Source organism: Magnetospirillum sp. 15-1, assembly GCF_900184795.1.
In the GTDB taxonomy this organism is placed as follows: Bacteria; Pseudomonadota; Alphaproteobacteria; order Rhodospirillales; family Magnetospirillaceae; genus Phaeospirillum.
In genome coordinates this window covers 1-50,939 of record NZ_FXXN01000011.1, presented here as the reverse complement: position 1 = coordinate 50,939, position 50,939 = coordinate 1, and the positions used below count along the sequence as shown (strand labels likewise).

General features: G+C 66.3%; 55 protein-coding genes and 3 pseudogenes. 31 read left to right on the top strand and 27 right to left on the bottom strand.

Annotation, left to right across the window (positions count from 1 at the left end; all coding sequences use genetic code 11):
* Window positions 1-355, bottom strand: a 355-nt coding sequence (locus CP958_RS01105; RefSeq protein ID WP_197706326.1) for a site-specific integrase, incomplete at its 3' end; no start/stop codon positions are given.
* Window positions 356-362: 7 nt separating this feature from the next.
* On the opposite strand from CP958_RS01105, the pseudogene CP958_RS01100 reads away from it, so the two are divergent.
* A pseudogene (locus CP958_RS01100) lies at window positions 363-824 on the top strand (IS630 family transposase); the annotation flags it as partial.
* Window positions 825-836: 12 nt separating this feature from the next.
* Here CP958_RS01100 and CP958_RS01095 read toward each other — a convergent pair.
* From CP958_RS01095 to CP958_RS01075, 5 genes are all read right to left on the bottom strand, one after another.
* A complete protein-coding gene (locus CP958_RS01095; protein WP_096700174.1) occupies window positions 837-1,163 on the bottom strand; it encodes a DUF6867 family protein in 327 nt (108 codons plus the stop codon).
* The gene (locus CP958_RS01090; protein ID WP_096700173.1) at window positions 1,160-1,873 is read right to left on the bottom strand and encodes an ABC transporter ATP-binding protein; all 714 of its coding nucleotides are present in this window, start codon (window positions 1,871-1,873) and stop codon (window positions 1,160-1,162) included. Before CP958_RS01090 ends, CP958_RS01095 begins: the two co-directional genes overlap by 4 nt.
* Window positions 1,873-2,646, bottom strand: coding sequence for an ATP-binding cassette domain-containing protein (locus CP958_RS01085; protein ID WP_096700172.1), 774 nt, complete (start codon window positions 2,644-2,646; stop codon window positions 1,873-1,875). The genes CP958_RS01090 and CP958_RS01085 overlap by 1 nt, the downstream gene beginning before the upstream one ends.
* Before the next feature lie 119 nt (window positions 2,647-2,765).
* On the bottom strand, window positions 2,766-4,013 hold the full coding sequence (gene livM / locus CP958_RS01080; protein WP_096700171.1) for a high-affinity branched-chain amino acid ABC transporter permease LivM: 1,248 nt from the start codon (window positions 4,011-4,013) through the stop codon (window positions 2,766-2,768).
* A gap of 1 nt (window position 4,014) precedes the next feature.
* Window positions 4,015-4,929, bottom strand: coding sequence for a branched-chain amino acid ABC transporter permease LivH (locus CP958_RS01075; protein ID WP_096700170.1), 915 nt, complete (start codon window positions 4,927-4,929; stop codon window positions 4,015-4,017).
* A 243-nt stretch (window positions 4,930-5,172) separates the two neighbouring features.
* Here CP958_RS01075 and CP958_RS01070 point away from each other — a divergent pair, with 243 nt between their 5' ends.
* The 5 genes from CP958_RS01070 (at window position 5,173) to CP958_RS01050 (ending at window position 10,960) form a co-directional block, all read left to right on the top strand.
* Window positions 5,173-6,852 carry a methyl-accepting chemotaxis protein gene (locus CP958_RS01070; RefSeq protein ID WP_096700169.1) on the top strand — a complete coding sequence of 560 codons (1,680 nt, stop codon included), beginning with the start codon at window positions 5,173-5,175 and terminating at the stop codon, window positions 6,850-6,852.
* An 80-nt stretch (window positions 6,853-6,932) separates the two neighbouring features.
* On the top strand, window positions 6,933-9,107 hold the full coding sequence (locus CP958_RS01065; RefSeq protein ID WP_096700168.1) for a heavy metal translocating P-type ATPase: 2,175 nt from the start codon (window positions 6,933-6,935) through the stop codon (window positions 9,105-9,107).
* On the top strand, window positions 9,104-9,502 hold the full coding sequence (cueR, locus tag CP958_RS01060; protein ID WP_096700167.1) for a Cu(I)-responsive transcriptional regulator: 399 nt from the start codon (window positions 9,104-9,106) through the stop codon (window positions 9,500-9,502). Before CP958_RS01065 ends, cueR begins: the two co-directional genes overlap by 4 nt.
* 62 nt (window positions 9,503-9,564) lie before the next feature.
* Window positions 9,565-10,689: a divergent polysaccharide deacetylase family protein gene (locus tag CP958_RS01055; RefSeq protein ID WP_242442674.1), complete on the top strand. Its 1,125-nt coding sequence runs from the start codon at window positions 9,565-9,567 to the stop codon at window positions 10,687-10,689.
* 70 nt (window positions 10,690-10,759) lie between these two features.
* Window positions 10,760-10,960 (top strand): heavy-metal-associated domain-containing protein, encoded by a 201-nt coding sequence (locus CP958_RS01050; protein ID WP_096700183.1) that lies wholly within the window; start codon window positions 10,760-10,762, stop codon window positions 10,958-10,960.
* Here the strand turns inward: CP958_RS01050 and CP958_RS01045 are convergent.
* The gene (locus tag CP958_RS01045) at window positions 10,957-11,526 is read right to left on the bottom strand and encodes a hypothetical protein (RefSeq protein WP_096700184.1); all 570 of its coding nucleotides are present in this window, start codon (window positions 11,524-11,526) and stop codon (window positions 10,957-10,959) included. The two genes, CP958_RS01050 and CP958_RS01045, sit on opposite strands and share 4 nt — an antisense overlap.
* A 128-nt stretch (window positions 11,527-11,654) precedes the next feature.
* On the opposite strand from CP958_RS01045, the gene CP958_RS01040 reads away from it, so the two are divergent.
* A complete protein-coding gene (locus CP958_RS01040; protein ID WP_096700165.1) occupies window positions 11,655-12,452 on the top strand; it encodes a slipin family protein in 798 nt (265 codons plus the stop codon).
* A gap of 112 nt (window positions 12,453-12,564) precedes the next feature.
* Here CP958_RS01040 and CP958_RS01035 read toward each other — a convergent pair whose 3' ends face one another.
* The 8 genes from CP958_RS01035 to CP958_RS01000 all read right to left on the bottom strand — a co-directional run bounded on the left by CP958_RS01035 (window position 12,565) and on the right by CP958_RS01000 (window position 21,258).
* The gene (locus CP958_RS01035) at window positions 12,565-12,840 is read right to left on the bottom strand and encodes an HU family DNA-binding protein (RefSeq protein WP_096700164.1); all 276 of its coding nucleotides are present in this window, start codon (window positions 12,838-12,840) and stop codon (window positions 12,565-12,567) included.
* 221 nt (window positions 12,841-13,061) lie between these two features.
* Window positions 13,062-14,759 carry an acyl-CoA dehydrogenase family protein gene (locus CP958_RS01030; protein ID WP_242442673.1) on the bottom strand — a complete coding sequence of 566 codons (1,698 nt, stop codon included), beginning with the start codon at window positions 14,757-14,759 and terminating at the stop codon, window positions 13,062-13,064.
* Window positions 14,756-16,594, bottom strand: a complete 1,839-nt coding sequence (locus CP958_RS01025) for a feruloyl-CoA synthase (RefSeq protein ID WP_096700163.1) — start codon at window positions 16,592-16,594, stop codon at window positions 14,756-14,758. Before CP958_RS01025 ends, CP958_RS01030 begins: the two co-directional genes overlap by 4 nt.
* Before the next feature lie 64 nt (window positions 16,595-16,658).
* A complete protein-coding gene (locus CP958_RS01020; protein WP_096700181.1) occupies window positions 16,659-17,363 on the bottom strand; it encodes an ABC transporter ATP-binding protein in 705 nt (234 codons plus the stop codon).
* Window positions 17,363-18,115 carry an ABC transporter ATP-binding protein gene (locus CP958_RS01015; protein WP_096700162.1) on the bottom strand — a complete coding sequence of 251 codons (753 nt, stop codon included), beginning with the start codon at window positions 18,113-18,115 and terminating at the stop codon, window positions 17,363-17,365. The genes CP958_RS01020 and CP958_RS01015 overlap by 1 nt, the downstream gene beginning before the upstream one ends.
* Window positions 18,112-19,101: a branched-chain amino acid ABC transporter permease gene (locus CP958_RS01010; RefSeq protein ID WP_096700161.1), complete on the bottom strand. Its 990-nt coding sequence runs from the start codon at window positions 19,099-19,101 to the stop codon at window positions 18,112-18,114. The genes CP958_RS01015 and CP958_RS01010 overlap by 4 nt, the downstream gene beginning before the upstream one ends.
* On the bottom strand, window positions 19,098-19,967 hold the full coding sequence (locus tag CP958_RS01005) for a branched-chain amino acid ABC transporter permease (protein ID WP_096700160.1): 870 nt from the start codon (window positions 19,965-19,967) through the stop codon (window positions 19,098-19,100). The genes CP958_RS01010 and CP958_RS01005 overlap by 4 nt, the downstream gene beginning before the upstream one ends.
* Window positions 19,968-20,004: 37 nt before the next feature.
* On the bottom strand, window positions 20,005-21,258 hold the full coding sequence (locus tag CP958_RS01000; RefSeq protein WP_096700159.1) for an ABC transporter substrate-binding protein: 1,254 nt from the start codon (window positions 21,256-21,258) through the stop codon (window positions 20,005-20,007).
* A 227-nt stretch (window positions 21,259-21,485) separates the two neighbouring features.
* Between CP958_RS01000 and CP958_RS00995 the strand changes: the two genes are divergently transcribed.
* Window positions 21,486-22,463 (top strand): phosphoribosylaminoimidazolesuccinocarboxamide synthase, encoded by a 978-nt coding sequence (locus tag CP958_RS00995; protein WP_096700158.1) that lies wholly within the window; start codon window positions 21,486-21,488, stop codon window positions 22,461-22,463.
* 70 nt (window positions 22,464-22,533) lie between these two features.
* On the opposite strand, the gene CP958_RS00990 is transcribed toward CP958_RS00995, so the two are convergent.
* Entirely contained in the window at window positions 22,534-22,965 is a 432-nt protein-coding gene (locus tag CP958_RS00990) for a CBS domain-containing protein (RefSeq protein ID WP_096700157.1), read from the bottom strand.
* A 94-nt stretch (window positions 22,966-23,059) separates the two neighbouring features.
* Window positions 23,060-23,914, bottom strand: a complete 855-nt coding sequence (locus tag CP958_RS00985; protein WP_096700156.1) for a hypothetical protein — start codon at window positions 23,912-23,914, stop codon at window positions 23,060-23,062.
* 332 nt (window positions 23,915-24,246) lie between these two features.
* On the opposite strand from CP958_RS00985, the gene CP958_RS00980 reads away from it, so the two are divergent.
* Window positions 24,247-25,470 carry an OmpA family protein gene (locus tag CP958_RS00980; protein ID WP_096700155.1) on the top strand — a complete coding sequence of 408 codons (1,224 nt, stop codon included), beginning with the start codon at window positions 24,247-24,249 and terminating at the stop codon, window positions 25,468-25,470.
* A 76-nt stretch (window positions 25,471-25,546) separates the two neighbouring features.
* Window positions 25,547-26,368: a hypothetical protein gene (locus CP958_RS00975; RefSeq protein ID WP_170958784.1), complete on the top strand. Its 822-nt coding sequence runs from the start codon at window positions 25,547-25,549 to the stop codon at window positions 26,366-26,368.
* A 106-nt stretch (window positions 26,369-26,474) separates the two neighbouring features.
* Here CP958_RS00975 and cysK read toward each other — a convergent pair whose 3' ends face one another.
* From cysK to CP958_RS00935, 7 genes and pseudogenes are all read right to left on the bottom strand, one after another.
* Complete coding sequence (cysK, locus tag CP958_RS00970) at window positions 26,475-27,440, bottom strand: cysteine synthase A (RefSeq protein WP_096700154.1); 966 nt, start codon at window positions 27,438-27,440, stop codon at window positions 26,475-26,477.
* A complete protein-coding gene (gene cooS, locus CP958_RS00965) occupies window positions 27,437-29,389 on the bottom strand; it encodes an anaerobic carbon-monoxide dehydrogenase catalytic subunit (RefSeq protein ID WP_096700153.1) in 1,953 nt (650 codons plus the stop codon). The genes cysK and cooS overlap by 4 nt, the downstream gene beginning before the upstream one ends.
* A complete protein-coding gene (locus CP958_RS00960; RefSeq protein ID WP_170958783.1) occupies window positions 29,386-30,165 on the bottom strand; it encodes an AAA family ATPase in 780 nt (259 codons plus the stop codon). Before CP958_RS00960 ends, cooS begins: the two co-directional genes overlap by 4 nt.
* Window positions 30,162-30,926, bottom strand: coding sequence for an ABC transporter permease (locus CP958_RS00955; protein ID WP_197706324.1), 765 nt, complete (start codon window positions 30,924-30,926; stop codon window positions 30,162-30,164). Before CP958_RS00955 ends, CP958_RS00960 begins: the two co-directional genes overlap by 4 nt.
* Window positions 30,923-32,137, bottom strand: a complete 1,215-nt coding sequence (locus CP958_RS00950) for an ABC transporter substrate-binding protein (protein WP_141400372.1) — start codon at window positions 32,135-32,137, stop codon at window positions 30,923-30,925. The genes CP958_RS00955 and CP958_RS00950 overlap by 4 nt, the downstream gene beginning before the upstream one ends.
* A gap of 12 nt (window positions 32,138-32,149) precedes the next feature.
* A complete protein-coding gene (locus tag CP958_RS00945; RefSeq protein ID WP_096700149.1) occupies window positions 32,150-32,971 on the bottom strand; it encodes an ABC transporter ATP-binding protein in 822 nt (273 codons plus the stop codon).
* A gap of 390 nt (window positions 32,972-33,361) precedes the next feature.
* A pseudogene (locus CP958_RS00935) lies at window positions 33,362-33,826 on the bottom strand (IS630 family transposase); the annotation flags it as partial.
* A gap of 4 nt (window positions 33,827-33,830) precedes the next feature.
* Here CP958_RS00935 and CP958_RS00930 point away from each other — a divergent pair.
* The 10 genes from CP958_RS00930 (at window position 33,831) to CP958_RS00885 (ending at window position 41,036) form a co-directional block, all read left to right on the top strand.
* On the top strand, window positions 33,831-34,331 hold the full coding sequence (locus CP958_RS00930) for a site-specific integrase (RefSeq protein WP_197706322.1): 501 nt from the start codon (window positions 33,831-33,833) through the stop codon (window positions 34,329-34,331).
* A gap of 74 nt (window positions 34,332-34,405) precedes the next feature.
* Entirely contained in the window at window positions 34,406-34,624 is a 219-nt protein-coding gene (locus tag CP958_RS00925) for an AbrB/MazE/SpoVT family DNA-binding domain-containing protein (protein WP_096700147.1), read from the top strand.
* An 8-nt stretch (window positions 34,625-34,632) separates the two neighbouring features.
* The gene (locus CP958_RS00920) at window positions 34,633-35,016 is read left to right on the top strand and encodes a type II toxin-antitoxin system VapC family toxin (protein WP_096700179.1); all 384 of its coding nucleotides are present in this window, start codon (window positions 34,633-34,635) and stop codon (window positions 35,014-35,016) included.
* Window positions 35,017-35,089: 73 nt separating this feature from the next.
* Window positions 35,090-35,833: a hypothetical protein gene (locus CP958_RS00915; RefSeq protein ID WP_141400371.1), complete on the top strand. Its 744-nt coding sequence runs from the start codon at window positions 35,090-35,092 to the stop codon at window positions 35,831-35,833.
* A gap of 129 nt (window positions 35,834-35,962) precedes the next feature.
* Complete coding sequence (locus CP958_RS00910; RefSeq protein WP_096700178.1) at window positions 35,963-36,217, top strand: hypothetical protein; 255 nt, start codon at window positions 35,963-35,965, stop codon at window positions 36,215-36,217.
* Entirely contained in the window at window positions 36,217-36,549 is a 333-nt protein-coding gene (locus tag CP958_RS00905; RefSeq protein WP_096700145.1) for a hypothetical protein, read from the top strand. The genes CP958_RS00910 and CP958_RS00905 overlap by 1 nt, the downstream gene beginning before the upstream one ends.
* A gap of 2 nt (window positions 36,550-36,551) precedes the next feature.
* Window positions 36,552-39,164 (top strand): PriCT-2 domain-containing protein, encoded by a 2,613-nt coding sequence (locus tag CP958_RS00900; RefSeq protein ID WP_096700144.1) that lies wholly within the window; start codon window positions 36,552-36,554, stop codon window positions 39,162-39,164.
* Window positions 39,165-39,237: 73 nt separating this feature from the next.
* The gene (locus CP958_RS00895; protein ID WP_096700177.1) at window positions 39,238-39,531 is read left to right on the top strand and encodes a nucleotidyltransferase domain-containing protein; all 294 of its coding nucleotides are present in this window, start codon (window positions 39,238-39,240) and stop codon (window positions 39,529-39,531) included.
* A 1-nt stretch (window position 39,532) separates the two neighbouring features.
* The gene (locus CP958_RS00890) at window positions 39,533-39,889 is read left to right on the top strand and encodes a HepT-like ribonuclease domain-containing protein (RefSeq protein WP_096700143.1); all 357 of its coding nucleotides are present in this window, start codon (window positions 39,533-39,535) and stop codon (window positions 39,887-39,889) included.
* A 16-nt stretch (window positions 39,890-39,905) separates the two neighbouring features.
* Complete coding sequence (locus tag CP958_RS00885; protein ID WP_197706321.1) at window positions 39,906-41,036, top strand: hypothetical protein; 1,131 nt, start codon at window positions 39,906-39,908, stop codon at window positions 41,034-41,036.
* Here CP958_RS00885 and CP958_RS00880 read toward each other — a convergent pair.
* The 3 genes and pseudogenes from CP958_RS00880 to CP958_RS25680 form a co-directional block, all read right to left on the bottom strand.
* Complete coding sequence (locus CP958_RS00880; RefSeq protein ID WP_096700142.1) at window positions 40,958-42,472, bottom strand: DEAD/DEAH box helicase; 1,515 nt, start codon at window positions 42,470-42,472, stop codon at window positions 40,958-40,960. The genes CP958_RS00885 and CP958_RS00880 overlap by 79 nt on opposite strands.
* 277 nt (window positions 42,473-42,749) lie before the next feature.
* Window positions 42,750-43,961, bottom strand: a pseudogene (locus CP958_RS00875) (IS3 family transposase).
* A gap of 61 nt (window positions 43,962-44,022) precedes the next feature.
* Window positions 44,023-44,247, bottom strand: coding sequence for a hypothetical protein (locus CP958_RS25680; RefSeq protein ID WP_141400370.1), 225 nt, complete (start codon window positions 44,245-44,247; stop codon window positions 44,023-44,025).
* 118 nt (window positions 44,248-44,365) lie between these two features.
* Between CP958_RS25680 and CP958_RS00870 the strand changes: the two genes are divergently transcribed.
* The 11 genes from CP958_RS00870 to CP958_RS26760 all read left to right on the top strand — a co-directional run.
* Window positions 44,366-44,602, top strand: a complete 237-nt coding sequence (locus CP958_RS00870; RefSeq protein ID WP_096700141.1) for a helix-turn-helix domain-containing protein — start codon at window positions 44,366-44,368, stop codon at window positions 44,600-44,602.
* Window positions 44,599-44,877, top strand: a complete 279-nt coding sequence (locus CP958_RS00865; protein WP_096700140.1) for a hypothetical protein — start codon at window positions 44,599-44,601, stop codon at window positions 44,875-44,877. Before CP958_RS00870 ends, CP958_RS00865 begins: the two co-directional genes overlap by 4 nt.
* Window positions 44,878-44,879: 2 nt before the next feature.
* Window positions 44,880-45,359 (top strand): hypothetical protein, encoded by a 480-nt coding sequence (locus CP958_RS00860; RefSeq protein ID WP_096700139.1) that lies wholly within the window; start codon window positions 44,880-44,882, stop codon window positions 45,357-45,359.
* 97 nt (window positions 45,360-45,456) lie between these two features.
* Window positions 45,457-46,293, top strand: a complete 837-nt coding sequence (locus tag CP958_RS00855) for an ATP-binding protein (protein WP_096700176.1) — start codon at window positions 45,457-45,459, stop codon at window positions 46,291-46,293.
* A 19-nt stretch (window positions 46,294-46,312) separates the two neighbouring features.
* The gene (locus CP958_RS00850; RefSeq protein ID WP_096700138.1) at window positions 46,313-47,050 is read left to right on the top strand and encodes a hypothetical protein; all 738 of its coding nucleotides are present in this window, start codon (window positions 46,313-46,315) and stop codon (window positions 47,048-47,050) included.
* Between the two features lie 37 nt (window positions 47,051-47,087).
* Window positions 47,088-47,315, top strand: coding sequence for a hypothetical protein (locus CP958_RS00845; RefSeq protein WP_096700137.1), 228 nt, complete (start codon window positions 47,088-47,090; stop codon window positions 47,313-47,315).
* 140 nt (window positions 47,316-47,455) lie between these two features.
* Window positions 47,456-47,683, top strand: coding sequence for a DUF6511 domain-containing protein (locus CP958_RS26770; protein WP_242442672.1), 228 nt, complete (start codon window positions 47,456-47,458; stop codon window positions 47,681-47,683).
* Window positions 47,684-47,693: 10 nt separating this feature from the next.
* Window positions 47,694-48,491, top strand: coding sequence for a hypothetical protein (locus CP958_RS00835; protein WP_096700136.1), 798 nt, complete (start codon window positions 47,694-47,696; stop codon window positions 48,489-48,491).
* Entirely contained in the window at window positions 48,440-49,792 is a 1,353-nt protein-coding gene (locus CP958_RS00830; RefSeq protein ID WP_242442671.1) for an ATP-dependent RecD-like DNA helicase, read from the top strand. Before CP958_RS00835 ends, CP958_RS00830 begins: the two co-directional genes overlap by 52 nt.
* On the top strand, window positions 49,789-50,361 hold the full coding sequence (locus CP958_RS26765) for a hypothetical protein (protein ID WP_242442670.1): 573 nt from the start codon (window positions 49,789-49,791) through the stop codon (window positions 50,359-50,361). The genes CP958_RS00830 and CP958_RS26765 overlap by 4 nt, the downstream gene beginning before the upstream one ends.
* Before the next feature lie 30 nt (window positions 50,362-50,391).
* Window positions 50,392-50,939: toprim domain-containing protein (locus tag CP958_RS26760; protein ID WP_242442669.1), on the top strand; the 548-nt coding region annotated here is incomplete at its 3' end.

Genomic DNA, 50,939 nt, shown 5'->3' with positions numbered 1-50,939 from the left:
TGGCGCCGATGATCGGTAGCGACGCACCGCCGCTGACCAGCAGCGAGGCGAAGGAATGGCGCAGGTCGTGGATGCGGGCGCCCGTGATGTCGGCCGCCTTGCACACCGCCGCCCAGGACCGCTTGACGTCGGTGAGCGGCTGGTCGCCGCCCTTGCCGGGGAAGATATATGGCCCTTCGGCGGTTTCCCTGATTCGCCGCAGCAGCGTCAGGGCATTGGCCGAGACCGGTACCCGGTGTTCCTTCCGTTGCTTGGTATGGGCGCTGGGCTTGGTCCATACCCCGGACTCCAGGTCGAACATTTCCCAGGTGGCCCCCAGCACCTCGCTCTTGCGGGCGCCGGTCAGCATCAGCATGCGGATGCACGGGTGGTGTCCTCGAGGAGAAACCCTGCTCGCCAAGGTTCCTCACGGCCACTGGAAAACCCTGACCTTCCTGGCGGGCCTGCGCCATGACCGGATCATCGCTCCCCTGGTCCTCGACGGCCCCATCAATGGGGCGACCTTCACCGCCTGGGTGGAGCAATCCTTGGCACCGGCCCTGGAACCCGGTGACGTCGTCATCCTCGATAATCTGGGAAGCCACAAAGGAAAGTCGGCACGCCAAGCCATCCGCAAGGCCGGTGCCCATCTGCTTTTCCTGCCGCCCTACAGTCCCGACCTCAACCCGATCGAGATGATGTTCGCCAAACTCAAAACACTCGTCCGCAAAGCCGAAGAGCGGACCATCGAAACAACATGGAGGAGAGTCGGCAAGCTCCTGGAGGCATTCGCTCCGCAGGAGTGCGCCGCCTATCTTCGCCATGCAGGGTATGCTTCAATCTAAGTCAGACAGACTCTAGAGCTTGCGCAGGGTGAACGGCCCGGTGCGGACATACAGCCAGGGATATTGGTCGGCCATGCGGCGGACCTGGGTCCGGCGGTAGGTCAGCATTCCGATGGCGATCAGCACGGCGCTGTCCAGCAGCCAGCCGGCCGGGGACAGCAACGGGCCGCCGAACAGGGCGAAGCCCAGGAAGCGGTCGGCGGCGCCCAGCAACAGGGCGTAGGGGATCACCTGCCACAGGGGGCGCCAGGTGGCGGCCAGGGCTTGGCCGGTCATGAAGGCGCAGCCGCCGAACAGCACGATGGTCAGCCCGATGAAGACGGGAACGGAGGTGATCATCCGTGGCTTCCCCCCAGGTAGTGGGCGCGGATTTCCTCGTTGGCCAGCAATTGGGCGCCGGTGCCGCTCATGGTGACCTTGCCGTTGACCATGACGTAGCCGCGATGGGCCAGCTTCAGGGCATGGAAGGCGTTCTGCTCCACCAGGAAGACGGTGACTCCCTGCTGGCGGTTGATCTCGGCGACGATCTCGAAGATCTGGCGGACCACGAGCGGCGCCAGGCCCAGAGACGGCTCGTCCAGCAGCAGGATCTTGGGCCGGCTCATCAGGGCGCGGCCGATGGCCAGCATCTGCTGCTCGCCGCCCGACAGCGTCCCGCCGCGCTGGGCCAAGCGCTCCTCCAGGCGGGGAAACAGGCCCAGCACCCGCTCCAGGTCCTGGGCGAAATGCGCGGGATCGCCCAGCGCGGCGCCCATCTGCAGGTTCTCCAGCACGCTCATGCGCGGGAAGATGCGGCGGCCTTCGGGCGAGTGGGCCAGACCGCGCCGCATGATGTGGTGGGTGGGAAGGGCGGTGATGTCCTCTCCGGCCAGCCGGACCTTGCCGGCTGTGGCGCGGGGATTGCCGCAGATGGTCATCAGCAGGGTGGTCTTGCCGGCCCCGTTGGCGCCTACCAGGGCGACGATCTCGCCCTCGGCCACCGAGATGTCGATGCCGTGCAGCGCCTGGATGCGGCCATAGCCGGAATGGAGCCCCTCGATGCGCAGCATCACATGGCCTCCTCTTCGTCGGGCTCGCCCAGATAGGCCCGGATCACCGCCGGGTCGGCCTTGATGGCGGCGGGCGCGCCCTCGGCGATCTTCTTGCCGTAATCCAGCACCGCGATGTGGTCGGAAATCTCCATCACCACGCTCATGTCGTGCTCGATCAGCAGCAGGCCGATGCCGTTCTCGTCGCGGATGTCGAGCAGCAGGCGGTTCAGTTCCGCCGATTCACGCGGATTCAGCCCGGCGGCGGGCTCGTCCAGGCACAGCAGCAGCGGTTCGGTGCACATGGCCCGCGCGATTTCCAGGCGGCGCTGATGGCCATAGGGCAGGCTGCCGGCCTCCTCGTCGGCCAGGGAGGTGAGCCCCACCTTGTCCAGCCAGTGCCGTGCCCGCTCCACCGCCAGCCGCTCGGCCCTGGCGTAGCGCGAAAGCCCCAGCAGCCCGGCCAGCGAGAAGGCCGAGGCCCCCATCAGCGCCGTATGCTGGGCGACGATCAGGTTTTCAAGCACGCTCATGCGGGCGAACAGGCGGATGTTCTGGAAGGTGCGCGCCACCCCGGCCTTGGCGGAAATGACGTGATCGTCGAGGCGCTCCAGCAGCATGGGGCCCGACGGATGATTGAGGGTGATGCGGCCGACCTGCGGCTTGTAAAAGCCGGTGATGCAGTTGAACAGGGTGGTCTTGCCCGCCCCGTTGGGGCCGATCACCGCGGTGATCTCCTTGCGGCCCGCCGAGAACGACAGATCGTTGACGGCGAACAGGCCGCCGAAGCGCATGGTGACGTGTTCGACGTTTAACAAAGGCCCCTCAAGCGCCGGGCGCCCACCTCCGTGGGCTTGGCTCCTCCGCTTCGCTCCGGGCGCCTCAATGGCGCCGCGCTTCGGCTGCGCCTCGCTCATGATGCGTCCCTCAGCCGGATGGTCGGCTGGCGCGTCGACAGCAGGCCGCTGGGCTTCCACAGCATGATCAGCACCATGGCGCCGCCGAAGGCCAGCATGCGGAACTGCTGCAACTCGCGGAACCATTCCGGCAGCCCGACCAGCAGCAGGGCGGCCAGCACGATGCCGATCTGGCTGCCCATGCCGCCCAGCACCACGATGGCCAGGATCACCGCCGATTCGATGAAGGTGAAGCTTTCCGGGCTGATGAAGCCCTGCCGCGTGGCGAAGAACGATCCGGCGAACCCGGCGAACATGGCGCCCGTCGCGAAGGCCGACAGCTTCACCGTGGTGGGATTGATGCCGAGGCTTCGGCAGGCGATCTCGTCTTCGCGCAGCGCCTCCCAGGCGCGGCCCACCGGCAGCCGGCGGATGCGCAGGGTGAAAAGGTTGGTCAGCAGGGCCAGGGCCAGGATCAGGAAATAAAGAAAGATCACCCGATGGTCGGCCGAGAATTCCAGGCCGAAGAACTCGGCGAAGGTCTGGCTTCCCTCGGGCGCCGTCATCTTGAACGACAGGCCGAAGAACGAGGGCCGCTCGATGCCGGAAATGCCGTTGGGGCCGCCGGTGACGTCCTGCCAGTTCTGCAGCACCACGCGGACGATCTCGCCCAGGCCCATGGTGACGATGGCGATGTAGTCGCCCCTGAGGCGCAGCACCGGAAAGCCCAGCACCATGCCGAAGGTGGCGGCCAGCATTCCGGCCAAAGGCAGGCAGACCCAGAACGACAGCCCGAAGGTCTGCGAGAGCAGGGCGTAGGAATAGGCCCCCACCGCGTAGAAGGCGACAAAGCCCAGGTCCAGCAATCCGGCCAGTCCCACCACGATGTTCAGGCCCCAGCCCAGCATGACGTAGATGAGCACCAGGGTGGCCTTGTCCACCAGATTGCGGCCCGAGAACGGCAGGAAGGGCATGATCAGGGCGAAGGCGACCATGGCCCAGCCCACATGGACCATCAGCTTGCGCGGCGGGGCCGGCGGGCTGGGAATGCGGCCGGCCAGCAGCAGGCGGAGGATGCCGATGATCAGGCGACCGCCGGCCACCAGCCCCGCCGCCCAGGCCACCCAATCCAGCCGCCCGCTCAGGAAAAGACCGTTGGCCGAGTCCTCCAGCCGCACGCCCAGCATGGGCAGCGCCATGGCGGCGGCCACCAGCCCGCCCAGCAGGGCGTCCACCAGCAAGGTGCGCGCCGCCCGCGCCTCCATGTCAGATCTTCTCCACGTCCGGGCGGCCCAGCAGGCCGGTGGGGCGGAACACCAGCACCGCCACCAGAATGGAGAAGGTGGCGACATCCTTGTATTCGATGGAGAAATAGGCCGACCAGAAGGCCTCGATCAAACCGATCAGCAAGCCGCCCAGCATGGCGCCGGGCAGCGAGCCGATGCCACCCAGCACCGCCGCCGTGAACGCCTTGATACCGGCCAGGAACCCGATATAGAAGTCGATCACCCCGTAATAGAGGGTGACCATCATGCCGGCCACGCCGGCCAGTCCGGCGCCGATGACGAAGGTGGTGGAGATCACCCGGTCCACGTCGATGCCCAGCAGCGAGGCCATCTTCATGTCCTGCTCGCAGGCGCGCTGGGCGCGGCCCAAGGCGGTGCGGGTGATCACCCAGGTGAACACCGCCATCAGCAACAGGGTCATGACCATGATGATGATCTGCATCCAACTGAGGCTGACCACGAAATCGCCGCTGTCCATCAAGGTGATGCCGCCCCGGATGACGGGGGGCAGCGGCTTGGCCCGCGCCCCCTGGGCCTGGGCGACGAAGTTCTGCAGCATGATGGACACGCCGATGGCCGAGATCAGCGGCGCCAGGCGCGGCGCGGTGCGTAAGGGGCGATAGGCGACGCGCTCCGCCGTCCAGCCCCACAGGGCGGTCAGCCCCATGGCGGCGAACAGGGTCAGCACCAGGGCGACGGGAACCGAGCTTCCGAGAATGGTGGTGGCGACCAGGAAGGTGATCAGCGAAATGAACGCACCCACCATGTAGATCGTGCCGTGGGCGAAATTGATCATGCCGAGCACGCCGTAAACCATGGTATAGCCAAGGGCGACCAGGCCATAGATGGCGCCCAGGGTCAGGCCGTTGATCAACTGTTGGAGAAAATACTCCACCTGTCCACCCTGGTTAATGGCTTCAACTTGGTCAGATAGCGAGAAACCTACTCGGACGGGCGGTTCTGTCAACTATGAATGCCGCGTGGACGTATGGTCCGCCCGCTTTTTCGCTGTTGGTTGACGGAAGGGGCTTGTAAACCCATAAGGCATACCCACATCCTCGGGTGCGTATTCCTTTAGTTTTGGTTGGGCCAGTTGGGGCAACTGGGTCCTCCTACCGCATTCGGAAGGATCATCTTCATGCTCGACCGCTTCAACGTCGCCCAGAAACTGGTGATCGCCTTCGGAGCGATCCTGGCCGTGGTGATCGGCCTGTCGGTGTTCGCCGTCAACCGCATCGCCGCCGTCAATCAGACCACCACGGATATCGAGGAAAACTGGCTGCCCAGCGTCGGCGTGGCGCGGGAACTGGACGGTCTGCTCGCCAAGCAGCGGGCCACCGTGTATCGCCATATCCTGACCACCGATGAGAAACAGATGCCCGAGGTGGAGAAGATTCTGGCGTCCCAGCATGCCGAATTCGCCAAGGCTCAGCAGCACTACGCCCGGCTGATTTCATCACCCGAGGAAAAGGCCAACTACGATGCCTGGGTCAAGGTGATGGCGGATTACGACGCCATGACCGCCCAGGTGCTCGAGTTCTCCCGCAAGAACGAGAATGGCCGGGCCCGCGACGTGGTCCTGGCCAACCAGAAGCTCTATACCGACGCGCAGATGTATGCCGCCAAGGCGGTGGAGATCAACGTGCGGGGGGCCAAGGCCGCTTCCGATGCCGGCGATACTCTTTATGCCTGGTCGCGCATGGTTCTGCTGGTCGCGGTGGGAGTGGTCATGGCCCTGGTGGTGGCCTTCGGGCTGATGCTGAGGAAGAGCATCGCCGATCCCATCATCGCCATGACGGCGGCCATGAACCGGCTGGCCGACAAGGATTTCGCCGCCTCCATCCCGGCCGTGGGGCGGGTCGACGAGGTGGGGCGCATGGCGGCGGCCATGCAGACCTTCAAGGACAACATGATCCGGTCCGAGCAGATGGAGGCCGAGCAGCGGGCCGCCCAGGAGCGGAATCTGGCGCGCGGCCACACCATCGAGAGCCTGACCCGCAATTTCGACGAAGCGGTTTCTTCCATGCTGAACGCGGTGTCGAGGGCGTCCACCGACATGGAGCACGCCGCCCAGGGCATGAGCGCCACCGCCGAACAGACCAGCCGTCAGGCGGTGATGGTGGCGGCGGCTACCGAGGAGGCGTCGTCCAGCGTGCAGACGGTGGCCTCGGCCGCCGAGGAACTGGCCGCGTCCATTCACGAGATCGGCCGGCAGGTCACCCAATCCTCGACGGTGGCGCGCATGGCCGCCGACGAGGCGTCGAAGACCAATCAGACGGTGACGGGACTGGCCGAAAGTTCGGCCCGCATCGGCGACGTGGTCAGCCTGATCAACGATATCGCGTCGCAGACCAACCTGCTGGCCTTGAACGCCACCATCGAGGCGGCCAGGGCCGGCGATGCCGGCAAGGGCTTCGCCGTGGTGGCGGGCGAGGTCAAGAACCTCGCCAACCAGACCGGACGGGCCACCGAGGAAATCAGCCAGCAGATCGCCGCCGTGCAGGAGGCCACCCGTCAGGCGGTCGACGCCATCGGCGGTATCGTCAAGCGCATCGAGGAGATCAACCAGATTTCGGCGGCCATCGCCTCGGCGGTGGAGGAACAGAGCGCCGCCACGGCGGAAATCGCCCGCAACGTCCAGCAGGCGGCCTCGGGCACCCAGGAGGTGTCGGCGACCATCGGCGGGGTGACCAAGGCGGCGGAGGAGACCGGCGCGGCGGCCACCGAGGTGCTGAGCTCGGTGAAATCGGTCAATCAGCAGGCCGATGCCCTCAAGGGCGTGGTGGCTAATTTTCTCACCGGCGTCAAGGCGGCCTGACTTTCGCAAAACGGCGCTTGACCTTCCAGTGACTGGAAGGTCAAGACTGGGGTCATGGATCGGAAACCGAGGATGCCGTCATGACCCAGCAAAGCCTGTCGCTTCCCGTCAAGGGAATGACCTGCGCCGCGTGCTCCACCCGCCTGGAACGGGTGCTGGGCAAGGTGGCCGGCGTCGAGCAGGCGCTGGTCAGCCTGGCGGCCGAGCGCGCCGACATCCGTTTCGATGGCGACAAGGCCCGGCCCGAGGATCTGGTCTCGGCCATCGTCAAGGCCGGCTTCCAGGCCGACCTCGCCCAGCAGGGCGATGAGGACCTGGACCGCGAGGAGGCCGAGCACGCCGCCGAATCCGCCCGTCATCTGCGCCTGCTGGCTCTTTCGGCCCTGCTGACCCTGCCGCTGATCGGGCAGATGGTGCTCGACATGGCCGGGCTGCACGTGATGATCCCGCCGCTGATCCAATTGCTGCTGGCCGCGCCGGTGCAGTTCTGGATCGGGGCGCGCTTCTATACCGGCGCCTGGGCCTCGCTGAAGGGCGGGGCGGGCAACATGGACGTGCTGGTGGTGCTGGGCACCACCGCCGCCTTCGGCCTGTCGGCCTGGCACGTGACTGTCGGCGACGCCCATCACGGTAACCTCTATTTCGAGGGCGCCTCGGTGGTCATCACCCTGGTGCTGCTGGGCAAGTGGCTGGAAGGCCGCGCCAAGCGCTCGGCCGCCGGGGCGATCCGCGCCCTGATGCGGCTCAAGCCCGATACCGCTCGGGTCGAGCGCGACGGAACGGTCATCGAGGTTCCCGCCGCCCTGGTGGCGGTGGGGGAAGTGGTGCTGGTCCGCCCCGGCGAGCGCGCTCCCGTCGATGGCCGGGTGGTGGACGGCAGTTCCCAGGTGGATGAATCCCTGATCACCGGTGAAAGCCTGCCGGTCCCGCGCGGTCCCGGCGACGAGGTGGTGGCCGGCTCGGTCAATGGCGAGGGGCTGCTGCGGGTCGAGGCGACGCGGGTCGGCGCCCAATCCACCATCAGCCGTATCATCCGCATGGTTCAGGGCGCCCAGGCCGCCAAGGCGCCGGTGCAGAAGCTGGTGGATCGTATCTCCGCCGTGTTCGTGCCGGTGGTGACGGCGATCGCCGCGGCTTCCTTCCTCGGCTGGTGGCTGATCGGCGGCGATCTGCAGACCGCCTTCGTGGCGGCGGTGTCGGTGCTGGTCATCGCCTGCCCCTGCGCGCTGGGCCTCGCCACGCCCACCGGCATCATGGTCGGCACCGGGCTGGCGGCGCGGCACGGCATCCTGATCAAGGACGCCGAGGCGCTGGAACTGGCCCACAAGATTCAGGTGATGGTGTTCGACAAGACCGGGACCCTGACCGAGGGTCGCCCGGCGGTGGCTTTGGTCCAGGCGGCCGATGGGAACGAGGCCGGCCTGTTGCGCCTTGCCGCCTCCGCCCAGCAGGGCAGCGAGCATCCCCTGGCCCGTGCCCTGCTGGCCGCCGCAGAGGGGGCTCTGGCGCCGCTGGCCGGCTTTCGCAGCCTGCCCGGCCGTGGCCTGGAGGCCGAGGTGGAGGGCCGCACCCTGCTGATCGGCAGCCGCCGCCTGATGAACGAGCGGAGCATCGATCCCGGTTCGCTGGCCGAGGCCGCCGAGGCGGAGGAGGCCCAGGGCCGCACCCTGATGTGGGTGGCCGAGGACGCGCGCATGCTGGGCTTCGTGGCGGTGGCCGATCCCATCAAGGCCAGCGCGGCGAATGCCGTGGCGCGGCTCAAGGCGCTGGGTATCGAAACGGTGATGCTGACCGGTGACAACGCCCGCGCGGCGCAGGCCGTGGCCCGTGCCGCCGGGGTGGACCGGGTGCTGGCCGAGGTGCTGCCCGAGGACAAGGAGGCGGAAATCCGCCGCTTGAAGGGCGAGGGCAGGGTGGTTGCCATGGTGGGCGACGGCATCAACGACGCCCCGGCCCTGGCCGCCGCCCATATCGGCATCGCCATGGGGACCGGCACCGACGTGGCCATGCAGGCGGCGGGCATCACCCTGGTCAAGGGCGATCCGGCCCGCCTGCCCGAGGCCATCGCCATCTCGCGCGCCACCACGTCGAAGATCCGCCAGAACCTGTTCTGGGCCTTCGCCTACAACGTGGTGGCCATTCCCGCCGCCGCCCTGGGGCTGCTCACCCCGGTGATCGCCGGGGCGGCCATGGCCATGTCCTCGGTGTCGGTGGTGAGCAATTCCCTGTTGCTGCGCCGCTGGAGGATGAAATGAACATCGGCGAGGCGGCCAGGCGCTCGGGTGTTTCGGCCAAGACCATCCGCTACTACGAATCCGTCGGGCTGATTCCGGCGGCGGGGCGCACCGCCGCCGGCTACCGCGCCTATACCGCCAACGAGGTGGAGACGCTGCGCTTCATTCACCGGGCGCGCTCGCTGGGTTTCTCGGTGGGCGACGTGGGCGGATTGCTGGAACTGTGGCGCGACCGCTCGCGGGCCAGCGCCGACGTCAAGGCCATCGCCTTGAAGCATGTGGCCGATATCGAGCGCAAGATCGCCGAATTGGACACCATCCGCCGCACCCTGCTGGACCTCACCACGCGGTGTTGCGGCGACGACCACCCCGAATGCCCGATTCTGGAGGAGCTGGCGACCGCGCCGTCGCCATGAGCCTTTGCGCCTCCGGCCGTTTGGCCTTACAAGGGGGGCGACTTCAATCTGGGTGGTGAGACGTGGGACGGCGCGACGTCAGACGCATGCTGATGGGCAACAAGACGCCCCTGTGGGAGCGTCCCGCCGTTCTGGTCGGCCTGATGGTCGCGGTCCTGGTGGCCGGCCTCGGCATCGGCCTGGTACTGGGCGTATGGTCGGGCAAATCGGGCCGGCCCGCTCCCGGCGCCGAGCAGGCTCCCGCCCCGGTGATCACCGAATCTCCCGCGCCGCCGCCGCCGCCCAGCCCGGTGACGGCCGATGAACCCGAGGACGGCCGGCCGCTGTTGGCCCCACCGCCGCCGCGCCCCGACCCCGGTTCGTCCGAGGCCCTGGAATTCGGCCATGCCTCCGACGTGGTTTCCCTGGCTCCGATGGCGCCGCCCGCCGCGCCCATGCCCGAGGCCAAGCTGCTGCCCGCCGGGGCGGCGGTCTGGCTGCGCAACGCCCTGCCGGCACCCAAGACCGGCGGCCGGCCGGTCATCGCCATCATCATCGACGACCTGGGCGTCGACCGTCGCCGCAGCGAGCGCATGTCGCAGCTGAAGGGGCCGCTGACGCTGTCCTACATGACCTATGCCGACGACGTGGCGCGTCAGGCCCGCGATGCCAAGGCGCACGGTCACGAGCTGATGGTGCACGTGCCCATGCAGCCGCAAAGCGCTTCCTACGATCCCGGCACCGAGGTTCTGGAGGTGGGGCTGTCTCCCGACGAAATCCGCCGCCGCCTCGATTGGGGGCTGTCGCGCTTCGACGGCTATGTGGGCATCAACAACCATATGGGCTCGCGCTTCACCTCGGACCCGGCCGGCATGCGCGTGGTGATGGCCGAGTTGCGCCGCCGCGGGCTGGCCTTCATCGATTCGGTGACATCCGAGCGCACGGTGGGCGCCGAGACGGCCCGTCACTTCGGCGTGCCCTTCGCGGCCCGTCACGTCTTCCTCGACAACGACCAGGGCGTCGCCCATGTGCGCGCCCAATTGGCCAAGACCGAGGCCTATGCCCGCAAGCACGGCGCCGCCATCGCCATCGGCCATCCTCACGACGGCACCATCGAGGCCCTGGCCGGCTGGCTGCCCGGTTTGGAGGGTCGTGGCTTCGTGCTGGTCCCGGTCAGCACCATCATCCGCATGGGGCCGGGGCAATAATCCCCTCTTGACCTTCCATCGGCTGGAAGGTTCATGCTTTCCCCATCGCAATCCTCATGGGGAAATCACCATGTCCACCACCTATCGCGTCACCGGCATGAGCTGCGGCGGCTGCTCCAAGTCCGTGACCTCGGCCATTCAGGAAATCGCCCCCGGCGCCAAGGTCGAAGTGGACCTGGGCAACAAGGCGGTAACCGTCGACGGGGCCGACGAGGCCCAGGTCAAGCAGGCCGTCGACGCCGCCGGCTTCGGCTTCGAGGGCAGGGTTTAACCTTCGGTCAGGGCGGCTCCTTCTGCCCGCGCCAGCCGGCGCAGCACCTCGGCCATCTCCTCCAGCGCATCCACCTGATGGTCCAGCCATACCCGGCCCAGAGGGCCGTTGAGCGACCAGGCGGCGCAGGAGGCGGTGCGCGACGCGATCTCGCAATCGCAAGATCGCAGGATGGCGTCGATCTGGCGGCGGCGGACCACCGGCGGCGCCAGATCGAGGAAGGCCAGCTTCAGCCGGATGCCTACCTGCCCGAAGCTGGACAGCGGCGCCGCCAGCGGCTGGGCGACCAGATCGTGCAGGCGGCGGCGGCCGTCGCCGGTGATGGCAAGACGCAGGGAGCGCTCGACCGGATCGAGCAGCCCGTCCTCCAGCATCTCGTCGATGGCGTCGAACACCAGTTGCGACACCGGGTTCCAGGCCGGCCCCGCCAGGGCGCCGACCGCCTGGACGCTGTCGTCCATGGTCAAGGGCGCGCGTTCGGCGGCGCCCAGCACCGCCAGCCAGATATAATCCCTGGCGGTCATGGCCTGCCGGTTCAGGATGGTCCTGCCCTCGATAAATCCCATCACGCCCTCCAGATGCAAATGCGAATGAATCGCAATATGTATGAGGCGGGGGGAATTTGCAAGCGCCGTCGCCATGGTCTTTCGGGCGAAGAGGGCCTATGCTTGTTCTAACCCAAGGAGATCGTCCCATGCCCCCGACCGTGATCTTCTGGCTGATCCTCGCCATTCTCGTTGTCATCATCCTGGTCAAGTCCATCTGCATCGTGCCGCAGACCGAAAAAGGCGTGGTGCTGACCCTGGGACGCTATACCGGCACGCGGGAGCCGGGGCTTCGGCTGGTCATTCCCTTCGTCCAGGTCCTGATTCCGGTGGATATCCGCCTGGCGGTGATGGAAGTCCCCACTCAGGACGTGATCAGCCGCGACAACGTCTCGGTCAAGGTGACGGCGGTGGTCTACTACCGGGTGAGCAACGCCATGAAGGCGGTGCTGGAAGTGGCCAATTACCGCGAGGCGGTCAGCCAGTTGGCCCAGATCACCACCCGCTCGACCCTGGGTTCCCACAGTCTGGACCAGTTGCTGGGGCAGCAGGAGGATTTGAAGCAGGCGATCCGCCGGGTGCTCGACGAGCGCACCGAATCCTGGGGCGTCGAAGTCCAGAACGTGGAAATCCGCAGCGTCGATCTCGATCCCAACATGATCCGGGCCATGGGGCAGGAGGCCGAGGCCGAACGCGGCCGCCGCGCCCGCATCATCACCGCCCAGGGCGAGTTCGAGGCCGCCACCAAGCTGGCCGAGGCGGCCCAGTTGATGGAGGGCAAGCCGGGCGCCATGCTGCTGCGCTATCTGGCGACGTTGAAGGACATCGCCATCGAGCACAACTCCACCATCATCTTCCCCATTCCGTCGGACATCATGGCCCCGGCGGCCCAGGGGCTGAACGCCGTGGTTCACAAGCTGGTGGCGGATTCCGTGAGCAAGGGCTGAGGTGCCGGGCCGCCGCCCGAACCCGCCCGGAGAAAGCTTTTTGCCATCGATAAAACCAAAAGGCCCCCGGAGATTTCCGGGGGCCTTGGCATTTCACCCGTAGGCGAAGGACCTAGCCGTTGACGGCGTCCTTCAGACCCTTGCCGGCGGTGAACTTCGGGGCCTTGGAGGCCGCGATCTTGATGGTGGCGCCGGTGCGGGGATTGCGACCTTCCTTGGCGGCGCGCTGAGTCACCGAGAAGGAACCGAAACCGACCAGGCGGACATCGTCGCCGGCCTTGAGCGCCGAAGTGATGGCGGAGAAGGTGGCATCGATCACGTTGTCGGCGGCAGCCTTGGACAGACCGCTGAGCTCGGCAACCTTGTTCACCAGATCCTGCTTGTTCATGAGACCCCCAATGGAATTGTCGTGACCGGTTGAAAATGACATGACCGTTGCGGACGTCAACAACTCTGTTGCTAGGGACGCCAGCCGGCCCGAACCCGAACCCCAGGCTGAAAACCCTGTCACAGGTGGGCTTCCGGCCAGCGGGGAGTTAAGCAATGTGTCGCGTTTTCCGCAACAATACAACGGTCCTGTCTCGAATCGCTGGGGTTTTTCCCCAGGAATCATCCGGTGATGAATGCCTCATCAGGTAAACACCCTAGTTCTGACGAATTCCTGCATAGATCCGCCAAATGCCGGGTCTCGGGCAGCATCCAGTCGCGCACGAATTCGGCCACGGCACGGATGCGCGTCGGATTGGCGGCATGCTCGGCGCTCGCTTCCAGCCGTGCCCAGGCGGCGCCGAAGGCCAGCAGGCCGGTCAGCCGCAGGTAGGCGGTGGCGGTAAGGCCGATATCCTTGCGGCCGAGCATGAGGTTGCTGGCCTCGTCCCAGGCGGCCAGCGCCCGGCCCAAGGCCGCGGCGAAGGCGGGGGGGGCGAGCCCCATGGCGGCTTCCACCTCGGCCTTGAACTCGGCGAGCGCCTGCCCGTTGTTCAGCCGGATGACCCGCCCGGCCACGGTGGCGGCCTGGATGCCGTTGGTGCCCTCGTAGATGCGGGTGATGCGGCCGTCGCGCAGAATCTGCTCGACCCGGTACTCGCGCAGGAAGCCGTAGCCGCCGTGCACCTGGATGGCGTGGTCGGCGGCCTCCATGGCGGCCTCGGTGGCGAAGGCCTTGCACACCGGCGTCATCAGCTCCATCAGGGCCGGCCGGTCGCCCAGTTCCAGGTCGACCAGGGTGCGCATCACCATGGCGCGGCAGCCCATGGCGAGAGCCATCTGGGCCAGCAGCATGCGCCGCACGTCGCCGTGTTTCGCGATGACGTCCGGCCCGTCGCCCCCCTTGCCGGCCTTGCCCTGCTTGCGTTCGTTGGCGTAGGCCAGCGAGCGTTGCAGCGCCACCTCGGCCAGTCCGACGCCCTGCACCGCCACATCCAGGCGTTCGGCGTTCATCATGGTGAACATGCGGGCCAGCCCCTCGCCGGGGGCGCCGATGATCTCGGCCCTGGCCCCGTCGAAGGCCACCTGACAGGTGGGCGAGGCGTGCATGCCCATCTTCTCCTCGAGGCGCACCACCGAGATGGCGTTGCGCGAGCCGTCGGGCAGCAGCGACGAGGCGAGGAACAGGGACAATCCCTTGACGCCGGGCGGGGCGTCGGGGGTACGGGCCAGCACCAGATGCATGATGCGGCCTTGGGTGAGGTTCTGGTCGCCGCCCGAGATGAAGATCTTGCCGCCCGAGATGCTCCACGAGCCGTCGGCTTGGGGCGTCGCCATGGTGCGCACCAGCCCCAGATCGGAACCGGCCTGGGCCTCGGTCAGACACATGGTGGCGAGGTATTCACCGGCGGCGAGGCGGGGAATCCAGGTGGTGCGCTGTTCCGCCGAGCCGCTGGCCGCCAGGGTGCGCATGGCGCCGTGGGCCAGGGACAACACCATCTGATAGGTGATGCAGGCTCCCGACAGCATCTCGGACAGGGCCGAGGCGAGAATATGGGGCAGGCCCTGGCCGCCGTCCTCCTCCGGCACGGCCAGGCCCTGCCAGCCGTCCCCGGCGAACTGCCGGTAGGCATCCACGAAGGGCTGGGGCATCACCACGCGGCCGTCGACCAGCCGGGTGCCCTCGATGTCGCCCACCGGATCAAGGGGGGCAATGATCCCGTCCACCATGGACGCGGCATGGGTCAGCACGGTCTCGGCGGTCTCGTCGTCCCAATGGGGCAGGCGGGCGGCCTCGGCCCCGTGGCGCAGCGCGAACAGCAGGTCCGCGAGCGGGGTGCGGTAATCGATCATGGTCTTGTCCTTGAACTGGCGGCTCAACCCATCCGGATCACGTCGGGATCATCGCCGGCGGCGTACAGCTTTTCCACCAGATGGACGCGGTTGGTCAGCACGGCCCGCTGGTTGATATAGCCCTTGTCGGTGATCTCGTTGGCGTCGATGGAGGGCGGGGCGTCCATCAGCAGGGCGCGGGAAATGCGGTGCGAGGTGCCCTTGCCCTCGGCGGCCAGGGCGTTCATGGCGGCTCGCATCTTCTCGCGCACTTCGGGGCGCCTGATCAGGTCCTTCAGCGGCGTGTCGGGGGCCGCGTCGGGGCACAGCCGCAGGCAGCCGGGCAGGCTGGCGAAGCCCAGCAGCCCAACCTCCTGGCGGTCGTGGCCGGTGACCACCGCGTCCTGCAGGATCGGCGCGGCGGCGTCGATCACCGACATGCGCAGCGCTCCCACATGCACCCAGGTGCCCGAGGTCAGCTTGAAGTCCTCGGCCACCCGGCCGTCGAACACGATACCCTTGGACGGATCATCGGGATCGGCCAGCTTGCCGGCGTCGCCGATGATGTACCAGCCGTCCTCGTCGAAGGCCTTGGCGGTCAGGTCGGCGCGCTTGAAATAGCCCGGCGTGACGTTGGGTCCCCGGATGCGCATTTCCAGCTTGCCGCCGTTGGGGATCATCTTGACCTCGCAGCCCGGCGCCGGCAGACCGATGATGCCGGCCCTGGGAATGTCGAAATGCACGGTGGTGATCATGGGCGAGGTCTCGGTGGAGCCCCAGGACGACACCATGCGCACCTTGTGGCCCAGGGTGCGGATGGACAACTGTTCCATCTTGTCCCACAGGTTCTGGGGCAGGGCGGCGCCCGCGTAGAAGATGATCTTCAGATCGCGGAAGAAGTTCTCGCGCAGGGCGTCGTCCTTCTCCAGCAGCGGAATCAGCATGTCGAAGCCGCGCGGCACGTTGAAGTAGAGGGTGGGCGACACCTCCTTGAGGTTGGCCGCCGTCTTCTCCACCAGGCCGGGCATGGGCTTGCCTTCGTCGATATACAAGGTGCCGCCGTGGCGCAGGATCATGTTGAAGTTGTGGTTGCCGCCGAAGGTGTGGTTCCAGGGCAGCCAGTCCACCAGCACCGGATGGCTTTCCAGCAGGAAGGGCCAGGCCTGACGGACGGCCTGCTGGTTGGAGCACAGCATCTTCTGGGTGTTGATCACGCCCTTGGGCATGTCGGTGGAGCCCGAGGTGAACAGGATCTTGGCCACGGTGCTGGGCCGCACGGCGGCGAAGGCGTCTTCGACCTCGGGACCGGGAGTGGTGGCCAGCAGGGCGTCGAAGGTCACGCCGCAGGCGATGGGATTGGTGCTGGTGACCACCTCGACGCGGGCCAGTTCTGGAATCACCAGGGCGTCGGCGAAGCGGGCGCCGTCGGCGGCATAGACCAGACCGGGCTTCAGGAGGTCGGCGATGTACTTCAGCTTGGAATGGTCCTGGGACACCAGCGAATAGGCCGGCGAGATGGGCGCCACCGGGATGCCGACGTACATGGCGGCCAGGGCCAGAAGGGCGTGGTCGATGCTGTTGTCCGACAGGATCATCACCGGCCGGTTCTTGTTCAGCCCGCGGTCCAGCAGGGACTGGGCGATGGATTCGACCTTGTCCAGGGTCTCGGCCCAGGTCACCCGGCGCCAGCCGTCGCCGTCGCGCTGGGCCAGGAAGGTCCGGTTGGGGATGCGTTCGGCCCAATGCACCAGCAGGTCGCCGAGGCAGCGTGAATAGGGTTTCAGGCTGTCGGGCGAGCGGATAATGAAGGCGCCGTCGTCCAGCTTTTCCACTTCCACCCGCGCGGGTGCGAAATTGATGGGTGCCCAAGCAACCGAATTCATAGTGTTCTCCTCGCCGCCTTCTTGGACCGCTTCCTTATTGTCGTCCCCGCGGGGTCTCTGGTTCTTACAGACCCAGATAGGCCTGTCGGACCCCGTCGTCGTTCAAGAGGCCGCTGCCGGTGCCCGAAAGCACCACGCGGCCGTTTTCCAGCACATAGCCCCGGTCGGCCAGCTTCAGCGAGGCCGACACGTTCTGCTCCACCAGGATGACCGTCATGCCCTCTTCATGCAGGGCCTTGATGATCTTGAACATCTCGCCGACCACGGCGGGCGCCAGGCCGAGCGACGGCTCGTCGAACATCATCAGGCGCGGCTGGCCCATCAGGCAGCGGCCGATGGCCAGCATCTGCTGCTCGCCGCCCGACAGCGTTCCCGCCGCCTGATCCGAGCGGACCTTGAGCTTGGGGAACATGGTGTAGCAGCGTTCCAGCGTTTCCTTGCGCTTGCTCCGTGCCCGGGGCAGCACGGCGCCCATCTCCAGGTTTTCCCTTACGCTCATGCTCGGAAAGATCTGGCGGCCTTCCGCCACCTGGGCCACCCCCAGGTCGCAGATCACCGAGCTTAGGCGCCCGGTGATGTCGTGGCCGTCGAAACGGATGGTGCCCCGGCCCGGCTTCTTCATGCCGGCGATGGCGCGGATCAGCGAGGTCTTGCCGGCCCCGTTGGCGCCGATGATGGCCACCACCTCGCCCTCGGCCACGTCGAGGGATACGCCGTCCAGAGCCTGGGCGTCGCCGTAATAGAGGTCGAGATCGCGAACTTCCAGCATCATTCGTGATCCTCTCCCAGATAGCATTCCAGCACCTTGGGATGGCTGGTAACCTCGGCGGGGGTGCCCTCGGCGATCTTCTCGCCGTGGTGCAGCACCACCACGTGGTGGGACAGCGCCATCACGGCGCGCATGACGTGCTCGATCAGCAGGATGGTCAGCCCGGTTTCCCGGTTCAGCCCGGTGAGGATCGCCACCATGCGGTCGCATTCCACCGGGCGCAGGCCGGCCATCACCTCGTCGAGCAGCAGCAGCTTGGGCCGCGTCGCCAGGGCCTTGGCCACCTCCAGACGCTTGCGGTCGGGCAGGGTCAGGGTCTGGGCCGGGTCCTTGGCGCGGTCGCCGAGCTCCAGCAGGTCGAGGATGGCGCGGGACGCGGCTCTCGCCTTCTCCACGTCGCCATCGTCATGGCGGAGCGCTCCGACCATGACGTTCTCCTCGACGGTCAGCCCGGCGAAGGGCTTGACGATCTGGAAGGTACGGCCCACGCCGGCGCGGCAGATGGCCGCCTGGCCCAGGCCGGTGACGTCCTCGCCGTCCAGTATCACCTTGCCGTCGCTGGGCGGCAGCGCCCCGGCGATCAGGTTGAAGGTGGTGGTCTTGCCCGCCCCGTTGGGGCCGATCAGGGCGACGATGTCGCCCCTGGGCACCGTGAAGGCCACGGCGTTGACGGCGCGCAGGCCGCGGAAGCTCTTGCCCAGATTCTCGACGACAAGCATGGGCGGGAGGGGCATGGGAGCGGCGGTATTCATCGGCCGTCTCCCTCGAGGCGCAGGAGTTTGCGCAGCCACGGCCACAGCCCGCCCGGCTTCAGGACCAGGATCAGCATCAGACAGATGCCGTAGGCGATCTGCTTGACGCCGTCGATGCCGATATGGGCCCCCAGGATGGTCAGGCCCTCGCCCAGCGCGGTCAGCACCACGGCGCCCAGGATCGGCCCGAACAGGGTGCCGATGCCGCCGATGATGGTGCCCAGCATCAGCTCGATGGAGCGATGCATGGAGAAGATGCTTTCCGGGTAGAGGTTGTTGTTGAAGAAGGCCAGGAACATGCCGCCCAGGCTGGTCATGGAAGCCGAGATCAGCACGGCGATCATTTTGTTCCTGAACACGTCGATGCCCAGCGCGTCGGCGGCGTCCTGATCCTCGCGGATGGCCTGCCAGTAATAGCCGATGCGGCGCATCAGAAGGGCGCGGCAGAACCAGAAGGCGCCCGCCGTCATCCCCAGGATCACGTAGTAGAACATGGTGGTCGAGCCGCGCAGCAGCCACAGATTGTCCGGGCTGTTGTTGGGGGCGGGGGGCAGGAACAGCCCCGACGAGGCGCCCACCCAGCCCCAGTGGTCGAACAGCACGCGGGTGAACTCGGCAAACGCGATGGTCAGCAGGGCGAAATAGACGCCCATCACCTTGAAACGGAAGCCGAGCGTGCCGATCACCGCGCCCGCGGCGGCCGAGACCGCCATGCCGGCAAAGGCGCCGATCCACGGCGGCGTGCCGTAATGGACGAACAGGGCGCCGCCGGCATAGGCCCCCAGACCGACATAGAGGGCGTGGCCCAGCGAGAACTGGCCGGCAAAGCCCATCATGACGTTCCAGCTCATGCCGAGATAGGCCTGCAGCAGGACGGTGATCAGGATGGACAGCATATAATCGCCGGCCGCCAGCGGAGCCAGGGCGAGGATCGCCAGCAGGCCGAGCAGCAGGACCGCGCGGCGGTCTTGGAGAAGGGCGCTCATGGCTTCTTCCCCAGGATGCCTTGCGGGCGCAGCAGCAGGATCAGGATCAGCAGGCCGAAGCTGAACATGCTTTTCAGGCTGGGGGCGATCAGCACGCCCGACAGTGCCTCGGACAGGCCGACCAGGATGCCGCCCAGCAGGGCGCCGCCCAGGCTGCCCAACCCGCCCAGGATGACGATGATGAAGCCCAGCAGCGTGTAATCCGACGACAGGTGCGGATGCACGTCGACCAGCAGCAGCAGCAGGCAGCCGGCGGCACCGACGCAGGCGGTGCCGATGCCGAAGGTGATGGCGTAGAGCTTCTCCACGTTGAGACCCACCACGCGGGCTCCCACCGGATTATCAGCGCAGGCGCGGATGGCGGTTCCCGTGGTGGTGTAGCGGAAGAAAGCCCACAGCAGCGCCGCCACGCCGCCGGCAGTGAAGGCGGCGATGACGCGGACCTTGTCCAGCACCAGCGGCCCGAGCGAGTAGCTCTCGAAGCTGGCATCGAGCTGGATGTTGCGGGCGTCGGGGCCGAACACCATCAGCACCACGTTGGTGATGATCATGGCCACCGAGAGCAGCAGCAGGAACTGGATGTGCTCGGTGACGCCCAGGAAGTGGTTGATCAGGAAGCGCTGCAGCAGGTAGCCGACGACGAACAGGCCGCCGGCCACCAGCGGCAGGGCGGGGACCGGTTCGATCCCCAGCTTGGTGTAGAGCAGGAAGGCGGCGTACATCGCCACCACCATCATGTCGCCATGGGCAAAATTGACCACGCGCATGACGCCGAAGATGACCGACAGCCCAAGGGCCATCAAGCCGTAGACCAGGCCGGTCAACAGACCGGCGCTGATCACGTTCATGAAGAAGGTGGCGTCCATCCCGGCTCCCCGCCAAGCATTGCCGATATCGCTGCTTTTAGGTGCGGCCCTTGAACGGCGGCATCGGGAAGATGGGCTTGGCCTCGGCCGAGGCCGAAGGCAAGGTCACCGTCGGCTTGCCGCCCAGGTTCTGCACCGCCGCGGAGATCAGGTTCATGTTCTGGCCGTTGGCCTCGAACTTGATGGCTCCGCCCAGCATGGCGCGCTTGGAGAGGTTGGTGGCGCGCAGCGCCTCGGTCAACACCTGCGGATCGTTGCTGCCGGCCCGCTTGTGGGCATCGGCGGCGATCAGCACGGCCTCGAAGGTGAAGCCGACGTTCAGGTCGCAGCTTTCGTCGGGGAAGGCCTTCTCGAAGGTCTTTTCCAGGGCCTTGGCCATCTCCTGCTTGGGATCGAACCACGGCACGTTGGTGGTGCAGTATTCGGCGTACTTGCCCAGAGCCTTGAAGAACTGCTTGTCGTACATGCCGGGTGCGCCGGGGCTGATGATGCCCATGGTCTCCACCTGCTGCTTGACCATTTCGCGGACCAGCAGGATGGCGTCGTTGAGCCGCGTGACGGTCATGACGAAATCGGCCTTGGCCGCCTTGGCCTTGGCCACCTCGATGGAGAGGTCGCGGGCCTTGGGGTCGTAGGCGATGGTCTCGACGATCTGGAACGGCATGTCCAGCTTGGGCATCAGGGCATTGATGCCGCCCAGCATGGCCATGCCGAAGCTGTCGTTGATGTGCAGCAGCACGGCGGTCTTGGGCGTCACGCCGGTGGCGGCGAAGATGTCCTTGTAGAGCAGCAGCCCGCCCTTGCCCAGCATGCCGGCGGAGGGAAAGTTGCGGAACACGTACTTGAACCCCTGCTCGGTTAGCTTGGGCTCGGAGGCGATGTTGACCACGAAGGGCACGCCCTTCTGCTCGGCGACGCCGGCCACCGCGAGGGTGGTGGCGGAATCAAAGCAGCCCATCAGCATGTTGGCGCCTTCGCGGATCAGCTTTTCCGCCTGGGTGCGCCCCACGTCCGGATTGGACTCGGTGTCGGCGTTCATCAGTTCGACGGAATAACCCATATCGCGCAGCATGGGCAGGCCGATCTCGGCACCGCGCTGGCAGGCCTGGCCGATCAGGGCCAGATGCCCGGAGCGGGGCAGCAGTACACCCAGCTTGAGCGGCGTCGCCGCACGGGCGGAGCGCAGCGGCAACCCGGTGGTGGTGACCAAAGCGCCGGCCGCCGCGGCCGTGGTGAACTGGCGGCGGGTAATGGTCCGTGACGCGGACAGACTCGTGGTGTTGTCAGACATTGGGACGTCCCTTTCGCGTTCGAAAGCCTCCTGGGTCGCTCTGCGGCGACTTTGATGTTTACGACTGTGAGGCAGTCGTTCCCGTTCGTCAAGGGCATTGTTGAGAACAAAAACTGTTGTGCTGCACAACAATATAATCCGCGCCGGTTTGGTCCCGGGGCGGTTCCCTTGCCCGCCGCTCGCGGGAATGCGATAAAGGCAGTCCCTCTTTCCTTGGAAGTCTGGACATGCTCTCCGCCGCCGCGATCCGCGCCGCCATCCCCGGCGTGCTTACCGAAGCCGAGTTCCCCGAACTGCCCAATTATTATCGCGGCAAGGTGCGCGAGAACTACGATCTGCCCGACGGGCGGCGCATCCTGATCTCCACCGACCGCCAGAGCGCTTTCGATCAGGTGCTGGCGGCGGTGCCGTTCAAGGGCCAAGTGCTGACCCAGACGGCGCGCTTCTGGTTCGAGGCCACCCGGGACATTTGCCCCAACCACGTGATCGAGTATCCCGATCCCAACGTGGTGGTGGGTAAGCGCCTCGACATGCTGCCCATCGAGATGGTGGTGCGCGACTATCTCACCGGCTCCACCGATACCTCCATCTGGTCCATGTACAAGGCGGGGCGCCGCACCATGTACGGCCTGGAATTCGCCGACGGCATGGTGAAGAACGACAAGCTGCCGGCCACCATCCTGACGCCCACCACCAAGGCCGAGGTGGGGGGGCACGATGCCCCGGTCTCGCCGGAAGAGGTGGTCGGGCGCGGCCTGCTGAGCCAGGCCCAGTGGGACGAACTGGCGCGCCTGTCCCTGGCCCTGTTCGCCCGCGGGCGCGAGATCGCCGCCAGGAACGGCCTGATCCTGGTGGACACCAAGTTCGAGTTCGGCGTGGATGCGCAAGGGCGGATCACCCTGGCCGACGAGATCCTTACTCCCGATTCCAGCCGCTACTGGAAGGCCGACAGCTATGCCGGGCGCCACGCCAAGGGCGAGGAGCCGGAAAGCCTGGACAAGGAATTCCTGCGCATCTGGATCGCGGCGCGCTGCGATCCCTATACCCAGCCCATCCCGGTCATTCCCGACGACACCCTGGTGGAGTTTTCGGCCAAGTACATCTCGCTGTTCGAGACGGTCACCGGCCAGGCCTTCGAGGCGCCTTCGGCCGCCGAGGCGGTCAAGGAGCGTATCCGCCGCAATCTGAGCCGGTATTTCGCCTAAGGCGCGGCGGCAAGAGCCGGGTGATCCTGCACGCGGAGGGCCGACGGCCCTCCGCGCACGATTTTCAGATTTATCCGGCGGTAACGTAGGCCCGCAGGGCCTCGGCCTCGAACTCGGCCCGCTCCAGGCTGTTGGATACCAGATCGCGGATGGAGACGATCCCCTTCAACTGACCGTTATCCACCACCGGCATGTGGCGGAAATGGTGGGTCGACATGGTACTCATCACCGAGGCGACGGTATCGTCCGCCTGACAGGTCAGCGGATCGCGGGTCATGTGGTCGCCCACCGGGCTTTCCAGAATGGCTGCGCCGTGGGCCGCCAGACAGCGCGTGACGTCGCGTTCGGTGAAGATACCGAGCGTCTTGTCCCGCTCATCCACCACCAGCACCGCCCCCACCTTGAAGGCAGCCATGCCCTGCACGGCCTCGATCAAGGTCTTGGACGGCAGAATCTTGAAAATCTTGTTACCCTTCTTGTTCAGGATTTCGGAAACGAGCATCGACGTTCCTCCCCTTCAGCATCAGGCGTTGAGCAGGATAACCTGAATGAACCACTCCACAAATCGCGATAATGGATAAACCCGCGCCGGCCCATTAAAAATGGACCTGGACCTCGAGGAACGGGGCGCTTTCGATGGAACCCTGGTTGGCGGTGTGGTCCGATCCGAACTTGGAATGCCAGTACTGCCAGCCGAAACCGGCCTTCAGGCGGCCGGGGTCGTCGAACAGGGCGCCCAGGTCGTAAAGCAGCTTGGCATGCAGCAGCGTCTCGGTGCGGGTCTGCTGGTTAAAACCGTCGCGCCCCTTGGGGCCGTTGACGATGCCGAAGCCGGTGAAGGTGAAGCCTTCCTCGCCGAGCCGGAAGGGAATGCCCCAGGCGGTCTCGAAGCGTGCCGTGCTGTTGAAGGTGACCGGGCGGCCCACCACGCCGTTGTGGTTCCATTCCTTGTCCCACAACGCCGCCAGGGTCCAGTAGCCGGGCACGTCTAGCGCCATGGCCAACCCCGCCACCGGCATGCGCTTGCGCGAGCCGAAGGTGGTGTTCTTGATATTGAGATCGCCACCCAGCTCGATCATCACGTCCTTGACCGGCCCCAGCTTGAAGCTCTTGTCGCCCAGGATGCGCGGGATGGAGAAATCCGAGCGCAGCACGCCGTAAAGCTCGACGGCGCCGTCGCCGCCTTCCTTGGCCGGATCGGCGCTGGACGATTTCAAGATATCCAGGATGGCGAGATTGCCGCCGTAATCCCAGCCGTCGGAATGGCTGAGCGAGATGATGTTCTTCGGGATGTCGCGGGCCTTGCCGTCCTTGGAGATTCCCGGCTCGCGGAAATAGGGGGAATAGCGGTAGGCGACCGAATTGTCGGTCCAGTTGAAGGGGGAGGACAAGGCCGGGAACGACAACAGAAAAACCGCCGCCCCGACGACCAGCCTTGCGGTCTGCACCATCGCCAATTCTCCCCGATCCGTGACCGGAGGGCAGGATATCGTGCCGCCAGGGAGCAGAGAAGTGAAAATCCCCCGGAAATATGCGGCTTTCGACACTATGTTGCCCTCCGGTGTTTACCGGGTAGCCGAGATAGAAAATCTGAACTACTCTAATCAATTCCAGTACCTCTGGAGGGGGCGTTCATACGGGCAACTGTAGCGTTAAGAATCCCCAATTGCTGGCTCTTAAAATCTCGCTTTTTGGCAACTTGTTCTGCTTCTCCGGCTGATTTGCCGGAGCGGTGGTCGGGCATAACGATAATCAATGCCATTTACCGGATGAGGAGTGAGAAATGATGAAGATCACACGCTGGGTGGGTTTGGCTGCCACCGCAGCCTTGGCTGCTTGTGCGACGCCTTCGGACGTCTCGGACGTGCAAAGTATTCTTGGCTCCCGGGCCTCGGGCGGTACCCCCTTCACGCAGTCTCTCTTCCAGGAGTACCAGGCGTACACCAGGCTGCAGACCCAGACGGAAGTCGAATGGGTCGATGCCTCGGAGACCGCTCGCAAGGGCCTGAGGGCCGGCGCCGGCGAGGCGGTTCTGCCGGACCAGTTGAGCCAGCGCAACGTCCCCGCCTCGGCCGTTCCCGAGCTGACCGCGGCCCGGGCGCGCCTCATGGGCTATTTCGAGGGCGGGGCCACCCAGCGCGTTCCGGCCGCCGCCGCCAAGGCCCAGGTGGCCTTCGACTGCTGGCTGGAGCAGGAGGCCGAAGGCATCGCCAACGGGCCTTGCCGGACCACCTTCCTGGCTCATGAGCCCATGCTGAAGAAGTCGGTCGGGGTGACCGAGGTTGCCGCCGATCTGCGCCGCAACTTCGTCGTCAATTTCGCCCTCGGCTCGTCGCAGCTTTCGGCCCAGGCGGTGCAGACCCTGAAGGAGGTGGCTGCCGCCCAGGCGCAGATGCGGGCTCCGGTCGTGTCGGTGGCCGGCTTTACCGATACCCTCGGCTCCGTCGATGCCAACATGCGGCTGGCACGCCATCGCGCCGATGCCGTGACGGCGGAACTGGTCAAGCTGGGCGTCAATCCGGCCATCATCGCCGAGAACGCCCTCGGCGAGGCCAGTCTCGCCGTCAAGACCGGCGACAATGTCGCCGAGGCCAAGAATCGCCGTGTCGAAGTCACTCTGGCGGGGGCCGCCTGGTCCCACGGCGGCTACGGCGGCTATGCCTATGGCGGCCACGGTCGAGGCTGGGGCGGCTATCATGGCGGCAATGCCGTGTTCTTCGCGCCCGGTTCCAGCAAGCTGACCGCGGAAGCGATCGAGCGGCTGAAGCTGGTTGTCGCCGATCAGAAGAACCTGAAGCCGAAGGCGGTCAGGGTCATCGGCTTCACCGACCGTACCGGCTCGGCCGCGACCAACGCCCGCCTCTCCCGCGAACGCGCTCAGGCGGTGGCCGCCGAGATCGCCAAGCTGGGCGGCAGCACCACTTCGGTCGAAGCACGCCCCGGCGAGACCTGGGGGATGGCCCAAGACGGCCGCGCCCGTCGCGTCGAGATTCTTTTCGACTATTGATCAGCCAGGAGGTGACCGACGGAATCGCAATCCGGACGGTCGCCCCATCGCACAATGAGATGTGGGAGCAAACACGATGAACAAGTCCCGTATCACCATGATGATCGCCTGCGTCCTGCCCGCCTTGGCGGGATGCTCGGGCGTCCACTACGCCACCGAGGCGAAGCCGACCAACCTCGTTCCGCCGGCGGAAATGCGTTACGTGGTGCCCGCCGGCACGTACCAGAACGACCTGACCGCGCTGGTCGGCACCTTCGCCGTCTACAACAGGGCCGATCAGTCCCTGCAGGTGCTGGAGCCGGTGGCCAATCCCTACGATCCCCGGACCCGCCCGGTGGTCGAGACCGTCAAGCAGACCCTCTATAAATCCGTGGTCGACCAGTCCATGCAGACCGACGTGCCGCTGATCAACGCGGCGCTGAAGGATGCCAGCGGCGAGAACCTCGAGGTCACCATCACCGACGAGGCGCATGCCATGGTGTCCGGCTATTCGGTCGACATCCTGAGCTATATCGGCAGCCGCTACCGGCCGACCAATCAGCAGGAAGAGATCGTCTACGTGGCCGAGGCCTGGCAGCGTCGCTTCAACGCCGCCCTGCTCACCGCCAAGGAGCACAGCGGCTGGAGCGCCAACAAGGGCGTGGTGGTCTACAACTCCAAGACCTATGCCCGGACCGAGAGTTTTAGGGACGGCCGCTACCTGACGGTCAGCGTCGTGCCGTTCTCGAAGCTTCAGGCGGCCAAGCCCGGCCAGGCCATGGAGGCGCTGCCCGTGTCCTCGGTGACCTCCATCAAGCCGCAGATGCTCGACCCCTATGCCTATACCTGGCACCGTGACGGCTGGCGCCACCACGACCAGTGGGGCTGGGGCGGCTACGGCTATAAGAACGCCAAGTAATCCGGCTTTTCGCTGTGATACCGGGGCGGGTGGGCGACCACCCGCCCCATTCTTTTGAATGGAAACAGGGGGCGATACGTCGCGCCCCCTTCCGCGCGAAGAGGCGCTATAGCCCGTCGAACAGCGCTGTGGACAGGTAGCGCTCGGCGAAGGATGGCACGATCACCACCACGGTCTTGCCTTCCATGCCGGGTCGCGCCGCCACTTCCAGGGCGGCGGCCAGGGCGGCGCCCGACGAAATTCCCACCGGAATGCCTTCCAGGCGGGCGGATTTGCGGGCGGTGTCGAAGGCCGTTTCGTTGGAGATGGTCAGGACCTCGTCGATGATGCCGCGATCGAGGATCAGTGGCACGAAGCCGGCGCCGATACCCTGGATCTTGTGGGGGCCGGGCGGGCCGCCTGACAGGACCGGGCTGGCCTCGGGCTCCACCGCGACGATGCGGAGCGAGGGGCGGCGGGACTTCAGGGTTTGGCCGATGCCGGTGAGCGTACCGCCGGTCCCCACGCCGCCGACGATGACGTCCACCCGGCCCTGGGTATCATTCCAGATTTCCTCGGCGGTGGTGGCGCGATGGATCAGGGGATTGGCGATGTTCTCGAATTGCTGCAGCATGACGGCGTCATTCAGTTCGGTGGTCAACTCGCGGGCCCGTTCCACCGCTCCGGTCATGCCGCGCGCCGCCGGGGTCAGTTCCAGTTCGGCGCCCAGCAGCATGACCATCTTGCGCCGCTCCAGGGACATGGAATCCGGCATCACCAGGATCAGGCGATAGCCCTTGACCGCCGCCACGAAGGCGAGCGCGATGCCGGTATTGCCCGAGGTGGGCTCCACCAGAACGGTGCGGCCCGGCGTGATCAGGCCGTCGGCCTCGGCCGCCTCGATCATCGCCTTGCCGATGCGGTCCTTGACCGAGGACAGCGGGTTGAAGAACTCCAGCTTGGCGTAGAGGGTGGCGCGGGCCTTGGCCTTGGCGGCCAGCCGGTTGATGCGCACCAGGGGCGTGTCGCCGATGGTCTGGGTGATGTCGTCATAGGTGCGGCCGCGTCCGGCCGGGGGGCGAATGGTGGTCATGGCGCGGTGCTCCGGGCGGAAGGACGGGGCCAGCCGAGCTGGTCCCGGCGGGTATCGAGGTCGGTGATCAGGCGGAGCGCCAGCGCCTCGGGATCGTTGTCCACCACCATGACGCCGCCCAGGATGTCGGCGGTGTCATGCTCGAAGAAGCGCTGTACGTTCTCCGAGCCGGTGACCGGAGCCGGGATGCAGTGATACGAGTTGAGGCCGAGAAGACGGAAACTGAGCGAGGCGCCGACACCTTTCTCGTTGGACCATTCCGGGCTGGAAAAGGCGAAGGGCATGTCCTTGATCGGCCGGCCGGCGGCATCGGCCAGGATGCGGAACAGGCCGGAAGCCCGGGCATTGTCCAGGCACTCGCCCATGTGCAGCACCGGCGGCAGGTTCCTTTCGCCCAGTTCCTGGCGCAGGCCGTCGCCGCCCTTGTCCAGGGCGCCGGTGGTGCAATATCCCTGCTTGAGCAGCGGAAACGAAGCGCAGCCGTTGGTCAGCACCAGGACGTCGTGGGCGAGCAAAATGTCGGTCACCCTGGAAATGGCCACCTCATAGGGAATCTTGGGATTGTTGCAGCCCACCAGATTGACGATGCCGCGGATCGCTCCGCTTTTCAGGGCGTCGAGCAATGCCGCCGGCCCACCGAACGCCTCGCCGATATTCTCGACCGAAAAGCCGATCTCGGCCTCGGCGGTGACCGGCGGGATATGGACGTTGGCGGCGTTCCTGAGCGGCTGGTTGGCGATGGCCATCTCGACGATCTTGCGCGCCATGGCACGGGTCTCGCCGATATTGGCGTGGCGGTGGTCGAAGCCCATGGCGATGGCGCCGGGCAGGCGGGCGGAATCGCTGGTGGTCACCACCTTGGTGTGGAAGCACTCGGCTACGTCCATGATGCCGGGATAGACGTCCTGCAGATCGGCGACCCACAGATCGATGGCCCCGGTGGCGAGCACCAGTTCGGCCCCCACGGCATTGGCCAGCGGATGGACGTCGCCGTGGCGGTAAAGGGCCGACAGGCCGGAGCAGCAGATGCCGTAGAACTTGATTCCGGTGGCGCCGGCCGCCTTCGCCTGTTCCTGGATATCGGGGGCGTCGGCGGCCTCGACGATGGCGCTGACCAGTACGGGCGAATGGCCGTGGACGGCGATGTTGACGCAGGCCGGGTCGAGGGTGCCCACGTTGGTGGCGATGCGCGAGCGCTGCGGCAGGCCGTAGAGGATGTCCATGGCGATGGCCGAGCCCGCCACCGACGACCACGAGAAGGCCAGGCCGGTGCGCAGGAACTGCTTCATCAGGTTCCGCCAGTCGCCGTCGGTGCCGACGCCGGTGCGGTGGAGGGCCTCGAACACTTCCTGCTGCGAGCCGATGGGCAGGATGTCCAGTTCCTCCCATACCTTGATGCGTTCGGGCGGGGCCAGGGCACGCAGCGTGCGGTGGTCGCCCGGCACGGTGCGGCTCATGTCGTCGAGCAGCACGTCGGCCACCTCGGCGGCCAGGGTCTGGACGCTTTTGGCCTCGTCGAAGAGGCCCAGCGCCTTGGCCACGGCGTTCAGCTTGGCGACGCCCCGGATGGGCTGGTCGAGGCGCCCCTCGGCGGCGGCTTTCAGCGCCAGGATCACTTCGCGCCCCCGCGCCCCGTGCGCGGCCACCGCGCCGGCCATCCAGCGCAGGATATTGCGCGCCACGATGACGTCGGCATCGGCGCCGCAGGCGCCGCGCGGCGCCCGGGGTGTCACCTGGCACGGCCCCATGTGGCAGATGCGGCAGCACACGCCGGTCAGGCCGTGGCCGCAGTGGTTCTTCTGCTTATCGAAACGGTCGAAGACGGTGGAAATGCCCTTCTCGGCGGCAAGGTCGAGCAGGGCGCGCACCGCCGGGTCCGGGGGGGTTTCGCGCACCTGGGCGCGGGAGGGGTAGGAGGCGCGGTGCGCCTTGAGCTCGTCGGGGGTCATGGATGCTCCAGGGGGCAGGCGGAGGCCAGGGTCAGGATCAGCCGGCGCAGGGCCGGGCGGAAGGATTCGGGAATGGGCGGCGGCCGGCCTTCCAGGTCGGCGCGGCGGATCGAATCCTCCCAGGCCAGATGGGCCAGGATCGGCCAATCGCCCAGGGTGGACTGCACCGCATCCACGTCCTCGGGTCCGCGTTCGCCCACCAGCACCGGGAAGACGGCGCGGATGCCCAGGGCGGCGGCCAGCTCACGGATGGCGAAGGCGGTTTCCACGCTGCGGCTGCCCGGCTGCACCACCGCCAGCACCGCGTCGACCGCTTGCGCTGTGCCCCGGCTCAGATGTTCCAGCCCGGCCTCCGAATCCACCAGCACCACGTCGGTGGCGCCCGGCAGGACGGTTGACAGGACCCGTTTCAGCACGGCGTTCTCGGCGCAATAGCAGCCCTCGCCGCCGCCCTTGTGCCAGCCCAGGGTGAGCAGGCTGTGCCGCCCGCCCCAGGTCCTGCGGAACTCGGGAAGAACGGCTCCGATGTCGGGGTTGAGCAGCACCATGCCGCCGGGCAGGGCGCCGCGCCCGGACAGGGCATCGATCAGGTCGGTGCGCGCCGCCAGCGGCGTGACCGGGCCGGGATGGTCCAGCGGCAGAGCCGAAGCGAGATTGGCGTCGGGGTCGGCATCGATGGCCAGGACGCGATAGCCGTCCTCGGCCATCTGGCGGGCCAGCAGGCCGGTGAGCGTGGTCTTGCCCACGCCCCCCTTGCCGGCGACGGCGATCTTCATGCCGCCCTCCGCCATGAGAAGCGTCGGATCAGGGCGAGGCACAGGCCGTCCAGCGAGAAGCCGATCAGCCCGATCACCAGCACGGTGGCCGCCAGCCTGTCATAGGACAGGGTGTCGCGGGCGTCGTTGACGGCATAGCCCAGGCCCGAGGTGACGCCCAGGAACTCGGCCGGCACCAGGACGATCCAGGCGACGCCGAGCGCCAGCCTGATACCGGTCAGGATGTCGGTGGCGATGGCCGGAACGATCACCGTGGTCAGCAGATGGACCGCCCCGGCTCCCAGATTGCGGGCCACCTTGAACCATTGCGGGTCCAGCTTGGCCAGCCCGGCGGCGGTGGCGAAGACGATGGGCCACACCGCGGCCGCCGCGATCAGGAAGATGATGGCCCCGTCCCAGGTGGGGAAGGCCATCACCGCCAGCGGCATCCAGGCCAGCGGGCTGATCATGCGCAGGAACTGGAACGGCAGGTGGGTCAACGCGCCCAGCAGCGGCGAGCGCCCCAGCGCGATCCCCACCGGGATGCCCAGCAGGGCGGCCCAGCCGAGCCCGGCGGCCACCCGGCCCAGGCTGGGGCCGATGGCGCGGTTCAGTTCACCGCCTCCGGCCATGGCGGTCAACGCCTGAACGGCGGGCAGGGGGGCGAAACCGGCGAAGGCGGCGGTGCGCGGGTCGGCGGCCACGCCTTGCGCCGCCGCCCACCAGAGGCCGATCAGCAGGCCGACGCCCAGGGCCGAGAACAGCAGGCGATGCGTGCTCATGTCCGGATGATCTCGGCGCGGCTGAACGGGTCGCCGGGATTGACGCTGGGATCGTTCTTCCATTCGGGAAAGCGGTCGAGGGAGCGCTTGACGAAGGAGTAGTCCACCAGGTCCTGGACCACGAAATCGGGCGACAGCTTGTCGAGGAAGGTCTTGTCGCCGCTGACCACCGTCTTGCCCATGGCCTCGACGATCAGCCGGGTGGCGGAAGGGTAGGGCCAGGGCTGGAAGTCGATGCGGCCGTTGCCCCATTCCTTGCGGTGGCGATTGGCGCCCAGGGCGTCGTAGTCGGGGTCGTCGTAATGGCCGATGGCGCGCTCCACCACGGCGGCCGGCAGCGGGATGTAGCCCCTGCCGTCCTGGGAGATCAGGCGGGCCACCTCCTTCTTGTTGGCCGAGGCGTAGATCTGCGCCTTGACCACGGCGTCCACCACCTTCTGGGTCCATTCCGGACGCTTCTTGGTGTCGGCCTCATGCATGGTGACCACGCAGCAGGGGTGGTTCTTCCAGATGTCGCCGGTGAAGCGGAGAATCCTGCCGCCCGCCTTCAGCTCACCCAGGGCGTTGAACGGTTCGGCGACGATGTAGCCGTCGATCTTGCCGGCGGCGAGCGCCGGGGGCATCTCGGGGGGCTGGAGCACCTGGAGATTGACTTCGTTTCCGGCGACGGCCTCGCCGGCCGGCTTGATCACCGGAATCAGGCCGGCGGCGCGGATGCCGATTTGCAGCACGATGTTGTGCATGGAATACCAGAACGGCACGGCGACCTGGCGTCCGCCCAGGTCGGTGAAGGAGGTGATGCCGGACTTGCCGCCCACCACCAGGCCCGAACCGTTGGTGTGCGCCCAGGCCACCACTTTGACCGGTACCTTGTTGTTGTAGCGCATCCATATGGGAATGGGTTTCAGCAGGTGGACCAGGTTGAATTTGCCCGCGGCGAAGCCCTCGGCCAGGGGCGACCAGCCGCGCAGCAGCACCGGCGGCTCGGCTTTCAGGCCTTCGGCCTCGAAGGCGCCGATGGCGTGGGCGACCAGCAGGGCGGTGGCGTCGGTGATGGGCAGATGGCCGATGCGGACGACCTCGTCCTCGGGGGGCGCGGCGAAGCCGGGGCCGCCCCTGGTCGCCAACCAGGCGGCCAGGCCACCGCCGGCGAGCATGTCGAGGGAGCGGCGGCGGGAAATAGGGCGCTTCAGAGGGCTGCCGTCGGACATGTTGCGTCTCCGTCAGGACTGGGGTTGCCGCCCGAGGGCGGGGAAGAAGAAACGGCGGATGGAGGACTTGGATATCCGGTCCGGGACTGCGGATGGGGATGCCGCTTCGAAGCGGGCCAGCACCGCGGCGCGGGCTTCGGCAAACGCGCGTTCATCGTGCTGCCGGTCGGGGAGGGCGATGTCGGCGACGATGCGCCCCGGCCGAGGCGCCATCACCACGGCTCGCCCGGCCATCAGCAGGGCCTCGTCCACGTCGTGGGTGACGATCACCAGGGTAAGTCCCTGGCCGGCGGCGATGGTTCGCACCTCCTGCTGCAGGGTGGCGCGGGTGAAGGGGTCAAGGGCCGAGAAAGGCTCGTCCAGCAGCAGCACGTCCGGCCGGGTGGCCAGGGAACGGGCCAGGGCGACCCGCTGCTGCTGGCCGCCGGACAGATCCTGGACATTGTCGCCGGCGTGCTCGGACAGATGGACCAGGGCCAGCAATTCCTCGACCCGGCTCCTGATTTCCGCCTTGGGGGCTTTGGCGTAGCGCAGGCCGAGGGCGACATTGCCGGCGGCAGTCATCCAGGGCAGCAGCGAGGGTGACTGGAACATGACGTCCCATTTGGCCGATGGCGCCCGCACCACCCGTCCGCCGATACGGACCTCGCCCGCCTGGGGTTGGATAAGGCCGGCGATCATGTGCAGAAGGGTCGATTTGCCGCAGCCGCTGCGGCCGACCAGGGCGAGGAATTGGCCGTGGGGAACCTTGAGGGTGATACCGTCCAGCACCCGCGGGCCATGGCGGCCGAATGTGTGGCCGATACCCGAAAGCTCAATGGTTCCCGTGTCCATGGCCACCTGCTCTGAAATCCGAAGGTCGATCCGGTATACAGCGTCATAAATACTGTAGTCTACTAAAATAGTAGAAAAAAGATTGATTCTATTTTTGGACCTGTCCGGGCCGGTTCCGGACCATGGGGCGGGCTTTCAGGCCATGATCGCGCCAGCCCGGCCGAACCATCCCACCCGTCCCTGGCGGCGTAGTCATTCGGTGGGAAACAGAATCTCCGTTCCGGTGTAATCCGCCCGCCAGTCGGGATTTGCTCCGAACAAGCGCACCGCCACGACGGTGCGGCGCGGGCCGAGGCGAAACCAGTGCTCGGTGCCGGCCGGAATACGCAGCAGGTCGCCGGCTTCCGCCGTGATCTCGATCTGGTCGCCGCCGGCTAGAGTCTGTCCGATTTAGGCTGAAGCATATCCTGCGTGCCGCAGATATGCGGCGCACTCCTGCGGAGGGAAAGCGTCCAGGAGTTTACCGACGCGCCTCCATGTGGTTTCGATGGTTCGTTCGTCAGCCTTTCGGACGAGGGTCTTGAGTTTGGCGAACATCATCTCGATGGGATTGAGATCGGGGCTGTAGGGCGGCAGGAAGAGCAGATGAGCACCGACCTTGCGAATGGCTTGGCGTGCCGGCTTTCCTTTGTGGCTTCCCAGATTATCGAGGATGACGACGTCACCGGGTTCCAGGGCCGGTGCCAAGGATTGCTCCACCCAGGCGGTGAAGGTCGCCCCATTGATGGGGCCGTCGAGGACCAGGGGAGCGATGATCCGGTCATGGCGCAGGCCCGCCAGGAAGGTCAGGGTTTTCCAGTGGCCGTGAGGAACCTTGGCGAGCAGGGTTTCTCCTCGAGGACACCACCCGTGCATCCGCATGCTGATGCTGACCGGCGCCCGCAAGAGCGAGGTGCTGGGGGCCACCTGGGAAATGTTCGACCTGGAGTCCGGGGTATGGACCAAGCCCAGCGCCCATACCAAGCAACGGAAGGAACACCGGGTACCGGTCTCGGCCAATGCCCTGACGCTGCTGCGGCGAATCAGGGAAACCGCCGAAGGGCCATATATCTTCCCCGGCAAGGGCGGCGACCAGCCGCTCACCGACGTCAAGCGGTCCTGGGCGGCGGTGTGCAAGGCGGCCGACATCACGGGCGCCCGCATCCACGACCTGCGCCATTCCTTCGCCTCGCTGCTGGTCAGCGGCGGTGCGTCGCTACCGATCATCGGCGCCATGCTGGGCCACACCCAGGTGCAGACCACCCAGCGTTACGCCCACCTCTACGACGAGCCGCTGCGCGCCGCCGCCGACCATGTGGGCAAGGCCATCGACATGGCGGGGAAGAAGAGCCATACCGAGAAACACGGAAAATCGGTGTAATCGGTAGCGGGTGGTTTCAATCCGCGCCACGGCGCGCTATCGTCTTACCAATCACTGATCGATGGGAGTCCGCCATGCCGACAAAGGATATCGCCACCCTCTCAACCAAATTCCAGATCTCCATCCCCAAGGCGGTGCGGACGGCGCGGCACTGGGAAGCTGGACAGGTCTTCGCCTTCATCCCCAAGGGCGAGGGTGTGATGCTGGTGCCGGTGCCGAAACCCGAAGAGCTGTTCGGACTGGCGCGGGGAGCCAATCCGCAAGACTACCGTGACCGCACCGACCGGTTCTGATGCGGCCCATGCTGCGCATCGTCGATACCTCGGCCTGGATCGAATGCCTGATCGGCTCGCCCGTGGGCGCGGCTCTGGCCAGCCAGTTGCCGGATCGCGGCGACTGGCTGGTTCCGACCATGGTGCAGTTGGAACTCGCCAAATGGCTGACACGAGAAGTGGGGGAGGACAAGGCCGATCAGGTGATCGCGTTCACCGAGACCTGCGTCGTCGTCGATCTCGACACCACCATCGCCTTGTCGGCGGCGGATTTGTGCGCTCGCCACCGGCTGGCGACGGCGGACGCCGTCATCTATGCCTCCGCCCTCGCCCACGACGCCGACCTGCTCACCTGCGACCAGCATTTCGATGGCTTGCCGGGCGTCCAGTACGTACCCAAGACCGCGCCCTGATGAGAAAGGCGACCGCATGGCCAGCCGCGCCCAACCCCTCCGATGGCGGAGCCTGCAAGAAATTGCCGATGTCTTGCTGACCAGCACGACCACGCCGGACGGGCATAGTCTTGCCGAGGCGATGGCGCGGATCCGGCGCAACCGCGACAGGGAAACTGAGATTTTCACCGCCACCACGGACGGTTCGGCGAAAGACCGGCAAACCTACGACCTCAATCTGGCCGAGTATGGCCGCCTGCTGGCCTCGGCCATGACCAGCATTCGGCGGGCAATGAAGAAGGATGCGGAAGCGGGCCGGTGGATCGCATTCGGCCGCCGCCATCACGATGCCCCCGAAGAGGCGATTCCACCCCATTATTGGCCCTTCCTCGACATCCATATGGAGGAGGACAGCGCCAAGAGCCACGATTTGCTGTTCCGGGGCATTCGCTGCCTGCTGGCGGAGGAGATTCCGGCGGACCATCCGATCCTGGAGCAGATCCACCCGCAGGCCCCCGACACGCCCCCTGCCCGCGCCAAACCGGCATCGGCCGATGAGAACCGTCCCGTCGAGGAGGCCGCCCCGCCCCCAACGCCGATCACCCTGTACAGCGGCACCCAGGGACGCCCGTCCTCGGTCGAAACGCTGATCATGCCCGAACTGCGCCGCCGGGCCGCCGCCGGCATCATGGAACCCAGCCTCGCCAGGGAATGCCAGTATCTCTCCCAGTGGCTGCACGCCACCCATCCCACCGCGCACCAGATCAAACCGGCCTCGCTGGAAAACAGCCTCCGGCAGCTTTACCGCGAATTGAAGAGCACCCCCATGAAACACTGAGGGGGCCATGAAATCCCCCATGAAAATATGATTTCATGGGTATTTTAATACCGATTTTTCATGCCCCCGCCCCCCGATATCTGGAGTGCCGACGCGGCCTTGCGCCGCTTGGCACGAAAGGTATCGACCATGACGGACACTCTCCCCACCCCGGCGGACACCAACATCTTCCTGGGCTATATTGACGAGGACGAGTACTGCCGCCAGCGCGGCATCTCGTTGCGCACCGCCCAGCGCGACCGCCAGCTTCGCCAAAGCCCGCCCTATACGGTGATCGGCCAGCGGGTCATGTACCGCATCGAGGCCGTCCGCACCTGGCTGCTGGAGCGCGAGCGCCAGGTCGAGCGCAAGGCGTCGGCGCCGCGTGCGGGAGGCCGCAAGTGATGACCGCCTTCGACCACCTGATCTCGGCCGATGATCACGTCACCATCGGCAACAGCATCAAGACGGCCCAGGATGAAATCCTGACCGTCACCCGCTTCAGCCCCCTGGGAAGCTGCATCCATCAGGAAGCCGTCGCGGCCCTGGTTAGTCTGGAGCGTCTGCGTCTTTCATTGGACAACCTGCTGTTCCAGCAAGTCCAGAATAGCCCGGACCCGCGCCTCCTGTGCCACAGGGTTTACGATACCCACACCCAGCTCCAGATGCGCCGCCCCCTTCAGAATAAGACTGAATTCGGGCCAGACGTCTTCGCCGCCTGGGAGGTATCGCGCTAACCATGGAGCCCCCCCTCTCTTCCTCCACCTTGGTCGGCTTGCGCCGCACCCTGCGGCGCAACGGCTACCTTCCGGTGCCGATCTCGGATGCCCACCTGTCCATCAAGGCCGCCGGCAAGCGGCCCTTGATGCGCGGCTGGGAAACCCTCTGCGCCGTTGCCGACGAGGCGGAGATCGAACGCTGGGCCAACAAATACCCGGACAGCACCAATACCGGCCTGCTGTGCGGCACCATCGTCGGCATCGACATCGACGTACCGGTCGAGCAACCGGCGGCGGAGATCGAGCAACTGGCCCGCGACATGCTGGGCGACACGCCGCTGAAGCGCATCGGCCGTGCCCCCAAGCTGTTGCTGGTGATGCGGGCGGCCCCGGCATTCGACAAGATCCAGACCCCGGAACTGCTGCTGCCCGACGGCACCAGCATGCGCGTCGAGATCCTGGCCACCGGCCAGCAGTTTGTCGGCTTCGGCATCCATCCCGACACCCAGCTCGACTATGCCTGGCCCGACCACTCGCCGTTGGAGGTGCCCGCCAGCGATCTGCCGGTGGTCAGTGCAGAGCAATGCGCGGACTTCATCGCCGAGGCCGAGACGGTACTGCGCGGCCTCGGCGGCCAAACACGGGCCGAAATCAAGGGGACAGAACGCGCCGGACGCAAGGCGGCAGGGCTTCCGGTGGGCGCCATCGCCGCCGGTGTCGAGGCCGCCCCCGACCGCGAGACCGTCACGTCCGCCCTGGCCCACATCCCCAACGACGACCTGCCCTACGACGACTGGATCAAGGTCGGCTTCGCCCTGTATGCCGGCCTGGGATCGGACGGGGCCGATCTGTGGGAAAGCTGGTCGGCCCAGTCGGCCAAGAACGATCCCATTGCGACAGCGGACAAATGGCCCGGCTTCGCGGCGGGCCGCAGCATCGGCGTCGGCTCTCTGTTCTGGAGGGCCAGGCAGAATGGCTGGGAACGCCCCAAAGCCGCCCGACCCCGCACACCCCGCCAGAGCATGAAGCGCGACTGGGCACCGTCCGGCCGCCCCACCATCCGCATTACCGCCGGCGATCTCCCCCGCGTGGTCAGCGAAGGCGAGATGGCGATGATGAATGCCGACCTGCCACTCTATCAGCGCGGCAGCATGGTGGTGCGCCCGGCCTCGTCCGCCGTTACCATCGCCGACGGGCACAAGGTCAACGCCCTGCGCCTCGTCGTCGTCAACCGCCACCATATTTCCGAGGCCATGACCTTCGCCGCCAATTGGGAGCGGTTCGACGCCCGCGCCGAGGATTGGGTATCGACCGACTGCCCCTTGCGCATCGCCGACACCTATCTCGCCCGCGAAGGGATGTGGAAGCTGCCGGTGCTGACCGGCATCATCAATGCTCCGACGCTGCGCGCCGATGGCTCGTTGCTGGACCAGCCCGGCTATGATGCCGCCACCGGCCTGCTGTACGATCCGCAAGGGAGATTCTTCCCCACCATCCCCGCCCATCCGGATCGCGGTCTGGCGCTGTCGGCCCTGCGTTTCCTGCGCGGCGTGATCGAGACCTTTCCCTTCGTCACCGGGGCCGACCGGGCGGTGGCGCTGTCGGGGATGCTGACCGCCACCATCCGCCGCTCGCTGCCGGCGGCACCGCTGCACGGCTTCAACGCTCCCACCGCCGGATCGGGCAAATCCCTGCTGGTCGACATCGCCAGCATGATCGCCTCGGGCCGCCCCGCTGCGGTCATCGCCCAGGGCAAGACCGAGGAGGAAATGGAAAAGCGCCTGGGCGCCACCCTGATCGCCGGTGACCCGCTGATCTCCATCGACAATTGCGAGATCGGCCTCGGCGGCGAATTGCTTTGCCAAGTGCTGACCCAGCCCATGCTCAAGGTCCGCCTGCTGGGAAAATCGCTCAATATCGAGGTGCCCAGCACGGCAATGGTGTTCGCCACCGGCAACAACCTGACCGTGGTCGGCGACATGACCCGGCGCGCCATCCGCTGCACCCTGGACGCCGGGGTCGAGCGCCCCGAGCTGCGCGAGTTCGACCGCGACCCGGTCGCCACGGTCACCGCCACCCGTGGCGATTACGTCGCGGCGGCGCTGACCATCCTGCGCGCCTTCCACCTCGCCGGCCGCCCGCAGCAGACCACGCCGCTGGGTTCCTTCACCGAATGGTCGCGCTGGGTCCGCGACGGGTTGATCTGGCTGGGCGAGGCCGACCCTTGCGCCACCATGGAGGAGGTGCGCGGCGCCGACCCCAAGCTGGAGGCCCTGACCACGGTGATCGAGCAATGGCACACCCATCTCGGCAGCCGCCGCGTCTCGGTCAAGGAGGTGATCGATGTCGCCACCGACCAGGCTCCCGGCCTTTATACTCGCGGGGACTTCATCAACCCCGAATTCCGGGAAGCCCTGCTGGCGGTGGCCGGCGACGGCGGCGCCATCAACGGCAGGCGCCTGGGCAAATGGCTGTCCGCCAATCAGGGCCGCATCGTCAACACCATGCGGATCGTCCCCGACGGCATCATCTCCGGGATCTCCCGCTGGCGGCTGCGGGGAAGCAGCGACGAAGCAGCGCAATCCATGACCCCCGCCTCCAATATCCGTCCGTTTTCCCATCACCAGGGCTGACCCCTGCTGCCAAAGGCGCTTTTGCACCGCCCCCTCCGACGTTGTATAGTCGCCACCGGACCAGGAGATGGACATGGATCGCGAGCAGGTCATGGCGGCTTTGCGGGCTCACGAAGCGGAACTGCACCGCTTCGGTGTGGCGCATCTGTATCTGTTCGGCTCCGTCGCCCGCGAGCAGGCGCGAGCCGACAGCGATGTGGACCTGTTCTTCGATACCGACAATCCCCGTTTCAGCCTGATCGAACTGGTGGACGTCCAGGAGCAGGTCAGCCGTATCCTGGGCACCGAATCCGACGTCATGACCCGGGCCAGCCTGCATCCGATGCTTCGGCCCCGGATCGAAACAGAAGCTCTGCTGGTGTTCTGAGATGGGACGTACCGTCCTGCTTCGCTTGACCGACATCATGGAGGCGATCTCCGGCATTGAAGCCGTCATCGGCCAAGCCAGCTTCGAAAGCTATGCCGACACTTGGGGTATGCAACGTGCCGTCGAACGCGGACTGGAAATCATTTCCGAGGCCAGCCGCCATATTCCCGACAATCTTAAGGAACTGGCCCCGGACATTCCCTGGCGGCAGATTGCCGCCATAGGCAACCTGCTGCGGCACGAATACCAGCGTACCGACATGCGGGCGACCTGGAACATCGTCGGCGAACATCTGCCCCCACTGGCGGCCGCAATCCGACTGTTGACGGCGGAAGCAGAGCGGCAGGAGCAAGGGTGATCCCGCGCCGTTTTTCATGATCGTATCCGAGGCGGACGAAATCGCAGCGATCACGGCACGGCTGACGGCTCTGGATGCCGAACGCGCCGATCTTGAATCCAGGCTTGTCCGTCTCCGGACCGGCGAAGCCAACCGTCGCGCCACGGTTACCGAACAATCTCCAACGGCCCGCGTGACCGGCGCGTCCCCTCCCACCACCAAGATTGCCCTGTTCCGCTCGCTGTTCCGGGGACGCGAGGATGTCTTCCCCAAACGCTGGAGCAATCCGAGAAGTGGCAAGTCGGGCTATTCGCCGGCCTGCGCCAACGAATGGATGCCCCGCCTGTGCGGCAAACCGAAGGTCAAATGCGGCGACTGCCCCAACCGGCACTTCCTGCCCGTGACCGAAGCCGTCATCACCCAGCATCTGCGTGGCGAAGGGCTGGACGGACGGGACTTCATCATCGGCGTCTATCCGATGATGGCGGACGAGAGCTGCTGGTTCCTCGCCGCCGATTTCGACAAGAAATCATGGCGGGACGACGTCGCCGCCTTCCTGGAAACCTGCCGGATCAAGAACATCCCTGCGGCATTGGAGCGATCCCGATCCGGCAACGGTGGCCACGTCTGGATCTTCTTCGCCGAGCAGATTCCGGCTGGGTTGGCCCGCCGGTTAGGCGCCCATGTCCTGACCGAGACCATGGAGCGCGCCCCCGACCTCGGCTTCGATTCTTACGACCGCTTCTTCCCCAACCAGGACACCATGCCGGCGGGCGGGTTCGGCAACCTGATCGCCCTGCCCCTGCAGCGACGCCCCCGCGACGCCGGCAACAGCGTCTTCCTGGATGACCAATTCGAACCCCATCCCGATCAATGGCGATACCTGTCGGGGGTCCGAAAAATGACGCTGGCGGAGGTCACCGCCCTGACCGACGAGGCCAGCCGCCAGGGCCGCATCCTCGGTGTTCGCCTGCCCATAGACGACGATGACGAGGAGCCGTGGCTTGCGTCGCCATCCCGGCGCAAGCCTGAGGCTCCGGTCAGCGGCCCCTTGCCGGAAACGGTCGACATGGTCCTGGGCAATCAGGTCTACATCGACCGCACCGCCCTCCCCCCGGCCTTGGTCACCTTCCGCGCCCCTTCTTCTGAGCGAAGGGATACCGGATGAAACTCCTGCCCACAATTCCGGCAGAAATGTATCGCGTACAGACGCTTGCTTGCCGATTCGGGGTCGAAGACTTGGCCGTCGAACACGATGCGGCGCTGGCCTTGAGGTTCCAGTGTTCCGTGCAGCTTGCCAGCCCCGCTGATAAATTGGTGCAATTTGAACGCAAAGAACGGACGATCCGCGCCACACCCAGTCCGATCCCACTCGGTACGGCTGGCCGACAGCAAGCAATTGCGAATGGCGGAGGCCGCTGTGTCGGGTGTCGCTCCGGACTGTTCGGCCAGTGCTTGCGTCGCATCTGCCAGCGTCATCGGCTTCGCGCGCTCCCATTTGCCATCGGAACGAACATTCAGGCCAAGAGTGGTCTCTATCCAAATAGCCAGGGGGTGCTGGACAATCTCGGTATCCGTAGTCTTTCCACCGAAGGCATGCTCGACGGATTCCTCTATGGCGGGGCCCAGATCGGCACGCACGGTTTCCGCGGTTCGGCTCGGATCTGTCGCCCTGGCCAACGTCTCCTCGATGACGTCAGCCCGGCCAATGGCCGTGGCAAAAAGAGTGGAGGCGACATCGGCAACAATCTTTGCCCGCGTCTCCTCCGTTCCCCCACTGGCCATGGTCGCCGAAGTGCCGATGCATTGGAGACCGTCTCCCGGAGCAATTAACCTCTCGCGCACCCGACGCACCAGCATGGCGACGTCAGCCCCCTGACGGCCCCGATAGGTATGCAGCTCATCGAGAACCAGGAAGGACAGACCTTCACAATTGGCCATCACCTTACGGTCGATATCGTCCTGACGAGTCATAAGGAGTTCGAGCATCATGAAGTTGGTCAGCAGGATATCGGGCGGATTGGCGGCGATCCTTTCCCGCTCCGCCCGGCCTTCCTGACCGGTGAAACGGGCAAACGTAACAAGCGGAGATTGCTCCCCCAGAAATTTTCGCAGCTCACCGAACTGGCTGTTGGCCAGAGCATTCATCGGATAGATGACGATGGCCCTGGTCCGTGCCGGCTCGCAAGCGGCCCTCCCTCTGATCACTGCGTCGATGATGGGGATGAAGAAACACAGGGACTTGCCCGACCCGGTACCGGTCGTGACCACGAAGCTGCGCCCCCGATGCGCCAGGACGATGGCTTCGCGCTGATGGCAATGCAGGGCAAGGGTTCCGTCCGCCAGATCGGGAGCAGCAAATATGTCGGCGCATTCGGGGCTCAGCACATTACCTTGGACAAGCTCGGCAACGGAACCACCAGACTTGAATCGGGGGCTGATCTGAAGCAGCGGCTCCGGCCAGAAACGGCGCCCGGCATACAGTTCATCCAGACGCCCGCGGATATCCGTAGCCTTGACCTTGGTGAACGAGCGGGCAAAACGCTCGTAATCCTCGATCACCGTTCTGTTGAGGTCGAATATATCCATGGCGTTCTGGTCCATCTCATCCAGATTCCATACTCTCCCGGAGCAAAGAAGGTGACAAGAACCACTTTCTGATGTGCAGTGCCTCTGAAGCTCCAGACCGAGGTTCACCGTGGCCCCCCGAGGAACTTTCCGGAAACTCCAGCATCCGGCGATCCAAAGTCCGGGGGCACATTATTTCATCTGGAAACTCTAACTCAAAACGATCGGTTTCCCGGGGGCACATCAACCGGCCAAACCCCGCCAACGCCCGCCGGTGGATTTATTGACATGGCATTGACCTGCCTTGGAAGTTTCATCCGGCCGTAAGTAGAGCCTTGGGCGAAGTTACGCCGTGTGGCGCGGTCTGAGCAATGGGGCCGGGCTCGGAGCCCCGGAGGGGCGGAGAGGCCGGCCCCATTGCTTTGAGTTTGGCAGCGTGGGCCGCCGGTGTCTGGTAGCCCAGGGCCGAGTGCGGCCTGGTCGTGTTGTAGTCGGCGACCCAGGTGGCGATGACGGCGCGGGCCTGGGCCATGCTGGTGAACACCGTTTCGTTGAGCAGTTCGTCGCGCATGCGGCCGTTGAAGCTCTCGACGAATCCGTTCTGCATGGGCCTGCCGGGGGCGATGTAGTGCCATTGCATGCAGTGGTCCTGCGCCCATTTCAGCACGGCGTTGCTGGTCAACTCGGTGCCGTTGTCGGACACGATCATCTCCGGCTTGCCGCACCGGGCCACCAGCGCCGTCAGCTCGCGGACCACCCGTACGCCCGAGATCGAGGTGTCGGGCACCGAAGCCAGGCACTCCCGCGTCACGTCGTCGACGATGTTGAGCACGCGGAAGCGCCGCCCGTTGTCCAACTGGTCATGGACGAAATCCAGCGACCAGCGGGCGTTGGGCTTGGCCTCCACCAGGATCGGCGCGCGGGTGCCGATGGCCTTGCGCCGAGTGCGGCGCTTTGGCGCACCGNCAGCCTTCCTCGCGGTAAAGCCGGTAGAGNNGCGGGTGATCCCTGACGACTACCCCGTCGCGCCGCAGCAGGATGAANCAGCCGTCGATAGCCGAACCGGCGACGCTCCTGGGCAAGCCCGCGCAGGCGGTCGCGCAAGGCACTGTCGTCCGGCCGGATCGAGCGGTAGCGGATCATGGTGCGATCCGCTGCGATGACCGAGCAGGCCCGACGCTCGCTCATCTCGAAAGCATTCCGCAGATGGGCGACAGCTTCCCGCTTGGCGGCGGGCCCTACCATTTTTTTCCCAGAAGATCGCGGAGCGCGGCCTCGTTCAGCATGGATTCCGCCAGCAGCTTCTTCAGCCGGGCGTTTGCTGCGCTGCCCTTCGGGTCTCATCCTCAAGCGCCTTCAGCCGCCGCGCCTCCGACACCTCCAGGCCGCCATACTTGGCCTTCCATTTGTAGAAAGTGGCGCTCGAAATGCCGTGCCGGCGGCACACATCCGCCGTCCCCGCCCCGGCCTCCTGCTCCTTCAGGATGCCGATGATTTGTTCTTCACTGAACCTGCTGCGCTTCATGTCGTCCGTCCTCTGATGGGCCGGACTCTACTTCAAACTGGAGGAAGATTTCCAAGGCAGGTCAGGAGAGGAAATCAGACTCGGCCCGCTCCAGGCATCCGCCATCAAGATCTTGCACGATCTCAGCAAAACGTCGTCCCCTTGGATAAGCGAGCGGGCACTCATGGGCATGCTTGACGGGAATTGCCGCCGCTTCCGGGACGTTTTCAAGCATAAGAACATTGATTTTCTGTTCGTGCGTGACCGCATTCGCGGCATCCGCCTCAACATCTGAGACAACATTCAATTGTCAAGGGGCTGCGTTGGGGCTGTGAAGTCCCAACGCAGCCCCCTACTGGCCCCCCATCCAGATTCCGGAATTACGCCATGCTCCCGCCAGAGTTCACGCAGCGGAGCATGCCGACATGGCCGAACAATTTCTCTGCCAGAAGCAACTGGCAAGACGGTGGGGGATTTCCCACCGCACCTTGGAGAACTGGCGCTACCGGGGGCAGGGCCTGCCGTTCCTGAGGCTGGGCGGCAAGATTTTCTACAAGATTGAGGAAGTCGAAGCCTACGAGGCCCGTCAGACCCAGCCCGGCTTCGGGCTGAACGTTCTGTTCGAGGACGTTGGCGTGGCCGAATTGAGGGCGGGCCAATGACCTCCCCCATGACCATCCCGGCCTTCCAGTCCTGGTTCGCGGGCGCCGTTCCTGGGGACGGCCTTATCTACCACCTGGGCCTGCTCGGTCTCGACCGCGCCCGCGGCCCGTCGTCCCTGCCCGAAGCGGCCCGCTCCCAACTCGACCGTGTTGCCGCCCGCGCCCTGGCGCTGGCCGAGGACGGCCGCCTGCTGCTGGTTCAGCGCCGCGTCGCCGAAGACCGCATCGCCTACATCGCCATCAAGGCGAGCGGCGACAAACCCCGGAGGATCTGACCATGACCATCCCCAATCGCCCCCGTCTCGCCGACATGATGACCATGCCGGTGGGCGAAATCGCCAACCTTCCGCCGGACATGCTGTCCCTGCTGCAGGAAGAAGCCGAGCAGAACCTGCGCCTCGCCAAGATGCAGAAGGACTGGCTCGATGGCGTGCTGGACCGTCGGTACGCCCCCATCGCCGCCGAATTGCGCAGCCGCGACGGCAAGGACACCGGCACGGTGCGCTTCGAGGACGGCGCCGTCACCGTGGTGGCCGATTTGCCCAAGAAGGTGGAATGGGACCAGTCGCTGTTGGCAGCGACCGTGGAACGCATTCGTGCCGCCGGTGACAACCCGACCGAATACGTCGACCTCGCCTTCAAGGTGCCGGAGCGCAAATACGGCGCCTGGCCGACCCACATCCGCGCGGCCTTCGAGGCCGCCCGCACGGTGAAGACCGGCAAGCCGACCTTCACCCTGAAGTCTAATCCCCCCTGAGACAGCGGCGGGGCAGCCCGACCCGCAAGGGCGGGCAAGGCTTCCCTTCGGCGCCCGGTCAATGCCCCGCCGTCCCCCCTTTGAATCGGAGAATCCCATGGCCGTTCGCATCATCACCGCCGACGAGCGCCTGTCCGCCGCCGGCAACAAGACCTCGGTGGCCATCTTCGGCCAACCCGGTGTCGGCAAGACCTCGCTGCTGAGGACCCTGCCTCCCGCCCAGACCGTCTGCCTGGACCTGGAGGCCGGTATGAAGTCGGTGCAGGACTGGTCCGGCGCCAGCATCCCGGTGCGCAGCTTTGGCGACTTCCGCGATCTGGTGGTGCTGATCGGCGGCCCCGATCCGGCGGTCGATCCCAACGCCTTCTACAGCGCCCAGCACCACCAGCATGTGCGCTCGCTTTATGCCGGCAGCGGGGTGGAGGAGTTCCTCGCCACCATGCCGGTGATCTTCGTCGATTCCATCACCGACCTCACCCGTCAGGTCATGGCCTTCGCCAAGCAACAGCCGGAGGCCTTCTCCGACCGCACCGGCAAGCCCGATATCCGCGGCGCCTATGGCCTGCTGGGCCGGGAAGTAATCCAGGCGCTGAAGCACCTGCAGCATGCGCCGGGCAAGACGGTGATCTTCGTCGGCGTGCTGGAGAAGATCACCGACGAGTTCAACGCCACCACCTGGCAGCCGCAGATGGAGGGATCGAAGGCGGGGCGCGAACTGCCCGGCATCGTCGATCAGGTCATCTCCATGCACCTGTTCGCGGCCGATGCCGAGGGCAATTGGCTGCTGGACGAAAAGGCCACCGAGCGCCGTCTGGTCTGCCGCTCCGGTAACCCCTACGGCCTGCCCGCCAAGGATCGCTCCGGCCGCCTGGAGATGACCGAGGCCCCCGATCTCGGCGCCCTGCTGGCCAAGATCAACCGCATCCCCGCCTGATTGAAAGGAATCCACCCCCATGTCCTACGATCTCAACGATGCCCAGCCGCAAATGATGCCCACCGGCGAACTGATCCCCGACGGCACCTTCGCCAAGATCCGTCTGTCCATCCGCCCCGGCGGTGTCAACGGCTCGACGCCCATGGATGCCGGGCTGCTGAAGGCCGCCAGCGAGAGCGATGCCAAGATGCTCGACTGCGAATTCACCGTGGTCGAGGGGCCGTTCGTGCGGCGCAAGTTCTGGCAGAACTTTACGGTGGCGGGCGGCAAGCTCGACGACAAGGGCCAGTCCAAGGGCTGGAACATCTCCAAGTCGTCGTTCCGCGCCATGGTCGACAGTGCGTTGGGCCTCAATCCCAAGGATATGAGCGAGGCGACCAAGGCCAAGCGGCTGATCCAGGGACTGAAGCAGTTGGACGGCATCACCTTCGCCGCCCGCATCATGGTGGAACCGGCCAGCGATCCCAAATACCGCGACCAGAACCGGCTGGCCAACGTGGTGCTGCCCGACGAGGCCCAATACGCGGCGATCATGAAGGGCGAGGCGGTCGATCCCGATCCCATCAACGCCAAGCCACGCAAGCCGGTGGCGAACAGTGTGGCGAGCAACGCCCCGGCCTGGGCCACCGATGCCGCCCCGGCACAGGCGTCCCAGCAGGCTGGCACGGTCCCCTGGAACCAGCAGCCCCCGCCCGCCACCCAGCAACCCGCACCGGAGCCGGCGGCCAATAATGGTCCGGCTTGGCTCAATGGCTGATGGAGATGCCGCTCGCCCTCGGGCGGGCGGCCCCACCATGACGGACGATGAATGGCAGGCGCATGTGACGCGCCAGGCGGCAAAGGCGATCGGCGAATGGCTCGAAGCCCGCGGAAGACTGCACCAGCCCATCAGGGCGCTGGTCCTATGGGAGCTGGAGGCCATGGCCACCAACGCCATCGGCAGCTTCATCGTGCTGGCCTCGCAGCGGATCAAGGCGGAGCCCGATCAGCACCCGGACCTGACCCGGCTCTTGCTGGGCTGATCCTTTGCGTCGTCTGCGGCCGAGAGGCCAGGGGCTTCGGTTACGTCCACCGTCTGCGCCACGACGACTTTCCCCATTACGGGTTCTGCTCTCGCCCCTGCCAACAGGCCGGTGCAGAGATCGCCCGACGGAGCAACGGCATGATCGACAAGACCGCCCGCGAAACCCAGGCCATCAAGGATGCTCGCCACCCGTTCGCCGAGGCGCTGACTGTGCTGGGTCTGATGGCCCATTTTCATCACCGTTCTGCTTCCGACATCGACCGCCTGATCGAAGCCGCCGTCACCGGCTATGTCGAGTCCATGCAGCGCCAGGCCGGTGTCCAGGAGCGCAGCGGCACGCCATTCGACGATCCCATCCCGTTCTGAGGCCACTGCCATGCTCGATCTCAACCATGGCTCCGGCTGCCAGTACCAGGCTCCCGCCCGCGATCCCGGCATCACCGTGGCGGTGAACGCCGCCATCGATGCCGCCCTGGTGGTGCGCAACCGGGCCCAGGTGGCCCGCCAGTATGTCAGCACCTCAGGGTTAGGCCGTGAATGCCTGCGCCAGATCCAATACGACTATCTCGCCGTGCCCAAGGATGATGGCCGCGACTTCGAGCCCGCCACCTTGCGGATCTTCGAGGCCGGGCATCGCGGCGAGGACGTGGTGGCGGCTTGGCTGCGGGCCGCTGGCTTCGATCTGCGCACCGAGCGCCGCGATGGCCGGCAGTTTGGCTTCTCGGTGCTGAATGGCCGTTTCAAGGGCCATATCGACGGCTGCCTGGTCGGCGGCCCGGTGGCCATGGAATACCCCGCGCTGTGGGAGAACAAGGCGCTGGGCGTGTCGTCGTGGAAGGACGTGGTCAAGCGCGGCGTAGTGCTGTCCAAGCCGGTCTACGCCGCCCAGCTTGCCCTCTATCAGGCCTATATGGAGCTGCCGGCCCCGGCGCTGTTCACCGCGCTCAACCGCGACACCTGGGAAATCCACTGCGAGTTGGTGCCGTTCGACGCCGCCTTGGCCCAGACCATGAGCGACCGCGCCGTCCAGGTGGTCCAGGCCAGCGACGCCCACGAATTGCTGCCCCGCGCGGTCGCCGAACGGACCTCGGTGGTGTGCCGCGGCGGCAAGACCTCGGCTGGATGGCATTCGTCCTGTTCTTGGCAGGATCGCTGCTGGGGCGGCTGCCGATGAGCGACATCACCCCCTCGGACAATCAGGCCCGCGCCATCGCCACCATCCGCCAATGGTTCGAGACCGGGACGGAGCAGCAGCCGGTGTTCCGGCTGTTCGGCTTCGCCGGCACCGGCAAATCCACCGTGCTGAAATTCGCCCTCGACGATCTGGGCCTCAGCCCCCATTCCGAGGATTGCCCCGGCGTGGTCACCGCCACCTTCACCGGCAAAGCCGCCCTGGTGCTGCGGCGCAAGGGCACTCCGGCCCGGACCATCCACAGCCTGATCTACAGCGTGATCGAGGCCACCGAGGAGGAGATCGAGGAAGCCCAAAAACGGATCATTCAGGTCGAGATCGACGCCCGGTCATTGACCGGCTTCGACCGCACCGCCGCCGAGGCCGCCATCGAGGCCATGCGCCAGTCCATGCGGGAGATGAAGAAGCCGCGCTTCGCTCTCAATCCCGACAGCCCGGCGGCATCGGCCAAGCTGATCGTGCTGGACGAGGTGTCCATGGTCGGCGAGGAGATGGCCCGCGACCTGATGAGCTTCAAGCGCCCCATTCTGGTGCTGGGCGATCCCGGCCAGTTGCCGCCGATCAAGGGCGAAGGCGCCTTCACGCAAGCTACCCCCGACATCATGCTGACCGAGATCCACCGCCAAGCCGCCGAGAGCGCCATCATCCGCCTCGCCACCATGGCCCGCGAAGGCCAGCCCATCGGCTTCGGCCAATACGACGACCATGCCTGGAAGATGCGGATGGCCGACGTTACCCCCGACCAAGCCCTGCGCGGCGGCCAGGTCATCTGCGGCAAGAACGCCACCCGCTTCCAGCTCAATAACGCGCTCCGCCGCGCTGCGGGCTTTGGCGGATCGTTTCTGCCCACGGGTCCGGGCGAGAAGATCATCTGCCTCAAGAACCAGTCCGATCTCGGCCTGATCAACGGGATGTTCGTGTCGCTGGCCGACATCGTCGATGAAGGCAGCCTGTATTTCTCAGCGATGGTCACCGACGAGGACGGCAACCCCATCGGCCCGCCCGCCAGGGACGGCAAGCCGGGGCGCCTGCTGCTCTACAAGGGCCATTTCGCAGACCATGTCGCCCTCGACCCGAATCGCCATGACCGCGATTGGCGCGACAAGAAGAAGCTGACCGAGGCCACCTTCGGCTGGGCCATCACTTGCCACAAGGCGCAAGGCTCGCAGTGGGAGAACGTCGTGGTCTGGGACGACGGGTTGGGCCGCACCGAGCAGGACCGCCGCCGCTGGCTCTACACCGCCATCACCCGCGCCGAACGGGGATTGGTGATCCTGGCATGATCGACCTCAATGACGTCTGGCAGGCACCAGCCCGGCATGATCTGGATGAGATCCGCGACCGCCTGGCCGCCACCGCGCAGGATTGGCTGCCGGGGCTATTTCCGCAGGCGCGGTGGTCGCAGGACCGGCGGACGCTGCGCTGTGCCGATCTGTCGGGGCGCAGCCCCCGCAAGGACGGTTCGTGCATCATCCATCTTGTCGGCCATCATGCCGGTTGGGGCTTCGATCATGCCACCGGCGAAAGCGCCGGTCCCATCGACCTGATCCACCACGCCACCGGTCTCGCCGACCGCGACCTGTTCGAGGAAGCCGCCCGGTTGGCGCGTCTTGACCAGCCGGCCCCGGTGCGTCCGCCAATGCCGAAGCCGACCCACGACCTGGAGATCGCCCGTATTCTCGGCGGTGTCCAGCCGCTGGCCGGAACCATCGGCGAGACCTATCTCCGCCACCGTGGTGTCGGCGACCCAGGTTCGCCCGATCTGCTGTTCCACGACGATCTGGCCGATTTCGACAGCCGCCGCGGCTGGCCGGGGCTGGTGGGCATCGTCCGCGATGGCSATCCTCGATGAGCAAGCCGTTCACGTTTACGTGGATCGGAATTGTGTGGTGCTGGTAAGGCCCCGCCGGGCAAGAAGATGCTGGGGCCGGTGGCGGGCGGTTCCGTGCGCTTGTCCGCCATTCCCGCCGATGGCCATCTCGGTATCGGCGAGGGTATCGAGACCGCGCTGTCGGCCTGGGCCATCTTCGGCATCCCCACCTGGGCGGCCTTGTCGGCGGGCAATCTGCGCGACTGGCAATGGCCGGAAGGCATCCGTCGCGTCACCATCTTCGCCGATGCTGGCGAGGCTGGTCAGCAGGCCGCCGCGGCCCTGGCCGAGCGGCTCACCGCCGCAGGTATCCTGTCCACCATCATGTCGCCCCTGCATGGGGACGACTTCAATGACGATCTGCGCAAGGGGGCCGCCGCCCCACATTATAATAGTGACTCGGTCGCGTCCGATCAGCCGCTGCCGCCGACCGGCTTCGACGATCTGTACGCCGCCGCCCTGGCGCTGACCTTTCCGCCCGACATGGGCGATCTCGGGCGGCTGCTCGGTCACGTCGCCCAGGCCCGCCTCGATCCGGTCGCCGAGCGTCAGGTGCTGAC

What these genes read in the sequence shown, in the direction of transcription:
- CP958_RS01095 (WP_096700174.1), bottom strand. Translation starts at nt 1,163, where the DNA reads ATGATCACCTCCGTTCCCGTCTTCATCGGGCTGACCATCGTGCTGTTC.
- CP958_RS01090 (WP_096700173.1), bottom strand. Translation starts at nt 1,873, where the DNA reads ATGCTGCGCATCGAGGGGCTCCATTCCGGCTATGGCCGCATCCAGGCG.
- CP958_RS01085 (WP_096700172.1), bottom strand. Translation starts at nt 2,646, where the DNA reads ATGCGCTTCGGCGGCCTGTTCGCCGTCAACGATCTGTCGTTCTCGGCG.
- livM (WP_096700171.1), bottom strand. Translation starts at nt 4,013, where the DNA reads ATGGAGGCGCGGGCGGCGCGCACCTTGCTGGTGGACGCCCTGCTGGGC.
- CP958_RS01070 (WP_096700169.1), top strand. Translation starts at nt 5,173, where the DNA reads ATGCTCGACCGCTTCAACGTCGCCCAGAAACTGGTGATCGCCTTCGGA.
- CP958_RS01065 (WP_096700168.1), top strand. Translation starts at nt 6,933, where the DNA reads ATGACCCAGCAAAGCCTGTCGCTTCCCGTCAAGGGAATGACCTGCGCC.
- cueR (WP_096700167.1), top strand. Translation starts at nt 9,104, where the DNA reads ATGAACATCGGCGAGGCGGCCAGGCGCTCGGGTGTTTCGGCCAAGACC.
- CP958_RS01050 (WP_096700183.1), top strand. Translation starts at nt 10,760, where the DNA reads ATGTCCACCACCTATCGCGTCACCGGCATGAGCTGCGGCGGCTGCTCC.
- CP958_RS01045 (WP_096700184.1), bottom strand. Translation starts at nt 11,526, where the DNA reads ATGGGATTTATCGAGGGCAGGACCATCCTGAACCGGCAGGCCATGACC.
- CP958_RS01040 (WP_096700165.1), top strand. Translation starts at nt 11,655, where the DNA reads ATGCCCCCGACCGTGATCTTCTGGCTGATCCTCGCCATTCTCGTTGTC.
- CP958_RS01035 (WP_096700164.1), bottom strand. Translation starts at nt 12,840, where the DNA reads ATGAACAAGCAGGATCTGGTGAACAAGGTTGCCGAGCTCAGCGGTCTG.
- CP958_RS01025 (WP_096700163.1), bottom strand. Translation starts at nt 16,594, where the DNA reads ATGAATTCGGTTGCTTGGGCACCCATCAATTTCGCACCCGCGCGGGTG.
- CP958_RS01020 (WP_096700181.1), bottom strand. Translation starts at nt 17,363, where the DNA reads ATGCTGGAAGTTCGCGATCTCGACCTCTATTACGGCGACGCCCAGGCT.
- CP958_RS01015 (WP_096700162.1), bottom strand. Translation starts at nt 18,115, where the DNA reads ATGAATACCGCCGCTCCCATGCCCCTCCCGCCCATGCTTGTCGTCGAG.
- CP958_RS01010 (WP_096700161.1), bottom strand. Translation starts at nt 19,101, where the DNA reads ATGAGCGCCCTTCTCCAAGACCGCCGCGCGGTCCTGCTGCTCGGCCTG.
- CP958_RS01005 (WP_096700160.1), bottom strand. Translation starts at nt 19,967, where the DNA reads ATGGACGCCACCTTCTTCATGAACGTGATCAGCGCCGGTCTGTTGACC.
- CP958_RS01000 (WP_096700159.1), bottom strand. Translation starts at nt 21,258, where the DNA reads ATGTCTGACAACACCACGAGTCTGTCCGCGTCACGGACCATTACCCGC.
- CP958_RS00995 (WP_096700158.1), top strand. Translation starts at nt 21,486, where the DNA reads ATGCTCTCCGCCGCCGCGATCCGCGCCGCCATCCCCGGCGTGCTTACC.
- CP958_RS00990 (WP_096700157.1), bottom strand. Translation starts at nt 22,965, where the DNA reads ATGCTCGTTTCCGAAATCCTGAACAAGAAGGGTAACAAGATTTTCAAG.
- CP958_RS00985 (WP_096700156.1), bottom strand. Translation starts at nt 23,914, where the DNA reads ATGGTGCAGACCGCAAGGCTGGTCGTCGGGGCGGCGGTTTTTCTGTTG.
- CP958_RS00980 (WP_096700155.1), top strand. Translation starts at nt 24,247, where the DNA reads ATGATGAAGATCACACGCTGGGTGGGTTTGGCTGCCACCGCAGCCTTG.
- CP958_RS00975 (WP_170958784.1), top strand. Translation starts at nt 25,547, where the DNA reads ATGAACAAGTCCCGTATCACCATGATGATCGCCTGCGTCCTGCCCGCC.
- cysK (WP_096700154.1), bottom strand. Translation starts at nt 27,440, where the DNA reads ATGACCACCATTCGCCCCCCGGCCGGACGCGGCCGCACCTATGACGAC.
- cooS (WP_096700153.1), bottom strand. Translation starts at nt 29,389, where the DNA reads ATGACCCCCGACGAGCTCAAGGCGCACCGCGCCTCCTACCCCTCCCGC.
- CP958_RS00960 (WP_170958783.1), bottom strand. Translation starts at nt 30,165, where the DNA reads ATGAAGATCGCCGTCGCCGGCAAGGGGGGCGTGGGCAAGACCACGCTC.
- CP958_RS00955 (WP_197706324.1), bottom strand. Translation starts at nt 30,926, where the DNA reads ATGAGCACGCATCGCCTGCTGTTCTCGGCCCTGGGCGTCGGCCTGCTG.
- CP958_RS00950 (WP_141400372.1), bottom strand. Translation starts at nt 32,137, where the DNA reads ATGTCCGACGGCAGCCCTCTGAAGCGCCCTATTTCCCGCCGCCGCTCC.
- CP958_RS00945 (WP_096700149.1), bottom strand. Translation starts at nt 32,971, where the DNA reads ATGGACACGGGAACCATTGAGCTTTCGGGTATCGGCCACACATTCGGC.
- CP958_RS00930 (WP_197706322.1), top strand. Translation starts at nt 33,831, where the DNA reads ATGCTGATGCTGACCGGCGCCCGCAAGAGCGAGGTGCTGGGGGCCACC.
- CP958_RS00925 (WP_096700147.1), top strand. Translation starts at nt 34,406, where the DNA reads ATGCCGACAAAGGATATCGCCACCCTCTCAACCAAATTCCAGATCTCC.
- CP958_RS00920 (WP_096700179.1), top strand. Translation starts at nt 34,633, where the DNA reads ATGCTGCGCATCGTCGATACCTCGGCCTGGATCGAATGCCTGATCGGC.
- CP958_RS00910 (WP_096700178.1), top strand. Translation starts at nt 35,963, where the DNA reads ATGACGGACACTCTCCCCACCCCGGCGGACACCAACATCTTCCTGGGC.
- CP958_RS00905 (WP_096700145.1), top strand. Translation starts at nt 36,217, where the DNA reads ATGACCGCCTTCGACCACCTGATCTCGGCCGATGATCACGTCACCATC.
- CP958_RS00900 (WP_096700144.1), top strand. Translation starts at nt 36,552, where the DNA reads ATGGAGCCCCCCCTCTCTTCCTCCACCTTGGTCGGCTTGCGCCGCACC.
- CP958_RS00895 (WP_096700177.1), top strand. Translation starts at nt 39,238, where the DNA reads ATGGATCGCGAGCAGGTCATGGCGGCTTTGCGGGCTCACGAAGCGGAA.
- CP958_RS00890 (WP_096700143.1), top strand. Translation starts at nt 39,533, where the DNA reads ATGGGACGTACCGTCCTGCTTCGCTTGACCGACATCATGGAGGCGATC.
- CP958_RS00885 (WP_197706321.1), top strand. Translation starts at nt 39,906, where the DNA reads ATGATCGTATCCGAGGCGGACGAAATCGCAGCGATCACGGCACGGCTG.
- CP958_RS00880 (WP_096700142.1), bottom strand. Translation starts at nt 42,472, where the DNA reads ATGGACCAGAACGCCATGGATATATTCGACCTCAACAGAACGGTGATC.
- CP958_RS00870 (WP_096700141.1), top strand. Translation starts at nt 44,366, where the DNA reads ATGGCCGAACAATTTCTCTGCCAGAAGCAACTGGCAAGACGGTGGGGG.
- CP958_RS00865 (WP_096700140.1), top strand. Translation starts at nt 44,599, where the DNA reads ATGACCTCCCCCATGACCATCCCGGCCTTCCAGTCCTGGTTCGCGGGC.
- CP958_RS00860 (WP_096700139.1), top strand. Translation starts at nt 44,880, where the DNA reads ATGACCATCCCCAATCGCCCCCGTCTCGCCGACATGATGACCATGCCG.
- CP958_RS00855 (WP_096700176.1), top strand. Translation starts at nt 45,457, where the DNA reads ATGGCCGTTCGCATCATCACCGCCGACGAGCGCCTGTCCGCCGCCGGC.
- CP958_RS00850 (WP_096700138.1), top strand. Translation starts at nt 46,313, where the DNA reads ATGTCCTACGATCTCAACGATGCCCAGCCGCAAATGATGCCCACCGGC.
- CP958_RS00845 (WP_096700137.1), top strand. Translation starts at nt 47,088, where the DNA reads ATGACGGACGATGAATGGCAGGCGCATGTGACGCGCCAGGCGGCAAAG.
- CP958_RS26770 (WP_242442672.1), top strand. Translation starts at nt 47,456, where the DNA reads ATGATCGACAAGACCGCCCGCGAAACCCAGGCCATCAAGGATGCTCGC.
- CP958_RS00835 (WP_096700136.1), top strand. Translation starts at nt 47,694, where the DNA reads ATGCTCGATCTCAACCATGGCTCCGGCTGCCAGTACCAGGCTCCCGCC.
- CP958_RS00830 (WP_242442671.1), top strand. Translation starts at nt 48,440, where the DNA reads ATGGCATTCGTCCTGTTCTTGGCAGGATCGCTGCTGGGGCGGCTGCCG.